Here is a 57,671-nt window from a genome sequence, read left to right as displayed (position 1 = left end):
TTATTAATGTTTCAAAAATTATTATACTTTTGCGCAACAATCTTAAAACAAAAAAAATTATGAAAAAGTTTATTTTACCTAGCGTTTTTGCTTTTGGTTCACTATTTAGTTGTAATAATGATGATAATTCATCTATTGACAATGCTAGTATAGTAGGAACATGGAGTTTTGTAAAATATCAAACTCAGTTTTCAAAAGATAATCATATGGAAGATGAGAAATTAGATACATGTGAAGAAAAAAATACTTTGACATTTACAAAAGACAATAAATATTCTGTTATAACCTATTACGCTGACAATAGTGGTAAATGTATTCTTGAAGATAATATTGATGCAACCTATAAAGCCACAAATAAAAATCTTGTTATTGATTGGGGAAATAATGATATTTATGAAGCTGAAATTATCAAATTAACTAAAAACGAATTGATTATAAAATCTGATTATGGTGAAGATTTGGATGGGGATGGAAAAAATGAGATTGAAATTCTTGTATTAAAAAGATAATGGAAAAGGTTTAACTTAAAATAAGTTAAACCTTTTTTATTTTTTAAAAATTTAATAGATTATTATATGTATACTACAATCTTAAATAACGACTCTAAGTTTATAATTTAATTAAACGAACTAATTTGAATAATAAATAATCTTGTAAAAAATAGAAACCATCCCAAATTATTGAGATGGTTCTTTTAATAAGAAATATACATTCTGTTAACAGATAGAATGGTTTCAAATTTACAATAAATCTCAATAGAAATAAAAGTTTGAAGAGTATTGAAAATAATTAAGATTGATTAAATTAGACATTTTATATTAACTATTTATAATATTGAACGACGCTTAGTCCTTTTTTTTCTTTTGAACTGATTGCTCTTCTACATTTTCATTTTCTAGAACATTATTGGTAAATAGTAAGTTAATCAGTTCAGTTGATACTTCTAGGTTGTTTACTATTTTCTCAAAATCAACAGTGTTATTTCTATAGATGTCTTTTGTTATATCGAAAATAGTTTGTCTGTCTGAATCGTTTAATTTATTTTCAATTTGATTGAATAAATGGATTGTTCTTTTTTGCTCCACATTGCCGTTTTTCATAATGAGTTTGTAGTGCAGTGAATCTTCTAATGAACGATTAAATTCAAACATATTATCAAAAATTAGTTCACCTGATTCTTTAAAAGCTACTCGATTAAACTGTCCCAATTTAGCAGAATGGCTTTGATTTCTACCTCGTGAGGTATTCATTGGACTAAGTTTGATTTTATTTGTACGATCCTTTCGACTGACAATAATCTGAATATGCATTTGTTCTCCAGATTTAGTTTCTCCTATTTTAGCTAATCCTTGTTTTACTTCTTCATCCGTATGGTGGTAATAGCGATGTTGTTCTAATTTTCCATACCACAGTAAATCTTTCGCATTTTCAATTCCATTGCGTTTGAAATTTTGAGCGTAAGCATCCATTATATGACTGACATATTCTTTTAACTTTTCTTCTGCACCTTTATTTCCAAAACACTCCTTTAAATGCATAATTTCTTGCTCGCTTGGGCTAATATTAATTAGAAAAAACTTGGCATCATTACGACTTAATTTAGAAATATTATGGTCAATATTTACACGAACTTCTTGAGGTGAAATTGTTTTATTTTGATGATTAAACCAATATTCAAGGTCTTTCTTTTGTTCTGATCGTTGATTTTCTTTTTCTAAATATTTAACCAATTGACCGCAACTTCCTTTATTATTACCCGTTTCAGAATCTGTAATATGAATAAACATCATTATAGGTTTTTAAGAGATTGTTTAATGCGATTGACAAGTTCTTCTTTTTTTAATCCTGAAGTTGTCCAACCCATTTCTTCACGCTTGTAGATATAATCATCCAATAATTGAGCAAATTGCTTCTTCAAAACTTCTTTTTCTTTCTGTTTGGATAGTAAATATTTTAATGCATTTGTGATCTGTAGATTTTGTTTCGTAAGTATTGAAGTTTGCTTATTTTCTTCTATTAAATAATGTTCCATTTTTTCTAACAAGTCTTTTTGACTATTTGAAGCATTTTTTAGAATAGCAGTATCAGAAAACAAAGGCAATAAGAAATCTTTTTCTTGTTGTCGAATGAAGGCTATAATGCGACTGATTCCTGAAGAAAGTTCTTTCTTCAAGATTTCATCTCCCGCATCTGAAGGATCTTTTTTACATCGATAAAAATAATCCACCATCTGACAAAACAATTCTTTTTTGCTTCGTCTTAAATTTTCAGCCAGCTTCTCTAATTTTTCATCTGTTTCTTTTGGATAACGAATGCTGTTGGTATTATTCTGCTTCATCTTCTTTATTTTCTAAATCCAATTCATCTTTTCTTTATGTATACCTGGTGGTATACCATTTTTGTGATTATAAAGAGCTTATATGATCAAAAGTATACCTCTGGTATACGAAAATCCTCTGTAACGCAGTAAAGAGGCAAGCGAGTAGGGCTCTGCCCAACTCCCGCTTGCTTTTTCCAAAACATTTATATGTTTCCAAATAATTGTATAAATGAATACATTTTACTTTGACCATTCGCTCCAAAATAATCGTTCTAAAAAGTTTATTATCTTATAAAAAAATAAGTTTTTGGATACTGTATTAAGTTTTACAAAGTAAGGTATCTATGAGGAATTGATTATAAGACAAATTATGTCACTAAATTCCAAATGCTACCATTTAGAAATGAAGATTGCAAATCTGTTAGAAAATCAGAATATATAGTATAAAAGAAATATAACACTACTGAATTATGTTTATAGATAGTTAAATACGCTTTTAGAGTAGCAAGTGGATATATGTTTACTTAAATATGTAAGTAGATATTTACATCAATACGTAATTACAATTGTACGCTTTTATGTAAAAGCATTTTACTATATGTATATACAAGAAATTGAAAATAACTAAATCTTTATTTAGATTTAGTTTTCAAAAGAAAAAGGAGAAAAAGAAAGCAGTAAATCGGAAAGGACAGTGCAGAGACAAAAGGAAACGGATTAAGTCCCAAAGGGTGAAACAGAAAAAATAACTTTATTTTTGTTTTTCTGTTTCATTATGCCGTAAGCTTTTGGCTGGCTATAGCGTGGGAGTCCTTTCAAACTTAGCTGCCTTTTTATTTCTTTTGATTGAAAATCTATCCTTTTTAATCAAATCACTTATGAAAGTGAATAATCAAAAATATTTAATAAAGTTGGCTGTCACAGCCATTGAAAGGATGACAGATGTTATGCTTTCACCTATCCGATAAAAACTCTTTAATAAGCCGAGAAAATAGTGGATGAAAATTAAAGTGTTTTGAGGATTGAATCTCTATTAATTTTTTTATTTTAAGTTGAATATAGATAGATGAAAAATGTTTTCCCACAAATTCACTTTGTTGTAAACGAACTCCAATTCCGAAATACGAATTTCAGACAAATATACGTTCTCATTATCTTGCTTTTAACATCAAAGAGTATCTGCTATTAATTATTGATGAAAGTAAGTGAACCCACGCGTTGTATATGTAATTTACATTTAGTGAGTGTTTATTACCAACCTCACCTTATGGGTGTACAATCACCCTCAAAATTATAGTGTTTTAAAATTTGATTTTCTATTATTTACCCAATCAAGGTTAAACATAGACAAACAAAATTTTTATATTGTTCAAAATTCATTTATTTAAATTCATTTCCAAAACTGACTTAAGAGTTGTATCCGAGTTTTTTTTATCTTCAAATTGTTTTTTGTATAAAAACATTTGAAATACATACTTTCTAATCCATTGCCATTTCTTGCCATTATTTGTTGATGAAAGAACGATAAGTGAGCTGTTGTATATGTTGATTACATTTAGTGAGTGTTCGTAATCAACCTCACCTTACGGGTGTACAATCGCCCTCAAAAATTATAATTTATGCTATAATAAGCTCAATTCCTGCTTTGTCAGCTTTGTATTTTATTTTGGTTATCAATTCATAATAACTCAAATTCCTTAGTACAAATTCTTCTTCTTTAGCTAGTTCTATTTTTTCTTCTTGATCCAATAAAATAAGTGTTCCTGCTTTATTATTGATGCAAAAATCAATTAGCTTTCGACTGTAAACATGTAATCGATTATGTACGTAATTACGTTCTAATTCACTCATTTTTTCGAGAGCTTTTAATTTTCTTGTTCTTCCTTTGCCCGATTTCGCATAAGCTACTCCTGCTTGGGTTCGTTTACGGGACGCTTGTATCGCTAATCTTCTATACAAAAACTCTTCTTTGGTTCCGATGGAAAGTCTAGATTTACCTACTTTTACAACCAATGGATATTCTAATGATAAGGAAGCTTCTGCAATAGTTTCTGGTTGTAATTGATGGTTTTCTTTTTCAATTTCTACAACAGCTAACCAAAATATTTTCCCTTTTTCTATTTTTATTTGCGAAGTACAAAGTTTAACTTCACCATTTACTACTTGTTCCAATAGTTTTTTGTTACCTGTAAAATCTCTTCCTAAATAGGTTTTGAATGGAAGTTGAAACAATCGAAAACAAAAACTTTTTTTCTCGGGATGATAAGATAGTTTACTAATACCTTCCAATCCAAAAGGAAATGCCATATCTCGTTTAAAGTTTTTTAACGAAGCTTCTCCTCTCCAATATTCTTGGTAATCTTTGTTAAAAGTACTCTGTAGTCTACTATTTAAACACGATAATATATTCATCGGAATTTCCCCTTTAAAACGATCTGATATCACCCGATAAGTGGTATTTATTCGCGAACGTTGTAAGATTCCTGCTTCATCTTTCTTTTCATCAACCAACTTGTGTACAATACCTTCTGAGAGATACAAAAACTCTTTCACCATCGCTTGTATATACAAATGTGAAACGATCAAATTGGCGGCTCTATAACACCTGTTTCTCCATTTATAAAGTGTTTCTAAAACCTCTTGACGTTCTTCTTGGGTAGGTAAATCAACAATTAACTGTATTTTTCGAGTGAGTATTAAAGTAGATTTTTCCATCATCAATAGTTTAGGGATTGAGCTTTATTTTGTTGGGTAAATTTATAAGCGACTATAAATTCGTTGTGCACTTCTTTTTGAGACAATTGTAATGTTGAAGCTATTGTTGAAAAAGATTGTTTATGCTCGCATCGAAGTTGTAAAATCAACGATTGTGTTTTGGTCATCTTTTCTAGCTTCTCTTCTGTAGAGACTGTTTTGGTTTTAATAATTAACTTATCTTGATGACTTAAAATCTTCTTAAGATCCGCTATAGCACTTTTAATTTCGTTACTTGTTTCGGTTATTCCTCTTCCCATTGCATGAGCAATGGCTTTGTACTGAAATCCATGTTTTAAACAGAGTTCAATTAGATGCTTTCTTTCAGTACTTAATAAGGGTAATACTTTTATAATTTCATCAAAATAGTGCTGTTGTGTTTCTTGTTCGTTCAGGTTTTCTATTACATCAGCGGGATCATATCCAGCCAAATAACTTTGATAATTTTCATAATTCTCCAACGAATTCACAGTTCTAAAAAACTTATTCTTCGGTTTAGCATAATGCGAATAGCAACTGTATTTCATTACAAGCCTCAAAAAGAAAAAGATATGATCGGGAGATTCAATCTTCTCTCGATATTCCCAAAGTTTCAGAAACACGTCTTGTAACAAACATTCCACAACAAATTCATCCATAATTAATTGTTTTCCAAACCAAAAGATGCGTTTATTATATCTGACATAAATACGTTCGAAAGCAGTAGAATTGCCTTTTTTTAATAATTCAAATTCTTTTTCTAGCATAATAAGGGTGGTTTTATTTATGTTTTATGTGATACGTATTACGTTCTACGTTTTAACATCGTTTTTAAAATTCAACATTAGTTTTAAAAGCCTCTCCTTTTCCAGTACATCGCGCCAACTTTGTTTTTGGGAAAGGGGTTTTATTTTTTTACGGTTTACGATCTACGCTTAACGTTTTACGCATTTTTATTCTTATTAATAATCAAATTTATTTTTAATAACATTTGAGATTAAGAGGAGGAGTCACGATGTGACTCAGGTATTCCTTTTCTTTAATAATGTCACTTTTTACTTGACTAAAAAGTAACCAAAAAGTCAAGGCCGTAAACCTCTCTACTAAAAATGTTCTCATTTCACTAAAGATTTTACAAACCCTACGGGCTAAAATCTTTTTAACGTGAGAGTTTTAATGCCGGTTTATTCATCCTTTTTCAATATTCAAATTCGTTGTCATTCTGAACTTATCTCAAAACCTCATCCTTAATCTGAATACATACTACTTTTTACATTTTACTTAATACTTTGTACATCATAAATACTACATTTTACAACTCTAAACTCTCAATTCTCATATCTAACATCTAATCTGTACTTTTTACATCATAAATCCCACGTCGTAAATCAAAAATCCTATCCCTTCCGATACACGAACACCGAACAAACCATACGGAACGCATATACAATGGATACAGAATGGATACAGCGCGGATACACAACCGATACAGAAAAGTGGCATTTTGGATATACACCGATACAGGAATTTAACACTTTTTAACATATTATTTCTCTAATATTTTTTCATTTCAAGAAATCTAATTTGTTCATAATTGAATCCTCTCTATACTAAAATCTCACGTCTCACATCTAAATAATAGGTAGCAGAACCCCAATAAATTTGGAAAATGGCAATAAAGGGTTTACTTTTAATGTGCGAAAAAAAGAGTATAACAATTACTGTCAAAGTCTCATTACCGAGGCTCTGATAGAGAGCGTGTAAAGAAAGGATAGCCCTTTGCTTTACGATCCGTGTTTTAAAAATGCTATAAATACGGAGTATTGTTCTTTAAAAGAATTAGTAACACCAACAGACTTTGTCTGGTGGTTTTTTACGGATGAATGGAAATTGTTTCGTTCTCATTTTGTGTTGGGTTTTATGGAACGATGTTTCTCGTGTATGAAGAAATACTTGCAAAAAAAGCAAGGCGGCTTCACACTTTAGTACCGTGGGCGACCAAACCCAGCTTATAAACTCGAAAGTTTAAAAGTTATCTCCTAAAGCATATGTGAAAACCGCCCATGCCGTATGCGAAAGTACAAAACTTTTGAGACATGGAGCGATTTCACGATACTCTCGAAGATAAAATTGGTCGTTACGGTTCGAGATTACATCGTTTAATAATGACTATTAAAAGTCTAATTATCAATTCGCTTATACAAATATAATAATATTTTTTAATGTGGCAATAAAACCACAATTATTTTTTTACAATGAAGGAAAATTATACAACTTATTATAAGATAATCGGCGAAAAAATAAAGAAAAAGAGAAAAGAGAAGGGACTTACTCAAAAACAAGTGGCTGAAAAAATTCCAAAATTTGATAGATCAAAAATCAGTGATATAGAAAATGGTAAGGAAGATTTTTTATTTTCTACTTTATTAAAAATTTGTAACGCTTTAGATATTAGTCTTAAAGAATTAATAGATTAGTACTTCTTAAAAAAGTAATAGAAAAAGTAAAAAGGTATTTTCTATTTATATATTATACAATAATGGTTATAAATTAGATTAATTTATATATTTGTTATTTAGCGATATAAAGATATAGGTGTTTTTTTACGAAATAAATGCTAGATCAGTTTCGTGAAAAAACAATGTTATAAGCTATATTAAATCAACATAACTGCAAATGAAGAATGAAATATTCTACGATATTATTGACAATGAAATCAATAAATTAAAACCAACTTTTAAGAAAAATGAGCATCTTCAAAAACAAGATGAAAATGGTCAAAAATCATTTTTATTTCTTATTTGGTTTCTGAAAAGATATTTACCAAACTGTGAGATATCAGAACTAGAAAAATTCATAACTGAAGGAAATGATGATTCTTCATGCGATTTAATTTTTTCAAATACAGATCAAGAAGGGAAAGAGATTTATTATGTAGTTCAAGCAAAATGGTTTTCTAAGAAAAATATAAATAAATCAAATGAGCTAAGCAAAGAAATAAAGTCTTGTCTAACTGATTTTCGAATAATTTTATCAGGAAAAAAAGAATCAGAAGTAAATAAAAATTTTAATATTCAATATGAAAAATTTTTAAAACACAAAAGAAAAAATGGAAAAGTAAAATTTCTATTTCTAGCTTTATGCAATGGAGATGTAAATCTAAAAGAGCATATAGACGATTTTATTTCGAACTTGATATCTTTTGATTTACTTGACTTCAATTCCTTGAAACAACAATATATTGAGCTTGAATTTAAAGGTATAAAAACTCATAATCCAATTGAAACTCCTTATATCCCTAAGTCAGAATTCGAATTAAAGTTTGAAAAAAATCAAGTTATATACGTAGATAAACCATTTAAATCGAATATATTCATCATAAAACCTTCTCAAATATATTTGATGTTCGATAAATTCGGACAATCTTTATTTTATAAAAATATTAGGAACCCATTAACATCATCTCATTTTAATGAAGAAATAAAGAATACTGTAAAAAATAATCCTATAAATTTTTGGTACTTCAATAATGGAATAACAGCAATAACAGACAGAATTGATGATTTTCATTCTGATTCAGATATTGTAACTATTAATGGTATTCAGGTTATAAATGGTGCACAAACAGTTTACAGCATTTATGATTCCTATAAGTATGCTGATGATGAAACAAGAAAAAAAATGGATCATAATGCTTTAATAACCTTTAGGGTATTAGAATCTGGTGGTGATGATTTTGATTTAAAAGTTACAAGATACACAAACTCTCAAAATCCTATTAGTGAAAGAGATTTTCATGCAAATGATGAGATTCAACTAAATATTCAAAAAGAGTTTCTAAAAAACACAAATGTTTGGTACGAAACTAGACGTGGAGAATTTAGAAAAAAGATTAAAGGGGTTTCAGTAATAACTAATGAAACTTTTGGACAATTATATTTAGCTTACTTCATTAATGACCCATTTAATGCAAAGCAAAATAGAAAATTAATTTTCGTCTCAAATAAAATTAAAAATAATGGTTTGTATGAAATAATATTTAATAATGAAACTAAATATGACAACATGTATGTTGCATATTTACTACATCTATTAATAGATAGAAAAAGAAAAGCAATAAAATCTATTATAGATAAAATAGACACGAATAATCTGAAAAATAACGAACAAGACTATTTAAAATATGATTTCATACAATATGCAAACTTTGAAATATTAGCATTGTTTAAGATTCTATTATTACATACAAATGAGAATGCAAACTCAATTAACGGAAAATTAATCACATATTTTGAGAATAATACTTTAGATAAGGTAGAAAAACAATATCAATACATATCAGATTTCATTCTTTCTGATCTTGAAAAAAGAAAAAAAGATGATTCAAAAATAGTTAACTCTGTTCTATTTAAAAGTAAGGAGTATTATAAATCATTAAAAAAGGATTTCGAACATAGTTTGATTACAAATAAAAATAATACATCTAAATTAAAACATAATACAGCGTATAACATGGGTAACTGATGCGCAACTCCATTTTTAGGTACAAAAACACAGAATAGTATAAATAAAAACCTCTTTAGATGATATTTTAAGGAGGTTTTTTGTTTTACTCAACAAGGTGTACTTCTTATTTTGTAGTCAATATTTTTTAGTAACAAAATAACTAGATTTTTCGAGGTTTGTTCGAGTGTCCTTCGACAATGGTTCGAGAAAAAAGGTGTTTTCTCGAACAACGGTCGAAGGATTGTCGAAGAAGATACATCAAAAAATACATTTTAGTTGACCTATTATTTTTTGCGTTCAACTATAATATAATAATCTATTTATAAATAGTAGCAGGATACTCCCAACATCAAGGCAAGATGAAGGCAACATAGTGGCAGTAGAATGTATTAAAAACGAAGTAAGCAAGGATACGTATCAACGTTGTTTTTTTGTTTAAAATGACAAAATTATAACTCTTAGAGGGGCAATAGAGCAATATAGCGCTAATCAACAAATTGCTTTTAAAATCTTAGAAAAGAATCTGAATCAATTAACGGATATGAAATTTGTTTATTCTAAAGCAATACTTTACAGAAAAGAGAATTTGTAAACATGGTGTTCGACAGCAATTTATACTATGAAAATGGTATTTATCGAACACCTACGATGATCGATTTATTTTCGATTAACCATTTGAAAATAAAGGAGAAAAACTTATTAATATACACAAAAAAAAGAGATTCTAAATGATAGAATCCCTTTCAGCGGAGAGTGAGGGATTCGAACCCCCGGAGGTGTGACCCTCAACAGTTTTCAAGACTGCCGCATTCGACCACTCTGCCAACTCTCCAATAACGCAGTCTACTGCGGTATTGCGAGTGCAAATATAGAACGCTTTTTCGTTTTTCCAAACTCTGAAAACAAATATTTTTAAAATATTTTTTAACAAAATGATTCTCAATAGAATATTTTTTTTTTAATTTTTTGAAGCAGTCATTTATATCTTTGCAACTATAAAATTTAGGAATGATTAGAAAAATAAGAGAGAAAGACTTCTCAAGATTGAAAGAGATTTGGGAGAGTGCAGTTATACATACACATGATTTCTTAGCGAAAGAAGATTTCGAATATTACAAAGAAAATTTACCTAACTATTTTCCATGTGTTACATTATTTGGTTTCGAAATCGATAATCAAATTGTAGGATTTGTTGGTGTAGCAGAACAAAATCTTGAAATGTTATTTATTCATAATGATTTTCGTAGAAAAGGAATAGGAAAAGCTTTGTTAGAATATTCTATTCAAGAATTAGACGTAAGATCAGTTGATGTAAACGAACAAAATAAACAAGCCGCAGATTTTTATTTAAGTCAAGGTTTTAACGTTGAATCGCGCTCAGAAAAGGATGGAGAAGGCAAAGATTACCCTATTTTACATTTAAGTTTATAATTTTAGATTAGAAGCTTAAATTTGCAATTCATTTTGTTTTAGCCATGAGTATATCTACAGAATTATCATCTGTTCAAAAAAATCGTATTCGTTTAGCTGTTTCACTATTCTTTTTTTCGCAAGGTTTAGCATTTTCTTCTTGGGCAAGTAGAATTCCAACAATCAAATCGGATTTAGGAATTTCCGAAGGACAATTGGGAACTTTGTTGTTGTTAATGCCAATTGGTCAATTGTGTACAATGGCACTTTCAGGAAAATTAGTTGCAAAATTTGGTAGTAAACATGTCTTACGAATTGTTGTATTAATTTATCCTTTGATACTTTGTTGTATTGGTTTAGCTCAAAACTTTTATCAATTAGGTGCTGTATTGTTTTTCTTTGGAGTAATAGGAAACATGTGCAATATTTCGGTGAATACGCAAGGAGTTGAAGTCGAAAAAATATATGGAAAATCGATTATGTCATCTTTTCATGGTGCGTGGAGTATAGCTGGTTTTACTGGTGCTTTGATAGGTTTATTGATGATGAATTTACATATTAATACATTTTATCATTTTGTAATAATTTATGCACTAATTATTTTGAGTTGGTTCATTAATAAAAAATATTTAGTCGATTCTACACCAGCTCCAGTAAAAGAAAAGAAATCGATATTTTCTAAACCAGATACTGTTTTGGTTAAACTAGGAATTATAGGTTTTCTAAGCATGGCAACAGAAGGTGCAATGTTCGATTGGAGTGGTGTTTATTTCCAAGATATTGTAAAAGCTCCACAGAATTTAGTTGTCGTTGGTTATGCTTCGTTTATGGTGATGATGGCAACAGGACGTTTCGTTGGTGATTATTTTATCAGCAAATACGGAAAACAACATGTAATACAAATTAGTGGAATTTTGATGTTTTCTGGTTTGATGCTTTCGGTATTTTTTCCTCAATTTATTGTGTGTACAATTGCATTTATGATGGTTGGATTGGGCGTTGCGTGTAATGTTCCGACAGTTTATAGTGTAGCAGGAAAAAACAAAAATGTAAATCCAGGTGTTGCATTAGCAATGGTTTCGAGCATATCTTTTTTAGGATTTTTGATGGGCCCACCATTAATTGGATATATTGCTGAAGCTTTTGATTTGAGATATTCTTATGCGTTATTTGCTTGCTTTGGGTTGATTATGGTTTTTATGGTTGGTAGAATGAAAATCTTTAAAAACATTAATAACTAATTTATAGCTTTTCAAAAAAAAGTAATGATTAACTTGTAAGAAGTATACATAATTATAAATTTGCCTTTTTAATTATTATGAAACAAATATGTTTCGAATTTTAGTAAACAATAAGTTTTTTAACGTAATCCTTTCAATATCGTACACATTAGCTATTATAGCATTATTGGTAATGTTTGGATTTGGATTTCCTGTTGAGTACAAACTTTATATAAACATTTTTTTTATCATTCTACTATCTGTCGGAATTTTAAGAACAATACTTAAATATCTTTATTTTAAAGAAAAAATTATTCCGCGAGTCATCATTTTTGATATAGTAAGTATACTATTTATTCTTTATTGCATTAAAATCCAAATAACCGATTATAGTTGGTTTTTTGTCAGCAAATATTTGCAATTTGCTATTGTTTTAAAATTAGTAAGAGAAATTGCTACACCTAACCTTAATTTCAAACGTTCTGTAATTACTCCTCCCCAATTATTTATTTTCAGTTTTTTTATTTTAGTTTTTGGAGGAGCTTGTTTACTGATGTTGCCAAAAGCAACATATCATCCGATTTCTTTTCTAGACGCACTATTTACAGCGACGAGCGCAGTTTGTGTAACAGGATTAACTTCTGTTGATACTTATATAACTTATACGCCTGTTGGTCATTTTATTTTAATGTTATTAATACAAGCAGGAGGTTTAGGTATTTTGACATTTGCTGGATATATTGCTTATTTTTTCAAAGGAAATAGTTCTTATGAGAATCAAATAGCATTAGGAAGTATTGCAAACAACGATTCTTTGAGTGAAGTTTTTTCTTTTGTAAAAAGGATTATCTATTTAACTTTTGGTATCGAATTAGTAGGAGCTGTATTAATTTATATTTCAATTGCACCTTATAATATTAGTATTGTTGACAAATTATTTTTTAGTATTTTTCATTCAGTTTCGGCTTTTTGTAATGCAGGTTTTTCTACATTGCCAAATGGATTAATGAACAAAGGTTTTGTTCACAATTATGGATTTCAATCTGTTCTAATCACATTGATATTCTTAGGAGGAATCGGTTTTCCTATCTTGATTAATATTCTACGTTATACAGATTATTTAATCAGAAAATTAATTTCAAAAATCCTCCATAATAAAAATAATCGTAAGAATTGGGTTTTTACATTAAGTTCTAAAGTTAATTTAATCACCTCATTAACAATACTAATTATCTCTACAATCATATTATTCTTCGAAGAATATTATTCTACATTAGGACAACATCAAGGTTTCGGAAAGTTTATTTCAGCTTTATTTATCGCCATAACGCCTCGTACAGCAGGTTTTAATAATATAGATTTTTCTCACTTACAATTCTCTTCCATACTTTTGGTTATTTTGTTAATGTGGATTGGCGCTTCACCAGCATCAACAGGAGGAGGAATTAAAACGAGTACTTTTGCAATTGCAATTCTTAATTTTATTAATATTGCACGCGGAAAAAATAAAATCGAAATTTACAAAAGAGAATTAAGCCCTATCAATGTACAAAAAGCTTTTGCTACAATGACCTTATCTTTTTTAGTCATTGGAATAGGAATATTTTTAATAACAAAATTTGATAATCATTTACATCTTATTGATGTTGCATTCGAAGCTTTTTCAGCTTATTCTACTGTTGGTTTATCATTAAATTTAACACCTACATTATCAGATCCAAGTAAAATTGTTGTCATTACAATGATGTTTATTGGTCGTGTTTCAATGATTACAATTTTGATGGCTTTTTTTAAGAAAACTGTTTCATCTAATTATCGTTATCCATCAGATGATATTTTAATTTAAAAGAAAATTATGAAAATAATAATTATAGGTTTAGGAAATTTCGGTGCAGCGCTTGGTAAGAAAATGGTAAAGCTTGGTCACGAAATTATCGGTGTTGACAATAATATTCAACGCGTTGAAGCTTTGAAAGATAAGTTATCCTATACCATTTGTTTAGATGCAACAGATGAGTTATCAATTAATAAATTACCACTAAATAATACAGATATTGTAATTGTAAGTATTGGAGAAAATGAAGGTGCCAATATTATGGCTACTGCTATTTTTAAAAATAAAAATGTAAAACGTTTGATTAGTCGTTCTATCAATTCTTTACACGAAAATGTTTTGCAAGCAATTGGAGTTACAGAAATTATTCGACCCGAAGCTGAATCTGCAGAACGTTGGACAAAAAAACTAAATGTAAAAGGAGTTGTAGATTCTTTTGAATTAAACAAAGAGTTTAGTATTATAGAGGTTGTAACACCAAATGAATTGGTTGGAAAAACATTTGATGAAATCCAATTCAAAAAGCAACATAATATTTTGGTAATGACAATCATTAAAAACAAAGAAGAAGCTAGTTTTTTAGGTCAATATAAAATTGTTCCAGAAGTACAAGGTTTTCCTACATCAAATACAGTAATTACAAAAGATGATGTATTGGTAATCTATGGAGCAAATCAAGAAATTTATAAATTCTTAAAGAAATTTAATATTCAATAATCTTATTCTTAAATTCTAATACATGTGGTTTATGGAATTTTAAGTAAAAAACAATTCCCATAAAATAACAGACAACATCCATTATATCTGCTGTATAATTCGAAGAAAATTTTGGCATAATAAATTCTAATAAAATACTCAAAACAAAAGCAGTAATTACCAAATAACTTGTTGGATAAACATAAACTTGATTATTGTATTTTAATCTTGAAATAATACAACTTCCTAAATGTGTCATTGCAGGAACTGCAAAAAAATCGGTTAAATAATGGTTTAGATACTCAATTTCTATGGAATAAACTCGCGTTAGTTTAATGAAAATCCAACTCAAAATATAGAAACAAAAATAAGTATCAAACAATTTCATTTTACACTACAACAAGAATAATCAAAATACAAAAAGCTCCAAGAATCATTAAAAACAAGAAGAAAGTATCATCTACTAACTTTTGCATAGTACTTCGTTTGTCTTTATTCTCCTTCATAATCTGATATTATTGAGCTAAACAATAAAAGTAACTAACAAATTTATTATTCTTTCTCCTCCTTAATTGCTTTATGAACTGCTAAAGTTGCAAATGGTATAAATGCATACATCACATAAAAAATAAGGTCCTCGTCGTCCCACTTATATATCTTTCTAACTTTAAAAAGTAACACCAAATAAGCTGTGAACCAAAAACCATGAAAACATCCTGCAAAAGGCATTTGTAAGACATAATCAAATTGATATTTCATTGGCATTGCCACTAAGAATAAAAGCACACAACTTACTGTTTCCCATACACAAGCTGTACTGAACCATTTTTTTAACTTCTCGTCAGATACATTTAACATACTGCAAATTTAATTTTTTATTAATTGTCAACTTATGACAATCATTAGTTTAATGTTTTATTTTAACATAAAAAAAATAAGATTATTAATATTCATGATAATTATATATATAAATTATCAATATTATTTATTATTTTTGCAACTAATCTAAATTCATATATTTGATGCATGTAAATAACTTTATTTCAAAAAAATTCAATTTAGCATTACCTTATTGGACTATTATTTGTCCAATTCTTGCAATAATTTCATTAGTACTTTCTGATAGCTTTAAAGAACATATTTGGTTTTCAAGTGTTTTAGGAGTTATATTAATATTTGCAGTTCTAGCAGCTGTACATCATGCAGAAGTTGTAGCGCATAAAGTTGGTGAACCTTTTGGAACTATTATTTTAGCCTTAGCCATAACTGTTATTGAAGTTTCGCTTATTGTTTCATTAATGATGTCAGAACCATCAGGAATTCCATCTGTATTAGCTAGAGATACCGTTTTTGCAGCAGTTATGATTATTCTAACAGGAATAATAGGTATTTGTTTACTAGCTGGAGGTGTACGTTATCGGGAACAAAACTTTATTAAACAAGGTGTTTCTACTGCCCTTATCACGTTAGTAGCTATCTCTATTCTTACTTTGATTTTACCTAATTTATTAACATCTGAAAAGGGAGGAGAATTTTCATCTAGTCAATTAATTTTTGTAGCAATTATCTCATTGATCTTATATGGTGGATTTATTTCCGTTCAAACTATTCGTCACAGAGATTATTTTCTTCCTCCTAATAGCTCTGATAATGTTGCTTCTGAATTGCACGTAGAAAAACCAAACTTACTAACTACTATTTCGAGTTTAATTTTATTAATTATAGCTTTAGTAGCTGTTGTTCTATTATCTAAAAAACTATCTCCAACAATAGAGTCTATTGTAATGGATTTAGGTGCTCCAAAATCGTTTGTAGGAATTGTAATTGCAACTGTAATTTTATTACCAGAAGGATTAGCAGCCTATAAAGCTGCTAAAAAAGATCGTTTACAAACAAGTCTTAATTTAGCTTTAGGATCAGCTTTAGCATCAATTGGATTAACAATTCCTGCTGTTGCTATTGTTTGTTATTTTACAGGATTAGAAGTTACTTTAGGAATCGATGCTAAATCATCTGTATTATTAGTTTTATCATTATTTACAGTTTATTTATCACTAAGTTCAGGACGTACAAACATCCAACAAGGAATCGTTCTACTAACACTTTTTGCTACATATTTATTTACGACGATTGTTCCATAATATATACAAAAACAAAAAAGCGACCTAAAAATAGGTCGCTTTTTTGTTCATTTAGAAATTTATTTTTTTGGTAACGAAACCATATTCGCATCAATTTTTTGATCTTTTTCTAAGAATATCTTGCCTCTCAAAATACTTTGAATTGTATTAATTAATTCTTTTTCAAAAGAATCTCTTAATTGAGATTGGTGAAAAATTAATGAAACTTCACGAGTTGGAACAGGAGATTCAAAATTCTTTACAAATCGTAAATATTCTTCTGGTAAATCATCAGCGACTAAAGCAGGAAGTAATGTCATTCCATAACCGTCATTCGCTAATTTAATCAAAGCTTCGAAACTACCTGAATCTAATTTTATCGGACGATTCTTCATATTCGATGTATCACATAAAGCTAAAACGTTATTTCTAAAACAATGTCCTTCTTGCAAAATTAATAAATCGGAAGTATCTAAATCATCTTCGTTTATTCTTTCTTTATCTGCTAAACGATGACCAGTTGGTACATAACCTACCAATGGTTCATAATATAACGGTCTTTCAATTATCTGATCCTCAAACAAAGGTGAAACAACAATTCCAAAATCTAAGGAACCATCTTTTATCCCTTTTACAATTTTATCTGTTTGTAATTCTTTAATAATCAAATTTGATTTTGGATTATTTTTTTGGAAAGTCTTATAAAACAAAGGAACCAAAGAAGGTAAAACAGTTGGAATAACACCTATTACGAAATCACCTTCTAATAAACCTTTTTCTTCGTTTACAAGATGTTTCATTCGGTTAGCTTCCATTAAAATAGTTTTCGCTTGAGCAACTATTTTCTCTCCAATTTGTGTAATTTTGATTGGATGTGATGATCTATCGAAAATATCAATATTCAATTCTTTTTCCAATTTCTGAATTTGCATACTCAAAGTTGGTTGAGTTACAAACGATTTATCAGCAGCAATTGTAAAGTTCTTATGCTCAGCAACAGCCAGCACATATTGTAATTGTACTAATGTCATATATTAAAAATTGATATCTATAAATTTTTGTGATAAAGATATGGATTATTATATTATCAATCTATATCATAAATCATAATTTAATCCATAAAAAAAGCTCGAATAAATTCGAGCTCATCATTAAATATAAATTTAATTATTTGTTTAATTGTTTCTGAATTTCAGCTGTCCAATCTTGTAATTTTTTTGCGTCTTCTGGCTTCAATGTTTGTGTAAAACCTTGTAATTCTTTTTGGAAATCTACTGATTGTTTTGTCAATTCAGCTAATTTATTTGCGTCACCAGCAGTCGCAGCTAATTTCATATCAGCAGCCCATTTGTTATATTTTCCAACAAATTCAGTAATTTTTGGATCAGAAAAAGTTGGTAAATCTTTTGCTACATCAGCAACTTGATCCATCGTTTCTTTTCCTGCCTCAACTTGTTCTTCTACTGTATTTGCTACATTTTCTTGAGTGCTTTCTACTTTTGCATCTACTTTTTCTTTTTCAGATTTACAAGAAGATAAAGAAACTACACCTAATACTGCAGCAGCTAAAAATAATTTTTTCATTTTAAATTAGAGTTTTATAGTTAATATTTTTGATTGTACAATTTAAACAATTCTAACGATTTATTTTTGTTAAAATTTTAATTTTCTTTCGAAAACTGGACTTCATATAAATTGGCATAATAACCTTTTTGAGCCAACAATTCGTTATGTGTACCTTGTTCAACAATCATTCCATTATCCATCACAATAATTTTATCTGCGTTTTGAATCGTAGCCAAACGATGCGCTATAATAATAGATGTTCGACCTTGTGTTAATTTATCCGTTGCTTTCTGAATTAATTCTTCCGACTCTGTATCAATAGAAGAAGTTGCTTCATCTAAAACCAAAATTTCTGGATTGTAAATATACGCTCGCAAGAATGAAATCAACTGTCGCTGACCTACAGAAAGTGTTGCACCACGCTCGCTTACTTCGCTATAATAACCTTTTGGTAATGACATGATAAAATTATCAATTCCAATAATTTTTGCTGCATTTTGAACTTCTTTCAACGAAATATTCTTATTTCCTAAAACAATATTGTCGTAAATCGTTGTATTAAATAAGAAAACATCTTGTAAAACAACCGCTACGTGCTGACGAAGATTTTTCAAATCCATGTCATAAATATTGACATCATCTATTTTTATCGTACCAGAATCAATATCATAAAAACGACTCAATAAATTAATAATTGTGGATTTCCCTGCTCCTGTCGCACCTACAATTGCTATTTTTTCGCCTGGTTTTGTCGAAAAAGAAATTCCTTTCAATACCAAATTATTCGGAACATAAGAAAACTTCACATTTTCAAAATCGATTTTACCTTTTACATGATCTAATTTTATTGTTCCATTATCTGGCAACGTTTGATCATCATCGATAATTTTGAACACTCGATCTGCCCCTACCAAACCACGCTGAATGGTATTGAAACGCTCAGCAATTGCTCGCATTGGCGCAGTTAACAACGTTACATATTGTGTAAAAGCAATCAAATCTCCAACAGAAACATCTCCATAAACAGCTGTTCTAAGACCTCCAAACCAAATCAAACTTCCCGTTGCTAAAGCCGAAATAATATCGACAACAGGAAACATTAATGAAAAATAGAAAACTGTTTTTAAATAATTTTTCTTTAAATCATTATTAATTGAAACGAATTTATTGTATTCTGCTTGCTGACGATTAAAAACCTGAATAATATTCATTCCTGTTAATCGTTCTTGAACAAACGTATTCAACTTCGCTACAATTGTACGTTCTTCTTGGTAAACATTTTTCAATGCTTTTTGGAATAATCGTGTAATAATCATCATCAATGGAAGAATAATAATCACCACAGTTGCCAAAACCCAGTTCATCCAATACATCACAAAAACGATGAAAACTATTTTCAATACATCGCCCAACATCACTAAAATTCCATCATTGAAAACCTCAGCAATTGTTTCAATATCAGAAACTGAACGTGTCACTAAAACTCCATTTGGTGTTTTATCAAAGTAACCAAGTTTAAATTTGATCAAATGATTATACAAACGAACACGTAATAAACGGATAACTCGCTGTGCAACAACATTCGCTAAATAAACCATAAAGAAGGACAAAATTCCTTCGAAAACTAATACCAAAGCTAGTTTTACAATTTGCATTTGAAGTCCAGGCAAATCTTTTGTCTGAATATAATCATCAATAATATTTCCCGTTAAATACGGACGATAAACAGAAAAACACGCACTAAAAACCGCCACAAAAACTACTGACCAAAACATCACTTTGCTTTGCGCCCCAATTTGTAAAACACGTTTTAATCCATTAAAATCAAACGATGTATTTTCGTTATTTGAACTCATTTTTAAATAATTCTTTTGGATACTGAACATCTACTAAATACAATCCTTGCGCTGGCGCAGAAGCCCCAGCCGAAGAACGTTGTTTTTGTTCAATAATTTCTTCAAAATCGTGGATAGAAATTCTTTCTAATCCAACTTCTACTAATGTTCCAACAATTGCACGCACCATATTTCGTAAAAAGCGATCAGCTGTTATTTGAAAAACCAATTGCCCGTATTCATTTTTTCGCCAAAAAGCCTCTCTCACATCGCAAATATTTGTTTTCACATCGGTATGTAATTTAGCAAAACTTCCGAAATCTCCTTGCTTAATTAACAATTTTGCTGCTTCATTCATTTTTTCCACATCCAACTCTCTATTAAATATCCAAGCGCTATCAAAAGCAAAAGGATCTTTGAAAGGTGAAATAAAATAATTATACGAACGAGAAGTTGCATCAAAACGAGCATGTGCTTCATCATCCATCAAAAATAAACGATAAGTGGCTATATCTTTTGGTAAAAAAGAATTTAATTTTTTGATTAAATCAACCGACAATTCATCATCATAATCAAAATGAATAAACATCTTTTTTGCATGAACACCAGAATCTGTACGCCCTGCACCGACAATCGAAATTTCTTTTCTTAATATTTTAGACAATCTATCTTCAATAACTTCTTGAACTGAAATTTGATTGGGTTGAATTTGATAACCAAAATAATTTTTTCCGTTGTATGCTAATTCTAAAAAATATCGCAATTGTTGTAAATTTGAGCAACAAAAATACAACCTTTTGAAGAAAATTCTTTTACTTTCGGACACGCATTCTTATATCGACGATAGAATTTTGGAATATGCGCAACAAGCAGACGAGATTTGGCACGCTGGAGATATTGGCGATATTTCTGTGACCGATAAATTGGCTGAAATAAAACCATTGCGTGCTGTTTATGGAAATATTGATGATAATAAAGCTCGCGCAGAATTTCCGCTCAACAATAGATTTACGTTAGAAGGTGTTAATGTTTGGATTACGCATATTGGTGGTTATCCAGGAAAATATAATCCTGCAATTCGAAAAGAAATCACAGAAAATCCTCCGAAATTATTTATTTGTGGACATTCACACATTCTAAAAGTAATGCCAGATAAACAATTGGGTTTAATTCACATGAACCCCGGTGCAGTTGGTAAACATGGATTTCAAAAGGTTCGTACGATGTTACGTTTTGAATTAAACGAAGGAAAAATTGAAAACTTAGAAGTAATTGAATTTAAGAAATGAACAAACAAATCATTATAAACGGTTCTCATAATAAAAATGGAAACACAACTAAATTAATTCAGGAAATTTATCCTGAAATAACAACTTTAAAACTGATTGATTATACTATTGAAATTTATAATTATGATGAAACTTATTCTGACAAAGATCAATTCTTAGAAATCATCAACCAGATTTTAGAATTTGATGAAATAATTTTCGCAACTCCAGTTTATTGGTATTCAATGAGCAGTTTGATGAAAATATTTTTTGATCGACTAACTGATTTAATTGGTTCTCAAGAAACTATTGGACGAAAATTAATGGGTAAAAAAGTACGTGTTATGACAACTTCTATTGGAAATCATTTGGATGATAAATTCTTTTTACCTTTCGAAGAGACAATGAGTTATATGCACTTAGAATTTCTTGGCGGAAAACATTATTTAAAACAAAAATAATACTTACTTTACTTTGCTAACTTAAACTCTTTCAGGATAGAAATAAATTTCGGATTAATGATATACTCTCTAAACTCGTGCGAATCTTGTCCAGAAAAATCTGTTTCCTCTAAGAATGTATAATTTTTAGAAAGCTCATTAAATAAATCTTTTTTGTAACCAAAATCTGTTGCAATCAAATTTTCAGATAAAAAACCAATCTTCCCTTTACCTAGAACATAATCTGTATTATTGATTGTAATATGCATTCGTTTTAACTGTGGTGAAAAAACTTTCAATTGATTAGCATCTGTTGTAAAGTCTATCTTTCCTATTGCAGGTGCCAACATTATACTATAAATTTTGTTGTTATTTTCTAGCAAAACTTTTGCATTCGTAAAATCGACATGATGTGCATTTTCAGCTCGTTTTATTTCACTTCCTCTCAACGATGGATTAACTAATGAGCTTAGAACTACCGAAGCTCCACGACTATGCGAAATCAAATATACTTCTTTATTATGGATTACATTTAATATTCTACGAAGTCCAAAAACTCCTGCCATCTGACTATTTGTCGTTGCACTTACCCAAACTTTTGCAGCTCCAAAAAGACTTTCGTTCACTAATCCATCCCAATAAAAGTTAATCACTTCATCTTTTGATGAGTTAATATTCATATAAGTTTTGGCCTTATTATAATTTTTTAAACTAAATAAATAATCATTATCAATCCCATGTACAAAAATGATTATACGTTTTTTATTTTTAACTCTTTTTTCAATATTTTTCAAACGCAAATCTTCATAATTAATCAATTGATCTTGAAAATTATTTTCTGTTGCAATTTTCATTAACGAATAATCTCTTCTACTTGCATTTTTAGGTGGCTTCCCATAAGACTTTAACCAATTATCTGGATAAAAATTTCCATTTTGATCAACAAATGAACTTGTTGTATTTGGTTGAATAAAATTATTAGGATTTTGCGAAGTAGGAACATTATGAATTGCAGCACATGATGTTAATAAACTAATCATCACGATATAAAACAAGTTTTTCATATGATAAAAATTGGTATGCGAAGTAACTACATTTTTCGTTATTTCACAATAGATTTAGTATCTTCAACCAGAAGTTTAACAAGGTTTTAAGTGAAATATACTATCAAACAAATTTTAGAAGAAACAAAACATCGTAGTTGGAATTATCCAACAAAACGATGGAAGTATTACCAAGAATGGAATAAAGCATTATTCTTTCATTACAAAATTGATGTTAGTATTCTAAGAGAATTAGTTCCAAAAAATTTAGAAATAGATGAAATAAATGGTTCTGCTTGGATTTCACTTGTTGCTTTTACAATGGAAAAAATTCGACCTCGTTTCTTACCTCCTTTATCTCCTATTTCCGACTTCGATGAAATTAATTTGAGAACTTATGTAACAAAAGATGGAAAACCAGGTGTTTATTTTTTATCAATTGAAGCAGGAAAATTATTATCTGCAATTATCGCAAAATCATTATCAGGTTTACCTTACGAAAAATCGATTATTAGTAGAACCGAAAATTCTTATCAAGCTAATCATCCACAACGAAATTTCTCTTTTTTAGCAGATTTTCATGTTGGAATGAAAATGAAGCATAAAACTGATTTAGATTTATTTTTAACAGAACGTTATTGTCTTTATTTAAATGAAAATAACTTCTTATTTCGTTATGAAATTCAGCATTTACCTTGGAAAATTAATCAAGTTGAATTAGATTTTTTGAATATTGATTATCAAATAAATAACTTAAAACTTAAATCTAATCCAAATTTAATTCATTATTCAGAAGGTGTTCAGGTTTTAGCTTGGGGAAAAGAAAAACTGTAACAATTTAAAGTTTTTTCTTTAACAGATGTTGAGATCCATTATACCATTCGCGTTGAGATCCATCATCAATATAACCAACTTTTAAATATAAATCGTAAGCAGATTTATTTTTGAAATTAACAGCTAAAACCAATTCATCAATCGTAGGGAAATTATCTCTTACAAAGTTATCAACCAATTTCATTGCTATTTTTCCATAACCTTTTCCTTGATAAATTGGATTAACTGACAATGAACGAACTAATAACGAATTTTCATTCTTTGTCAATTCTAATTTATCATCTCCATAATCTAACACAAAAAAGCCTATTGGTTTATCATTTAATAAAATTGTAATTGGTTTTGCATAATTATCTGTTCTTTCTTTCAGCCGCTCGAAAGTTTCGACAGGCAATGCTGTAAAAGTTTTCTGTTCGTCTGATAAAGTATAATTTAATAAACCTTCATAATGCTTCAGTTCTGTATGCTTTAGTCGAATCTCACCCATAATTATTTATTTCTTAAATAAATGTACAAAAAACGCTCAAGAAAATCTTGAGCGTTTAAGAATATAATCAAATTTATAATTCTAATTATTAATAACACCAGAACCTAAAAGTTCGTCATCAACATACCAAGCACAGAATTGACCTTCTGTAATCGCAGATTGAGGATTCTCAAATTCTACATACATTCCGTTTTCGGCTTTGTGTAAAATTGCTTTTTGCAAAGGTTGACGGTAACGAATACGTGCCGTCACTTCCATTGTTTCGCCCGCTTTTAAAGTTAAATCTTCGCGAACCCAATGTACTTCCTCTTCTTTTATAAATAAGGCTTTCTTCAATAAACCTGGGTGATCAGCACCTTGACCTGTGTAAATAACATTTGTTTCTACATCTGTATCAATAATAAACAAAGGTTCTACTTTTCCTCCAACTCCTAATCCTTTACGTTGACCACGAGTGAAATAATGTGCACCTTGATGGTTACCTACAATTTCTCCGTCTTCTTGTTTGTATGAGAAACCTTTTGCTTCGAAATCTAATGCTTCGTATTTATTTGCAAAAGTTGGAATTTCTCTTTTATACCCTTTCCAATCTTTGGTTATTTCGACAATTACACCTTCTTTTGGTTTTAATTGTTGCTGCAAAAATTCGGGTAAACTAACTTTACCAATAAAACATAAACCTTGCGAATCTTTCTTATTCGCTGTAACTAAGCCTTGCTCTTGCGCAATTCTTCTTACTTCTGGTTTTTCTATATCTCCAATTGGGAATAATGCTTTGCTTAATTGATCTTGCGACAATTGACACAAGAAATAAGATTGATCTTTATTGTTATCATTACCTTTTAACAATTGAAAAATCTCTTTTCCATTTTCATCAATTGTAGAAGTTTTTCGTGCATAATGTCCTGTTGCTACGTAATCTGCACCAAGCTCTAAAGCTGTTTTCAAAAACAAATCGAACTTGATTTCTCGGTTACACAACACATCAGGATTTGGTGTTCTTCCTTGCTCGTATTCATTGAACATATAATCTACAATACGTTCTTTGTACGAATCAGACATATCAATTACCTGAAAAGGAATATCTAATTTTTTAGCTACCAACAAAGCGTCTGCACTATCTTCTATCCATGGGCATTCATCTTCCAACGTTACCGATGCATCGTTCCAATTACGCATAAATAATCCGATCACATCATAACCTTGCTCTTTTAGCAAATAGGCTGTAACACTTGAATCTACTCCTCCAGAAAGTCCTACGACAACTCTTTTCATCTTAAAAAATTTCAGTCTACAAAGTTATAAAATAATATCCGACGAATGATTATCCTACATCAATCTATTTTTTGAATGATTTTGGTTGAAAAAATAAGATAAAAATAAGCGTACAAATTCCAGTTAAAAATGGATAGTATAAGTTAGATAACACATCAACCGAAGAAACCCTTGTTGCACTTGAAATTGTATTTGCAGCAGCAACAGCAGCCAAAACTTGTGCTCCATAAGGTAAGATTCCTTGTACAAAACACGAAACTGTATCCAAAATACTCGCCACACGTCTGCCTTCTAAATCGTGATGATCAGAAATATCTTTTGCAATTTTACCACAAATCAAAATTGTAATCGTGTTATTTGCCAAACAAGCATTCGCCAAAGCTGTAAGTGATGCAATACTCATCTCAGCTTGACGTTTTGTTTTGATATTTTTAGTTAAATGATAAATAATAAAATCTAAACCACCATTTAAGCGAATAATTCCAACGATTCCTCCAATTATTAAACAAATAATACTCAACTCAAACATACCTTTGAAACCTTCATTAATTGAAGAAACTAAATCTAATAATGGAATGCCAGAATAAAACAAGCCAATTCCAAAAAATGATAGAATTCCTACAATCAAAGCCCAAATCACATTAATTCCTGACATTGCAAGTCCAAAAACTAATAAATAAGGTAAGATTAAAATCAAATCAAAATCTAACTGTTTTCCTTGGAAATTGCTTGTGTCAAAATGTTGAGAAAGCGAAAAATATATAATTGTCGAAACAATAGCTGCTGGAACTACTATTCTAAAATTAGTTTGAAATTTAGATTTCATGCTTACTTCTTGCGTACGAGTTGCAGCAATTGTTGTGTCAGAAATAAACGATAAATTGTCCCCAAACATGGCTCCACCAACTACTGCTCCTAATAAAATAGGCATAGAACCTGGAATCATTTTATCCATTTGCACCGCAATTGGTGCTACTGTTACAATTGTACCAACTGAAGTTCCTAAGGCTGTTGAAATAAAACATGATAACAAAAAGAATCCTGCAACAATAAAAGATGCTGGAAGATAATTCAAAAATAAATTAACTGTTGATTCTACTGCTCCAATTGTAGAACCTAAGCTTCCGAAAGCGCCAGCTAGAAGAAAAATTAAAATCATCAACATAATTGTTTCTTCACCTGCATTCTTACAAAAAGCTTCTGCTTTTGTATGAAAAGATACTTTCGGAAACTGAACAAATGCTATTACCAACGCCAACATGAATACAACCAATGCTGGAACTGAGTAAAAGTCATTTAAATAAATAGATGCCGAGAAATAGACAAGTATAAAAATAATCAAGGGTAATAATGCCCAAAAATTTCCTTTTTTTATAATCATTTTACTTAAAATTCAGAAAAATATCCTGCAAATATCTTTCGAAATTTCATAAGATGAAAATTTAATATTTATTGATTTATAAGTTTTTAGAACAGTATAATAAAAAAGGAATATCTTTCATAAGACATTCCTTAATTTAGATTTTTTTTCTATAAATAATATTTTTAACGTGTAATTAATTTATTTGTTTTTGTAATAGCTCGTTCATTTTTTTCTACAATCCACGCTTGTCCTTTTATTTTACGCATAATATTATCATAAGTACGCATCAAAAAAATGTTATAAATCGCTTCTGATAAATTTTTTGGTTTATGTGCTAATGATCGTAAACTCATGGAAAATCCTGGAGTCAGGTATTTCATATAATGCCACCAACCTTCTGGCATGTAAAGCATTTCTCCATGTTTCAAATCAGCAACCATGGGATTAATATTTTTCAAAGCTGGCCATTTTTCAAAATCAGGATTATCAAAATCAATATCTTCTCGACAAATTACTGAATGAGGAATTTTGTACATATATTTTGTATCCTCTGGAGGAACAATAATACATCGTTTTTCTCCTGCGAAATGAAAATGTAAAATGTTAGCTAAATCAATATCATAATGCATAAAAACATTAGATCCTTCTCCTCCAAAAAATAACATTGGCATCGATTTAAAAAGATTTAATCCTAAATCAGGCATCTTATAATCCTTTTGCAACTGAGGAACTTGACTCATTAAATTATATAGAAAAATTCGTAAATCTGTAGGTTTATTTTGAAGTAAATCTACATATTCAGTCATTTTCATCTTTGCAATTGGTTCATTTACTTTCTTTGTATAATCAACCGGATCATTATTATATAAAGGGACAATTTTGTCTCCTGCAACTTGTTTTATATACTCAAAATTCCACTTTTCATACGCAGGCCAATCCTCTGTAATTCGCTCTACTACAACTGGTTTTTGAGGTTTAACGTAATATTTCTGAAAATCTTTTGCAGAAATACTTTCTACTCTTTCAACTTCTGTGAAATTAAAATTCATCTTTTATGTAAAATAAAGTGCAAATTTACTTAACTTTTTTGTTAAATCTGAATTATGCAATTATTAAACCAATCTTTCTTAGATATGATTCAATAATTAATTTTTGATTTGATAATTTATTAAATATACATTAAACTTTACAATAACTAATGATAGAAAACACATCAATTCTTTCATTATCTTTACATTGTAAATCTATAAACCAATAAATTGATTACGAAAAATCTATATTTTTTAATTTTACTTTTCATTCTGAATACGTTTTGTTCAGCACAACAAACTTTTCCGTATTTGGAACTTAAAAACGAGGAAGATTTTGAAAAAATTGAGGCTATTACTCTCGAAAACAATTATAATTTTCATCATTTATTGGGAAATTTGGGTCATAATTTTACTTTTCAAAACAATTCTTCTGAAGAAATTTCAGCTAAATTTATTTATCCTTATCAACCTTCGCAAAATGTGTACGAATTAAAAGCTTTTGTTAATGATAAAGTTTTCGAAATTCAATCCAAATCGATCGTAGATATTCGAAAAGAGTTAAAAAACATTGATGCTTCAACAATTTTTAAAAATCAACAAAACAATCAAGTTTTACAATTAGATTTAGGAGGAATTCCTGCGAATGCAATAATTAAAATTCAACTAAAAATTTCGAAAATTGTTGAAGAAAATAGTTTGAATTACCAAGTTTCATTTCCAGAACTTATCGTGAAACGAACAGAATCTTTTACGCAAATTCATCGTTGGAACAATCAATTGAATGGTTTTCCAAAAAATATAAATTCAACCATTCATCTTTCTGGAAATTTCCCAATTGATAAAATTGTTTCTGATTTAAAGTTTTCAAAGGAAAACGATAAAAATTATGTTTCAGAAACTTCATATAAAAAGATTCCTACTATTCAATATTCTTATACAAAAAATGAGCTACAAACAGGAATTGAAACATTTACCGAAAATGGTTGTGATTATATATTAGGAACAATTGAACCTGCAAATAATTCTTCTAAATACAATGCTCCACGAGAATTTTTGTTCGTTTTGGATGCTTCTGGTTCGATGATGAATCAACCAATTGAAACCACCAAAAAATTGATGCATCAACTTCTTCCAAATCTAAACGGAACAGATAAATTTAATGTGTTGGTTTATTCGACGAAAAATGAATTATTTTTTAATTCTTCTCAATTTCCAACCAAAGAAAACATCAATTTAGCTTTAGAAAAGATTAACTCTTTGAAAGGAAATGGAGAGAAATTATTAGATGAAGCAATAGAACAAATTCAGAAAAATCCTTTTGATAAAAATTATAAACGAGTAATTGCAATTATTTCTGATGGAGCAATGAATTTGAATGAAAATGTTTATAATTCTCTTCGAAATTATGCAAAAGATACACAATTTATAACTTTAGGAATTGGAAAAGAATTGGATTATCAAGCGATGAATTTTATTAGTTTGGCAACAGGAACGCTTCCTATTACAATAAATGAATTAAAAGAATTGCATCAAAAAATTCTTCTATTTCAGCAAGCTGTTTTGAATTCTTCTATTTATCATCTCAAAGTTCAATCGTCACAAATCAACCTTAACGAAACATTTCCGAAGAATTTTAATACGTATTTAGCTCAAAATTCAGTCAATTTTGTTTCGCGTGATTGTAATCGTCGTTATCCAAAAAAGATTGAAATTATTGGCAATCAATCGAACCAAAATTTCACTCAAAATTTTGAGATTAAACAACCAAATCAGAGTGAATTTACAGAAGCTATTAAGTTTTATTGGGCAAAACAAAAGATCGATTATCTCTTAAAAGATGAAGAACGTTGCGGTGAAATGTGCAAAAAAGATGGACGATATCGAAAAGAAATTGAAAAAATTGGAACTGAATTTAACATTTCAACACCTTATAATTTATTGATCCAGAAAGGAAATTTAGAAAACTTCAACAATGATTATGATACAGATAACGATGGAGTAATGGATGTTGAAGATGAGTGTCCTTATACAAAAGGAGATCGTTTTGGAAATGGTTGTCCAGAAAGCAATTTAAATGATAAAAAGATCGGAAATTATGTTCAAGATTATTCCAATTATTTGATGGAAACAGTCGAATTCGATTTTGATAAAGCAGTAATCAGAGCTATTGATTATCCAAAATTGAATGAAGTTGTTGCAATTATGAAACGAAATCCATCACATCATTTTATCATCGAAGGTCATACAGATGCAGTTGGAACAGAATCTTACAATTTCGATTTATCACAACGAAGAGCAAATGCGGTTTTGAATTATTTGGCAGAAAAAGGTCTGAATAAAAATCGATTTTCAATTTCTGCCAAAGGCTTTTCGGATTTGAAACACAAAGAATGTGATCCTGCCACAAATTGTATTGATTGGAAAAATTTTGAGAATAGACGAGTGAGGTTTAGGATTAATTAGGAGTTATAAATGATGAGTTATTAATTATACTTGGATTTCATATTTATATTTAAGAAAAAACCTCGAATAAATTCGAGGTTTTGTATCTTATATAATTATTAGCTTAAGAAATTCTTTCGATCAAAGCCATGTAGAATCCATCATAATTAGTTTGAGATGGATAATGCATTTTATCTGAAACCATTTTATAATTTGGATGATTTTTCAAGAATTTCTCAACTTGTTGCTCATTTTCTTGTGGTAAAATAGAACAAGTTGCATAAACCATCATTCCACCAACTTTAATAATCTTAGAATAATCAGCTAAGATTTTTTCTTGCGTTGCTAAAATTTCGTCAATAAATTCTGGTCTTAATTTCCATTTTGCATCAGGATTACGTTTCAAAACTCCCATTCCAGAACAAGGCGCATCAATCAACAAGCGATCAGCAGAATTCTCCATACGCTTGATTGTTTTTACTTCAATCACCTTTGTTTGTACATTTTGCACATTGTTACGTTTTGCTCGACGTTTCAATTCTTTTAATTTCCAATCGTACAAATCCATTGCAATAATTTGTCCTTTGTTTTCCATCAAAGCGGCTAAATGCAATGTTTTTCCTCCTGCACCAGCACACGCATCTACCACACGCATTCCTGGTTGAACACGTAAATATGGCGCGATCAATTGCGATCCTGCATCTTGAACTTCGAACCAACCATTCTGAAATTCATCTGTACGAAAAATATTTGTTTTCTCTTCAAGCTCTAAAGCATCTTGATATTTCGATAAAACTTTCGTTTTTATTCTACGCTCTTTCAACGCTTTTTGTAAAGTTTTACGATCCGTTTTCAATGAATTTACACGTAAAACTGTTGGCGCTTGCGAGTTCATTGCATGCACTTCATCTAACCAACGATTTCCCAAAGACTTCTCTCCTAACTCGAACATCCAATCTGGATACGATTCTGCAACCGCAACATTTTTAGACGAATTGTGATGTCTTTTCAAGACTTCTTTTGGATAGATTTTTTGAAATTCTTCCCATTTTGGTAACGTTTGTTCTGGATCTAAAGCAAACCAAGTTCCAACAAACTCCCAAATTGTATCAGGAGAAAGCGGACGGCTCATTGCACCTTCAACCAAACGTTTCCAACGAACTAAATCATAAACCGTTTCCGCAATAAAAGCACGATCACGCGCTCCCCATTGCTTGTTCGATTTCAATGTTCGCTCAACTTCTTTATCTGCATATTTTCCTTCGAAGAAAATTTGTTGCAATGTGTCGGTAACTCCGACAAATAAATTTTTATATGGTAAAATCTTCATAACTCGGTGCAAATTTACAAAGACTTAAATGATTAGCGTAATTAATTTATAAGATTATACAACTTCGAAAAGATCTTTTATCTTTTGAGGAACCTCAACCACTTTATTTTGCTGATAATCGAAGGTTACAATTCCTGTTTTTGCTTTTGCAATTAATTTATCTTCTGTAGAAATTTTATAAATAATATCAAAACTAACACGAGAGAAATCTTGCACACCAATCTCAATCAACAATTCATCGCCATAAAAAGCTTGATTTTTATACTCAATCGCAACATCTCCCATAATCACACTTACACCTGCAAAATCTAATTCTGAATAACCATAATGTTGAAAAAACTGAATTCGTGCTTCATGTATAATGGATAATACTTTATCGTTTGCCAAATGATTTCCATAATTGAGATCAGTTATGCGTACTGGTATTATTGTTGAAAATAAAAATTTGTCTGAAAAATCTAATTTTATACGAGCCATTCTGTAGATATATTTGCTCAAAGATAAGAAACTTGTATAAAAAAAACGGGTTTAAGCTCCTCAGCTTAAACCCAATTGATTTTTAAAAAAAACTTACACTAGTAAGCATAAATTTAACATTAAAAAAAATCAATCTTACTCTCTACTACCTGAGGTCAAATTTAGAAATAATTTAATAAACTCCAAAACTTTTTAGAAAATTTTTATTTTTTTTTTTTATTTAAAACAAGACTCTTACTTTTTTACTGAAAACTTCGAACAATTAGTGATTAATTCCTTTTATAAAATACGACCTATATAAATAAATGTTACTCTTTTTTATATTTATTAAAAATAGTAATTTGCAAGTCCAAACATTTAACATGAATTTGATTCAATACATTCACCAACATATAAATTCTATTTCAGAAAAATCAATTAACAATACCATAAATTGTTTAAACGACGATAATACAATACCCTTTATTGCAAGATATAGAAAAGAGTTGACTGGAAATTTAGATGAAGTTCAAATTTCTACTATCAAAAAGCTCCAATCTCAATATGAAGAAATTGTTTCTCGAAAGGAATTTATATTAAAAACCTTAGAAGAACAAAATCTACTAACAAATGAATTACAACAACGTATTCAGAAAAGTTTTGATTCAATTCAATTAGAAGATTTATATCTTCCTTATAAAAAGAAGAAAAAAACACGTGCTGCAATTGCTAAAGAAAAAGGTTTAGAACCTTTGGCTAAAATCATAATGAAACAAAATAACATTCCTGACTTAGAGAGTTTAGCAATAAAATATTTAAATCAAGATGTCACAAGTATCGAAGATGCTTTCGCGGGCGTACAAGATATTATTGCAGAATGGATTAATGAAAATGAGTATGTTCGTCATCGTTTACGAGATATTTATAGAAAATCTGCTTTAATTGAAAGTAAACTTGTAAAATCTAAAATAGAAGATGAAGATTCAACCAAATATTCGAATTATTTTGAATACGAAGAGCCTTTAAAAAAAATTGCTTCACATCGTCTATTGGCTATTTTAAGAGGTGAAAACGAAGGTTTTTTAAAAGTAAATATATCAATTGATAAAAAAGAAGCCTTCAAATTTTTGGAGTATACGTTGATCAAATCTATTCAACCAGAAGTTTCGTGGATTATTGAGGAAGCGATAAAAGATGCTTACAAACGACTTTTAGCTCCTTCAATCTCGAATGAAGTGTTGAAAGAAGTAAAACAAAAAGCAGATGAAACATCGATAAATGTTTTTTCAAAAAACTTAAATCAATTGCTTTTAGCTCCTCCTTTGGGAGAAAAAAGAATTTTGGCAATAGATCCAGGTTACAAATCAGGTTGTAAAGTTGTAGTTTTAGATGAGCAAGGTGATTTGTTACACAACGAAAACATCTATCCGCATGCGCCACAAAATGAAAAAACGCAAGCTATCAAAAAATTAAAATCGCTTGTCAACGCTTATAATGTAGATGCAATTTCGATTGGCAATGGAACAGCTTCTCGCGAAACAGAAAATTTGGTTCAGAACATTGCATTTGATCGTCCGCTAAAAGTTTTTGTTGTGAATGAAGCTGGTGCTTCGGTTTATTCGGCTTCTAAAATTGCACGCGACGAATTTCCAGATAAAGATGTTACTGTTCGCGGTGCTATTTCTATAGGTCGTCGTCTACAAGATCCTTTGGCAGAATTAGTAAAAATCGAACCAAAATCAATTGGAGTTGGTCAGTATCAACATGATGTCGATCAAACATTATTAAAAAATGAGTTGGATGATGTTGTTTCTTTCTGTGTGAACAAAGTTGGTGTAAATCTGAACACGGCAAGTAAACATTTGTTAAATTATGTTGCTGGAATTGGTGAAAAAATGGCTGAAAACATTGTAGAATATCGAAGCGAAAATGGTGCGTTTAATTCGAGAAAAGAGTTATTAAAAGTTCCTCGTTTGGGCGAAAAAGCATTCTTACAAGCTTCTGCTTTTTTACGAATTCCGAATGCTAAAAATCCATTAGATAATTCTGCTGTTCACCCAGAATCGTATGCACTTGTAGAGAAAATGGCCAAAGATTTGAAAGTTGATTTGAAAGATTTAATTCAGAATAAAGAATTGATTAATCAACTTGATTTGCCCAAATATATTACCGAAAAAGTAGGTTTGCCGACTTTGGAAGATATTAAAAAGGAATTGGAAAAACCTGGTTTAGATCCGCGTTCTACAGCCAAAGTTTTTAGTTTTGATCAACGATTAAACAAGTTTGAAGATTTACAATTGGGAATGAAAGTTCCTGGAATTATTAATAATATCACCAATTTTGGCTGTTTTGTAGATATTGGAATTAAAGAAAATGGTTTAATTCATATTTCTAAAATTTCGAATGAATTTATTTCTGATGTGAATTCAAAAGTGCATTTAAGTCAACAAGTTGAAGTAACTGTAATTGGAATTGATACAGAAAAACGTAAAATTCAATTGTCTTTGATTGATTAAGGAAAATAATATGAAGACAATTTCAATTCTATATTTTGTACTATTTAATTTAAGTATTTTTTCTTGTGCACAAGAGAAAAAGATTAACAAAGATTCTCAAAAAATGTTTACAGAATTTACTCAAAAAGATAAGTTTAATAAAGATGAATCTCTGTTTTATCCTGGGTTAGAGGATAAAAATATTCAATCTAATTTGACAAAAGAAATAAATAAACTTGCTAAAACATTCGAATCTATTCAAAGTAGTAAAAATTCCAGTAGCGATTTTTATCTTAAAGCAATTGAAAGTAGTTTAAAAGCGATTGAAAAATATGATTTAGATACAGAAGATCGAACAAGAGTTACAAATTATATCGAAGAATTAATGGATATAGTTGAATTAGAAAGTTCAAACGGACTTCTCAATAATTATGTTTATGGTTTTGATCCAACAAAAAAATAATTTCAAAATTAAAAGGCAATCTTTCGTTAGATTGCCTTTTTTATTTTATTATTTTTTGAGCAGAAATTAATCCTCAAATTTTACTTTATATTGTTTATCAAACTCTTTTTTCTGCGCATCAGTCATTTTACTACGCATATATTTTATTGTAAATCCACCAATCATTTTATCACCTTTATAATACATCCAATCCGATAATTTAGTTGGATCTATCACAATTGTATCATTGTGTTTTATCAATTTTGTGTATTGCGGAACGTTGTCAACAATTCCTTTTAATTGATCGTTATCCGAATATACATCACGAATCCAAATATGCTCTTTTTGTGTCGCATTCGGAATATCATACATTTGTTTTACAATAAAATTAGTTGTTGTAGTATCTTTCATCGACAGCGCCAATTTGAAATCATCAAACGTTTGTTGCGCTTCTTTCCCAATACTATCCAAATCTTTTTGTTCTTGCTTTTGCTTATCCAAACCTTTGTAAGCACTTACTCCATTATCTTCCTTATTACCACAAGAAAATAATAAAGCCGAAAAAGCTATTGCGAATAATGTATATTTCATAATTGTATTTCTTTGATTGTTGTCCTATAAAGTTACATAAATTTATTCAAAATAAGATAAATTCAACTCTTTTGGTGTTGGCTGAATCCATTTTTGATGTCCAAAATAACTCCAAGTTGTGTAAGCTAAATTGTAATTTGGATTTGTAAATTGATAATAATCGCTGCCATTGACAGAAACTTTCGCATCCACAAAAACTTTGACATCATTCACACCATTTTTCGCATAATCATACTTTACATAGCGTGCAAATTGCCACATCATATCCGGACTAACAGCCATTTTTGACATTTGTTTAAAGGTTAAATATTTAGTCAAATCTACTTTTTCACGTTTCAAAAATTTGCCTTTTTTCTGTGGATCTGGTTTCGAAACATAAACTTCAATTTCACCAGATTTGTTACGCAACATCATTCGCCAAGCCATACGATGACCTTCCTCTGTCCAAAAAACATTTCCTGGAATAAAATAATGACGAACAGGTAAATATATTTGCCAAATCACATAGAAAAATATCAAATAGGAGAACATTACACGACGTGTTGTCAATAAATTATCATCATCTGAACGATCCATCATAAATGATTTTTTAGGAAAGACAACTTCCTGTATTTTAGCGGGATCGAAAAAGAAAATCATCATTGCTAATGCAAAAAAAGGAAATATTCCTATTCCAAAAACAGCAGAATTAAAAATATGGAAGAATATAGCACATTTAAAGGCAGTTCCACGTGTTCTATCCATTAACATTGCAGGAATAATCAATAAATCGAAAAAGAATCCGCCCCAAGCAAAAACTTGTGCAAACTCTAAACTACTTACAACTTTTCCTAAACCAACAAGATTATATTTTATCGTCAATAAATCGCCATATTCATGGAATTTCATTTGTAAAAAAACACCGTTAAACCAATCTGGATAAATCTTCGCAAAAGCGGCAAAAGTGTATACTATCAACAACTGAATAATGAATAAAGTTGGTACCCAATTGCGCATCGTTAGGCGTTTTATTTTTGGAAAAATTAAACTATCAATCGAAAAGAAATGATGCGCAGGAATTATTGTCATCATCCACGAAACTAGCATAAACAGATAATAATGGTTGTTGTAGCTTGTCTTTTGCATGAAATATGTCAACGACCATAGAATCGAAAATACGATAATAGAAAATCGGTAAGCAAAACCAAACACGATAAACCAGCCTAAAACTCCCATGAGTACGTACAAATAAATCATATTTTGTCCCAAGAAAACATTGGTCCATTCGAATCCGATGAACGAAAATGTAATGTGCGGTTCAACAAAATTTGTTTGTACCCAACCTGTAAAAATGGCTCCCCAACATTCTGCAACAATTAATAAACCAAAGATTATTCGGAAAATCACAAGTGGAGAATTATCAACTTTTCGGAATAAATATTCACTAAACATGATTGATTGTTAATTTTGGCTAATTTAAAAATAACCTTTAGAGTTTAGCTACTTTTAGCGTATATTTATTGTATGAAAACGAGGAAAATTATTTTGTTTGATGGAATTTGCAATTTATGCAATCAATCTGTTCAGTTTGTAATTGAACATGACGATAAAAATCAATTTCAGTTTGCTTCATTACAATCTGATTTTGGACAAAATTTCTTGAAAGAAAATAATTTAGACGCCACTCAATTTGATTCTGTCGTTTTTATTGAAGATGATAAATTTTATACCAAATCATCTGCTGCACTTAAAATTTCGAAATATTTGGACGGAATAACTTCTTGGTTGACTATTTTTATGATTGTTCCAAAACCTTTGCGTGATGTGGTTTATAGCTTTATTGCGAAGAATCGCTATCGTTGGTTTGGAAAACAAGAAAGTTGTTGGCTTCCCACTCCAGAATTGAAAGCGAAGTTTTTAGATTAAGTTTTAAACTTCTTGATTCAAATAGTTTTTTATTTTTTTGAAAAGCATTAACCAAAAATAAAAAGTCAAAAAAAGATTTATGACTACAATTATCAAGAGAACAAAGTTTCCATTCAATATTGTTGAATCTATTTCTCCCATTTGAATTAAAAAAAGCGAAAAATAAGCAAACAACAAATAAAATGATAATACTCTATATTTCCTTTTTGAAAGAATGCTAATGAATAAAAATAGTATTGTTATCAATCCTAAACTATAAATTGAAACTTCATCTTCACCACCAGAAGATTGTAATTGGGAAGTATAATAAAAATCATTTCCTTGCATATAGCCTAATCCATCTGTGTATTTAATAAATAAAAAACAACAAATGACTTGAGCAAGATATAAAACTTCAAGAAATGAAAAATGGACTTTCAATTTATTAACTCTGTTTAATTTATTTAATCTTCTGCAACTATTTTTTCATTAATTTTTACAATAGCTTCATTGATTCCTTTAAAATACTTTTCCTCACTAAATTTTGGAACAACTACCTCATCAATTAGCTTTTGAGAAAATTCGTCAGAAATTATATTTCGAGCAATCTTATTCGTCGAAATTCTAACTTCTCTTGATTTTAAATTAAACACAATTATCATACTTCCTTTTTGAAACAGATCCGAACTATTATTATTAAGAATTGAAAATGAATAATCTATTATATTTTCATTTGGAAAATAATCATCTGTAGAAATTATAAATAGCTGAAAACGATTGGTCTTTTGAATTTCCTTTAATTGTTTTTCAAGTTTTGCTAAATCTTCTCTATTAAAGACTTTTTCTAAATCAACAACATTTGAAAACGGAACCAAAGAATAATTCTCTATAAAAGGAAATTCAGTACAATTTTTAATCAAACTCTTTTGTAAATTGAACTGAAAAACATTTACATCTGATATTAAAAATTTATCAGCATCAGTTTTAATGTAGTCTATAAAATCAGGGAATTTTATTTTTCCTGATAATGATTGATCTTTTGTAATTGATTTACAAATTCCTTTGCTGATTTGATCATAATCTTGAGCATGAGAAAATGTAATATTTGTGAATAAAAGAACTGATAAAAGTATTTTTCTTATCATTACAATGAATTAAAATCTACTGATTTCTATATTTCTCAATAGCAGCTTTTATTTTTTCGCGACGATTTGATGGCGATGGATGTGTACTCTGAAATTCTGGAACTTGGCTTCCTCCTGAAGCTTCTTCCAAAATATCCATTACACCAATCAATGCTTCAGGATTATATCCTGCCTGAATCATAAATCGAACGCCCAAATCATCAGACTCCAATTCATCATCACGACCATATTTCATATTCACCATATTCGCCACAACTTGCGCATAATAAGCCGAATTTGCATCTCCAGCTGCCACACCTGCCGCTCCTGAAATTCCTTGCGAAAGCTCTTGTTTCGACATTTGTTCTGCACTATGACGCGCAATAACGTGACCAACCTCATGTCCCAAAACTCCAGCCAATTGATCTTCGTTTTGCAAACGTGTCAACAAGGCTTCGGTAATAAAAATTGGTCCACCAGGCAATGCAAAAGCATTTACAGTACGATTATCTGCCAATACATAAAACTGAAATGGATAATTCGTTTTATGCGCATCACTATTATTAACCACTTTCGCGCCTACTCGTTTTACAAGTTCTTGGTATTGCGCATTCCGAGATAGTCCACCAAACTCTTGAGCCATTTGCGGAGCCGAATTAATTCCCATCGCAATCTCATCTTCTTTGGTTAATGAAATATATTGCTTTTCACCTGTAATTTCATTGACTTCCGAAGAAGAAAAATATTTTATAACAGAAAAAATAACAATTGCTGCTGCAATTATTAATTTCATCGACGTCCCGCCCTTTTGCATATCAGTGTAAGGTGTTAATTATTTTTTGTGCCTTTTCTTTAAAATCTCCAAAACATCTTTCAATTCAAAGCCACGTGCATGTAGTGCCATTAGGTAATAAAAGAAAACATCTGCCGATTCTTCTAAAAAGTTTTCGTCGTTATCTTGTTCCGAAGCAATAACCATTTCTACAGCTTCTTCTCCCATTTTTTTAGCGATTTGCGAATTACCTTTTTTATGAACACGTTTCATTTTAGATTTTTTCGCATCCTCTAATTTCGCCTCTTCCATCATTATTTCCAATTTCTTTAAGAATGGAAATTTTTTCTCTTCTTTGACTTCAGAAGTATTTTCATTAAGTTCCATAAAATCGTTTGTTTTCATAGATTTTTTTAAACGTAGAATAAATTTAAGAAATTCTACCGAATTATTTATCTCAATTCTATTGCCAATATTACTATTTTTTGAAAAAAAAGAAAGATTTTATTCACATTTATTTCTAAAAAAATAAAATTCTAATCTATTCATTCAATTAATTTTTAACATTGTTATTCACTTTTATTTTAAGATAAAAAAACGTATTTTTACGCGAAAATAAACATAGCGCAAACACAATGAACACAAACGATTTTTCCATTAGACATATTGGAAACAATGCGCAGCAAGCAGCTGAAATGCTTTCTGTAATTGGGAAAGATTCTATTGATTCTTTAATTGAGGCAACGGTTCCTCAAAACATTCGATTGAAAAATGCTTTGGATTTACCAGAAGCTTTATCAGAATTTGAAGCTATTAATCATTTAGCTGAAATCGCTTCAAAAAATAAAAAAGTAAAAAATTATCTTGGATATGGATATTATGGTACAATTTTACCAGCACCAATTCAACGTAATGTACTAGAAAATGCTGGTTGGTACACAGCTTATACACCATACCAAGCGGAAATTGCGCAAGGACGTTTAGAAGCTTTATTAAATTTCCAAACTGTTATTTCTGATTTAACAGGTTTACCTATCGCCAATGCCTCTTTATTAGACGAAGGTACTGCATGTGGTGAAGCAATGCACATGTTATTTGAATCTCGTTCTCGTGATCAAAAGAAAAACAATGTCAACAAATTTTTTGTAGCAGATAATTTATTCCCTCAATCTGTAGCGGTTTTAGAAACTAAAGCACATGGTTTAGGAATTGAATTAGTTGTTGGAAACTTTGAAACGACTGAATTAACAGAAGAATTCTTCGGAGCGATTGTACAATATATCGGGAAAGGAGGACAAATCAATAATTATAGATCATTTGTAGAAAAATCAAATGCGGTTAACGTAAAAGTTGCTGTTGCAACAGATTTATTAGCTTTAACATTATTAACACCTCCAGGTGAATGGGGAGCTGATATCGCAATTGGTACTTCTCAACGTTTTGGTGTTCCAATGGGATACGGTGGACCACACGCGGCTTTCTTATCTTGTACAGAAGAATACAAACGTGTAATTCCAGGACGTATTATTGGAGTTTCTCAAGATCGTTTAGGAAACTATGCGTTACGTATGGCTTTACAAACACGTGAGCAACATATCAAACGTGAAAAAGCAACTTCTAATATTTGTACTGCTCAAGTATTGTTAGCGGTTATGGCATCTTTCTACGCGGTTTACCACGGAAAAGATGGTTTACAATATATCGCTGATCAAATCCATACTAAAGCAGCTGTTTTACACGGAGGTTTAGAGCATTTAGGATTTAAATTAGTAAATACTAATTTCTTCGATACCATTCAAATTGAAGTTGAGAACTCTGACGAAATTGTGAAGATTTTTGCAGAAGAAGAAATTAATGTAAATGGATTCGAGGACGGAAAAATTTCAATCACAATTGATGAAATGACTTCTGAAGAAGATATTTTCGAAATTTTAAGTGTTTTTGCAACAATTAAAAACACGGAAGATGGTTTCGAATTTGAAGTAGATGATTCTTATTTACCTCAAGATTTAATCAGAACTTCTGATTTCTTAACACACGAAAACTTCAATTTATATCATACAGAAACAGAATTAATGCGTTACATCAAACGTTTAGAGCGTAAAGATTTAGCTCTTAACCAATCGATGATTGCATTAGGTTCTTGTACAATGAAATTGAATGCTGCAACAGAATTATTGCACATGTCTTGGGAAAGAATGGGGAATGTTCACCCTTTCACTCCAAAAGAACAAGTAGAAGGATACCAAACATTAATCCAAAACTTAGAAGATTATTTAGCTGTAATCACAGGTTTTGATGCAACTTCTTTACAACCAAATTCTGGTGCACAAGGTGAATATGCAGGATTGATGGTAATCCGTTCTTACTTTGAAGCAAGAGGAGAAGGACACAGAAATGTTGCTTTAATTCCACAATCTGCTCACGGAACTAACCCTGCTTCTGCTGCAATGGCCGGAATGCAAGTTGTTGTTGTGAAAAACTTAGAGTCTGGTGAAACAGATTTAGTTGACTTGAAAGAAAAATGTGAAAAACACAAAGATAACTTAGCTGCATTGATGATTACTTATCCATCAACTTATGGCGCTTTTGATAGCAATATCGAAGAAGTTACTGAAATGATTCACGCATATGGAGGTCAAGTTTACATGGACGGTGCAAATATGAATGCGCAAGTTGGATTAACTTCTCCAGGAAATATTGGTGCAGACGTTTGTCACTTAAACTTACACAAAACATTCGCTATTCCTCACGGAGGTGGAGGACCTGGTGTAGGACCAATTTGTGTGAAAGCGCATTTAGCTCCTTTCTTAGGATCTTCTCCATTAATCGAAACTGGAGGAAAAGAAGCTACAAATACATTTGCTGCGGCTCCTTATGGTTCTGCATTCATTTTACCTATTTCTTACTCTTACATTTTAATGTTAGGTGCAGAAGGTTTATTGAAAGCTACGCAAGGTGCAATCTTGAATGCTAATTACATGAAAACTCGTTTAGAGAAACATTTTGATATTTTATATACAAATGGAAACAATGTAGTTGCGCATGAATTTATTTTAGATTGTCGTCCATTCAAAAAAGCAGGTATCGAAGTAACTGATATCGCAAAACGTTTGATTGATTACGGATTCCACGCGCCAACAGTATCTTTCCCTGTTGCTGGAACATTGATGGTTGAGCCAACAGAATCTGAAAACAAAGCAGAACTAGATCGTTTTTGTGATGCGTTAATTTCTATTCGTCAGGAAATTGATGAAGTTGCAAACGGAGATTATCCAGTAGACAACAATGTATTACATAACGCGCCTCACCCAATTCATTTGATTACAGCAGACGAGTGGGAATATCCTTACTCTCGTTCTAAAGCTGCATATCCAGCAGAATGGGTTCGCGAACGTAAATTCTTTGCTTCTGTTTCTCGTATTGATGATGCTTACGGAGATCGTAACTTAATCTGTACTTGTGCTCCTATCGAAGCATATATGGACTAATAAAAGTTTTAGAAATAAACTTTTTCAAAATAATAAATCGCTCTGAGAAATCGGAGCGATTTTTTTATTTAAAATAATTTAAACAATAAAAAATACGTTTATTTCTTAAAATTTCCTTAAATTCATTCTAACTAAACTTTTAATATTAAAACATTTATGAAAAATTATGCTGCCGAGTTTTTCGGTACTTTTTGGTTAGTTTTTGGAGGTTGTGGTAGTGCAATCTTTGCGGCTGGTATTCCCGAATTAGGAATTGGTTACGCTGGTGTTGCATTAGCATTTGGTCTTACTGTACTAACAATGGCTTATGCAGTTGGTCATATTTCTGGAGGACATTTCAACCCTGCTGTCTCTTTCGGTTTATTTGCTGGAGGACGATTTGATGGAAAACAATTATTTCCTTACATTATTTCTCAATTATTAGGAGCAATTGCTGCTGCTGGAATTCTATATTTTATTGCTAAAGGAAATGCTGATTTCGTAATTGATAATACTAAAGCTGGTGCATTTGCTTCCAATGGATATGGTGCATTTTCACCGCATGGTTATAGTATGTTATCTGCTCTTTTAATTGAATTTGTCTTAACAGCATTCTTCATAATTGTTATTTTAGGTGCAACAGATAAATTTGCAAACGGAAAATTTGCTGGAATCGCAATTGGATTAGCCTTAACATTAATTCACTTAATTTCTATTCCAATCACTAATACATCTGTAAATCCAGCCCGTTCTACATCACAAGCTATTTTTGTTGGAGGCGAACCGTTAATACAATTATGGCTATTCTGGGTTGCTCCTATTACAGGCGCAATTGTAGGTGGATTAATTTATAAAACACTTCTACAGAAAGAAGAAAACTTAGTATAAGAAATAAAAGTCCAGTTCAAATTGAACTGGACTTTTATTTTAACAAAATCACAATCAATCAGATATTAAAAACTCATATCATAATAGACAAATACCTAATATTATCAACGAATAAACATTGTTAATATCTCTTCTATTTTTTTAACTTATAATTGAAGTTTGCATGACTCATTATAGACTACTATCCTCTTTTAAATTAATTATATAACTGATTATTTCTTACATTTTTTCTAAATTATTTTTTAACAATTGGGAACGTTCCCTTTTTTAAGGGAACGTTCCCAATTGTTATTTATGAAGCAAGATCATATTCAGAAAATTGTATTCGAGTAATTTTATCGAACAAATTTTAATCATTTTCTAAAAAGTCATCCTAACTAGCTTTAACCAACAATGATCACCAATCATTACAAAATAAACCTATTATAATGAAAAAATTATTTTTACTATTTATTAGCTCTATTAGCTTAGCACAGGTAGGAATTAATACAAAAAATCCTGACTCAAGCTCTTCACTAGATATTAAAAGTTCTACAACTGGAATTTTAATTCCTCGTCTCACTTCTAGTGAAATTAAAAATATAGTACAACCTGCAAATGCTTTAATGGTTTATGATCTAACAAAAAAATGTTTAAGCCAAAATATTGGCACAAAAGATTCGCCTGAATGGTTCTGTATGAATGTAAATACAAATAAATCATTCTATATGCCGAGTATTCCGTTTGATACGAGTACTACAAAAACAGCACAACAGAAAGATTTACATAGTTTATATGTAAAACAATTCGCAACTCCTCTAGCAAAAAGCCCAAGCTCTCCTACCTCTGTTCCTTATTATTTAAATAAGCAAGACCTGTTTTATTATATTTTAGATGCGGATACAAACGTATTTAAAAATATAAAAATTGATGATAATGGTATAATGACATATGATGTAACTTCGAATGCAACAGACTATACCTTTATCAATATTCTATTTGTTGTAAAGTAATAGGTGTATGAAAAAAATATACATGTATTCCGTTTTGGCTTTCCTATTTGGAAGTTCTTCTTTATTGTATGCTCAGAATGAAACTGGAACAGGTTTTCCTTATTTCGTAGACTTTACAAAAGGATCACAACCAAAAGAAGCCTATAAACCTGTTGTTCCTGGCGCTGTAAATAATGCTACATTTACCAAAGACGGCTTGAAACTAACCGACGCTATTAAGTCATCATTTGGTGCTATTTTACTTTCTGATCAAATTTTCAAAAATGATGAAGGAATTAAATTCGAGTTTGAATACGTTTCCTATAACGGGACTAAATTTGATGGTTCTAGAGGTGATGGTTTTTCTATCTTTTTAATAGATGGAGATATTCCGAAAGAACAATTAAATATCGGAGCAAATGGAGCTGGACTTGGTTACAGTTATAATGCTGCTACAAACAAAAAGTATACTACCGAAGGCCTAAGAGGTGCTTTTTTAGGAATTGGATTTGATGAATTTGGTAATTTTAAAAAACAATTTTATCAAAGTGAAGAAAATAGAAATGGAATTTCTAATTATCCTAAAATAGAATATAACAGTCATATCACACTGAGAGGTAAACGAGATACACAATATAGAGGATACCCTGTTTTATATACAGTTTCCACAACAGCTTCTAAAAACTCTTCCAATAGAGTTGCTTCTTTAGATGTTAATACAGGTAAATTTAAATATGAAAAGAATGATACTTTTGACAGCTTTTCAGTTGATATAGATGGTAGTAAAATACCCCTAAACGAAGAAGATCCTAACTATAGAAAAGCTTTTGTAACGTTAGAACCATCTCAACTAGGTGGTTATAATATTACTGTAAAAGTAAAAGCAGGAAACACACTACATACTGTAATTGAGAATTATTATTATCCAATTCAATTAACTTATGAAGACAATAGTGTAAAACCTTCCGTTTTTCGAAAATTAGACACTTCTCCACCTAAAAAATTAAGAATTGGTTTTGCAGGTTCTACAGGCGCTGCAACAAATATACATTTACTTAAAAACTTAGGTGTTTCTAAAGCTTATGCTGCAGAAGCTACGGATGATTTATATACTACTTGTAAAAATAAATCCATTACAACAACACCATTAGACAACGATATTGCATATTCTATTCTTCCATATGGTAAAGCAGCAGTAATTGATGGAGAAGTTGTAAAAGGAAATGAATATATCGATTATAAATCGTTTCGATTTTTAACAAAAGAAGGTGAATCCATCCCTAATAATCCAAATTATACGTATACATCGGAAGAAGGAACTTGGGCTTATAATATAAATACAGGAGAATTAAAATTTACACCTGTCTCAAATTTTGAAGGAATAGCTTACTTAAGATATGATATAAAAGGAGGAGGAAGAGATGGAAATGAAGTACCATTTAATCAAGAAGATTATCGTTCATTTCCTGCTTTAATTCAAGTCCAGGTTATAAATGATAAAACGTGTAGCAAATCATTTATTATCTCGAATCAAAATGTAACTTCTAAAATCATTAAATAAAACCTAAAACAAAAAAGTAAATTAAATGAAATTATTAATCTATTCTAGTTTACTTTTTTTGTTTTTATTGTTCAGTTGTAAAAACAAAAAACTTGATGAATTGAATACTAAAATTGATTATCAAGAAAAGATGATTATAAGACAAAAGAACAAAATAGCTCAGCTTACGACAGATTTAAATAATTGCAAGACAAAAAAGTGCAGTCATTAAAATTTCTAAAATCATTTTAAATAAAATAGTTTTTATTGTTGTATGAATAATGAAGGCTAATGTTTTTTAAAGAATTGATCTATCTAAAACTAAAATAAGACTAAAAAGAAAATAACCCAATGTGAACTTTTAAACGTAGAACTATTCGTAATCTTATTTAGATAAAAAAATAAATAAAAGTAGAATTCTGATAATCAATTTTAACACATCACTATTTATTTAGTTATTATTATTTGATTTCTATTCTCTATTTTTATTCTTTCTACTCCAATTAAACCTAACCGAATGAAAAAGAATAAAAAAATTACGATTAAAGATTTATCAAAATACCTCTCGTTATCTACATCTACCGTATCACGAGCATTTTCAGAAAATCAAAACATTAATCCTAATACTAAAAAAAGAATATTAGAAGCTGCTGAAAAGTTTGATTATAAGCCTAATAGATTAGCTTTAAATCTGAAATCAGGCCAAACTAAAAATATTGGAGTAATTGTTCCAGAGATGGTAACACCCTATGCTATATCTGTTATTCGAGGAATAGAAAACATCGTATATCCGAAAGATTATCAAATTATTATAAAAGTTTCTGATGAAGACAAAGATAAAGAAAGAGACAATATTTTATTTCTCGAAAATCTTAAAGTAGACGCCTTGATTGTCTCTACAACTAATGAAGCTGAAAATATTGATTTATACCAAAAACTTATAAGTAATGGTACTCCTATTATTTTTTATGATCGCATTCCTAATATCAAATTAGAAGTACCAAAAGTTATCGTTAAAGATGCTATTTATTCATCATTAATGGTTGAGCATTTGGTAAGTATTGGCAAAAAAAAGATTGTCCACATATTAGGACCAGATACAATTCGAAATGCTAAAGAAAGAGAAATTGGTTATGATAGGATATTAAAAAAACATCAGTTATACGATAAAAAATTAAAAGTAAAGGCAAAACAACTAAGTATATTCGAAGGTAAAAAAGCCATAGAAGAACTTATTGATAAAAATATACAATTTGATGCTATTTTCGCTTTCTCAGATATTTTAGCTATTGGTGCGATGAATTTTTTATTAGAAAAGGGATATAAAATTCCTAAAGATGTTGCTGTAGCCAGTTTTTCGGGTACAATCTTATCTTCTATGCTTCATCCTCAATTAACTACTGTAGAATCTCCTTTAGAAGAAATGGGAGAAAAAGCCGCCTTATTAACCTTAGAAAAAATTGAAAACCCAACAATTGAAAATAAAACAATTGTTTTAGATTCAAATTTAGCCTACAGATCTTCAACTAATCACATTGAAGAATAGTAATTACTTACTACAGAGATAGTATTATATATAATTTACTTTAACGATAATACAAGCTTTTCTCTGAAACTGAAAAATATTATGATTAAATAATTTTACTTTATCAGACGTAAATTTTAAACGTCCTATTGCGTGACTCATTCGATGGGCATCGGTGAGTTAACCGAACCGCATCAATGAGTTGACGGATAGGCATCGGTGAGTCGTCCGAATAGCTTAGAAATAACCTCTCTTGGAAGTCGCATTAATAGAGACATTAAAAAAGAGAGCTAATAGATGATTCTATTCTCCTAACACCTAAATCTATTTTAAAAATTCATCTGTAAAATGTTGTGTCTTTTTCTCTGTAGAAAATTTAATTTGATTATAGTCTGAAGATTTATTCTTTGGAATTGAAAGTGAATTCCATTCAGTATCTTTTAACATCTTTCCTATAAAAACAATTTGTCCTATATGATATGGGTAATGCGCCAATTGACGATTAATAGCCTCTATCACAGTATGACCTTCATTTCTAATATAGATAATTTGTTGCAAATCTTCATCAGTCTTTATTAGTTGTAAGGCGTCAAACAAACAATTCCATCCTTTTTCCCACTTCTCTAAAAGTTGTTGTTTAGTTTTTATTATATCTTCAAACTCATCATCTCTATTTCTCCAATCTTTTTCACCATCTGTTGTTAAAAAATCTGTCCAACGAGATAGCATATTTCCATAAAGATGATTCACTATAATTGCTATACTATTTGAATTTTCATTGTATTGCCAAAACAGATCTTTTTCAGATAATTGCGAAAATGTTTTTTCTCCTAGCTGTTTATAATATTGAAACTGTTTTAGAATACCGCTTATTAAATTACTCTTCATACCTAATTAGAACCTTGTAAATTTTTATGATTATGTTTTCGCTTATAATGCGTTTCTTTAAATTGATTTTTATCTGTTGTAACAATGGAAATATTCCCATCAATTTCCATCATTGCCAATTTCACATCTTTTATATATTCTACACCATGCTCGCGCATTGCCTCATATAACTCTTCGGAGTTGATTCCTAATTTACTCAAGATTGTAAAATCAGCTTTACCATTTCTTATTAAAATTTCAGGTTTTTGTTCGATTAATTTTCCTAAAAAATTATTCTTCAGCATAATTCTTTTTACAATAAAATTTAAAAGAAATAATATAAAAGCAGCAATTAATCCTCCTTGCAAACTCGAATCTGAACCAACCATTGCATTTTGTACAGCGTTACTAATTAATAAAATTAAGATTACATCGGCCGTATTTAATTGGGATAATTGTTGTTTTCCAAAAATCCTTAACGCAATTAGCATGAAAAAATAAACCGAAACACAACGCAAGACAATTTCTAAATAACCTTCCATACATTTATTTTAAAACAACAAAAGATAATAAAAAATCCGTTCTGAAATTGTAACGGATTTAAAATTTATTTTGTTTTTTTTAGAATATAAATTCTAGAAACTCTTAAAATTAAATAGATAATTGCCAAATAAAATTTCTTTTCGTAAAATAATTCAAGACCTTTTATGGGAAAAAATTTTTCTGACAAAAAAGCTAATAATAAAATTACAATAACTGCTACGCTAACTATATTAATTGCTTTATCCATTAGTTGTTATATTTTGGTTGAATATTTTTCTTCATCATTTCATATAAAGAATATCCAATTCCTTGTGTAATTTCTGATAGATTATCGAAATTAATTACTGAAATTTCATCATTCTTTTGATGGTAATGATTTTGATTTTCCATGTTCACTGATGAAAGTGCATGCGATACTACTTTATGATTTACAAAGTTCACATTATCTGATCGAAAAAATAATTGTTGTTGTAAGTAAGGATCATTCTCTACTTTGAATGTTTTGGAAGAGTTTTTATTCATTAAACTCATCAAATCCGAACGATCACTTCCTGTCATATATACTTTTCCTTCACCAAAAGCAGAAACAGTTCCTATCATTTCTAAATTTAGCATTACTTTCATATTTGGTAAATACGTTTGAAAATCTACATTCTCTACCAACATTTTAGAACCAATTAATCCTATTTCTTCAGCATCAAAAGCCATAAACATCATGGTTTGCTTAACTTTTTTATTTTTGAAATAATCAGACAAAGCCATTACAGCTGAAGTTCCACTCGCATTATCATCTGCTCCATTAAAAACTTTATCATCGCCTTTGTCATCTGTTCCAACATGATCAAAATGCGCGCCTACAGCGTAAATATCAGACGATTTACCTTCTTTTATTCCGCAAACATTTTGTCCTGTTTTCCCTTTATATTCGAATTCGATTAAATATGAATCTCCTACACATGGTTTTAGATTATTTTGTTTGAATTTTTCTGCAATCAGTTCAGCAGCCAATCGATTTTCGGGCGTTCCAAATTTTCGACCCTGCATAGCATCAGAAGCTAATTCTTCGACATATTTCTTTTGATTTTCTTTTGAATATTGCGCTTTTGCTTGATTGAAAGCAAGTAATCCAATTGCAAGTAAAGTATATTTTTTCATTTTTATATGTGTGATTAATTTGACGGAAGATACAAAAAATTAACTTTTCTTCTCAAACATCAATTCTTTTACTTTTTCTTTGTCTTCTTTTTCATTTTTTAAGTCGAACATTGTTCCGAAAATACGATCCCAAAAAGTATTTGACACTCCAAAACCTAACTCTTCGTCTTTATAATGATGCAAATGATGATTGCGCCAAAGAGGTTTCATAAACTTGAAAGGTGGTGCAACCGCGTGAATCAAATAATGCATAGACGCATACAATAAATAGCCAATCATAAAACCAGGAAAGAAAGCAAAGGCGTATTTCCCTAAAATTAAATATTGAATCAAGAAAATGATTGATGCTAAAAGAATACTTGGAACTGGAGGCATAAACAAACGTTGTTTATCGCGCGGATAATGATGATGATTTCCGTGAAAAATATAAACAATTCGTTTTAGACTTGGTTGTTCGGCTGTCCAATGAAAAAGATAACGATGTGCAAAATATTCGAACAAAGTCCAAAATAGCATCGCACCAAAAAATAGGCTAACAACTGTTAAGACAGATAAATCGTAGTGAGAAATTCCATAATAAATACAATAAGAAAGCAAAGGAATGTACATTCCCCATATAACTGCAGGATGACCTTTTGTCAACATTTCGAGATATTTGTTTTCAAATATTTGCGCTTGTCCCTTATTATGTATTTTCTCAAATTTCATGGCTATAAAATTTAATTTACTTAAAAATAAGGCTTTAGTACATTCTAAACAAACAATCTCTAAAAATTAATTATAAAAAAACCGAAAATCAAATTTTGATTTTCGGTTTGTATGATGAATAAGATATTCTTATCTTTTTTCAATTTCAACGTAATCACGTAATGGTGCTCCTGTGTATAATTGACGAGGACGACCAATTGGTTGATTCGTTTCGCGCATTTCCATCCATTGTGCAATCCAACCTGGTAGACGTCCAACAGCAAACATAACTGTAAACATTTCAGTTGGGATATCTAACGCTTTGTAGATAATTCCTGAATAGAAATCTACGTTTGGATATAAGTTTCTTGATTTGAAATACTCGTCTTCTAAAGCAGCTTTCTCTAATTTTTTCGCAATATCTAAAATAGGATCATTGATTCCTAATTTCTCTAAAACGTTATCCGCAGCAACTTTAATGATTTTCGCACGAGGATCAAAGTTTTTATAAACACGGTGTCCGAATCCCATTAAACGGAATGGATCGTTTTTATCTTTTGCTTTAGCTAAGTATTTTTCGACATCTCCACCATCATTTTTGATCGCTTCTAACATTTCTAATACTGCTTGGTTAGCACCTCCATGTAATGGTCCCCATAATGCAGAAATACCACCAGAGATAGAAGCAAATAAACCTGCGTGAGAAGAACCTACTAAACGTACACTTGATGTAGAACAGTTTTGCTCGTGATCTGCGTGTAAGATTAATAATTTGTCAATTGCATCAATAATAACTGGATCTAAGTCTAATTCTTGACCTGGTTTTTTGAATAATAATTGGTAAAAGTTTTCTACGTAAGATAATTTATCGTTAGAGTAATTAACTGGTAATCCTTTGATTTTTCTTTGTGTCCAAGATGCTAGTACTGGGAATTTCCCTAATAAAGTAACTGCAGCTCTATACATATCGTCTGGAGAAGTAACATCAACAACTTTTGGGTTGAACGCTGATAAAGCAGCTGTTAAAGAAGTTAAAACTCCCATTGGATGAGCTGAACTAGGAAAAGCATCTAAGATTTTGATTAAATCTTCTGATACATAGTTATACTCATTAATATCTGTGATAAATTTATCTAATTCAGATTGTGTAGGTAATTCTCCTTTAATTAACAAATACATAACTTCTACAAAAGAAGATTTTTCTGCTAATTGTTCAATAGGATATCCACGGTACATCAATTTTCCTTCTTCACCATCTAAAAATGTGATTTTAGACTCACATGCCCCTGTATTTTTATACCCTGGATCCATTGTAATTAATCCAGTAGCACTTCTTAACTTAGAAATGTCAATAGATTTTTCATCCATTGATCCTATTGAAACAGGAAGCTCCAACTCATTTCCATTGTAATTTAATATTACCTTATCTGACATTTTATAGTTTATATTATTTATTGCGTAATTTACACTTTTTTTATTAATTCAAGACTGATAAAAATCAGTTTTAAACATTTTATCGCTTAATTTTAAAAGCCTTAAGACCTGGAAAAATAGCTGTTTCTCCAAGAATTTCTTCTATGCGTAATAATTGATTATATTTTGCCATACGATCTGAACGAGAAGCGGAACCTGTTTTTATTTGCCCTGTATTCAACGCAACAGCTAAATCAGCAATTGTAGCATCTTCTGTTTCTCCAGATCTATGAGACATTACAGCAGTATAACGAGCATTTTGAGCCATTTGTACAGCTTTTATTGTTTCTGTTAATGTTCCAATTTGATTAAATTTAATCAAAATAGAATTTGCTGTTTCACTTTCAATTGCTTGGTCTAATTTATTAACATTTGTTACCAATAAATCGTCTCCTACTAATTGTACACGATTACCTATTTTATCTGTTAAAATTTTCCAACCTTCCCAATCATTTTCATCCATACCATCTTCGATCGAAATAATTGGATATTTTTCCGATAACTCTGCTAAATAAGCAGCTTGTTCTGCAGAAGTACGAATAGCTCCTTTATCTCCTTCAAATTTTGTATAATCATACTTTCCATCATGATAGAATTCTGATGATGCACAATCTAATGCAATCATGATTTCTTCACCAGCTTTGTATCCAGCTGTTTCTATTGCAGAAATTACTGTTTCTAAAGCATCTTCTGTTCCTTCAAAAGTTGGAGCAAATCCTCCTTCGTCACCTACTGCTGTAGATAATCCTCTATCATGTAAAATTTTCTTTAATGCATGAAAAACTTCTGTTCCTTTACGTAAAGCATCTGAAAACGATTCTGCTTGAACTGGCATAATCATAAATTCCTGAAATGCAATTGGTGCATCAGAATGAGAACCACCATTTACAATATTCATCATAGGTACAGGTAAAGTATTTGCATTCACTCCTCCAATGTATCTAAATAATGGTAAACCTAATTCTTCTGCTGCTGCTTTAGCTACTGCTAACGAAACTCCTAAAATTGCATTTGCACCTAATTTCGCTTTGTTTTCAGTACCGTCTAAATCAATCATCACTTGATCAATTAAATTTTGTTCAAAAACAGAAAACCCAATTAATTCTGGAGCAATAACATCATTTACATTTTCAACAGCTTTTAATACTCCTTTTCCTAAGTATAAATCTCCTCCGTCACGTAGCTCTACAGCTTCATATTCTCCTGTAGAAGCTCCTGATGGAACAGCTGCACGTCCTAAAATACCTGATTCTGTAATTACGTCTACTTCTACTGTTGGATTGCCGCGAGAATCTAAAATTTGTCTTGCATGAATATGCGAAATAATGCTCATTGTATTATGTTTTGTTTGATAATAAATTTTGATTTACCAAAAATAATGGATTTGTATAAGCTTTACAACGAAATTATCTTTTTTTAAAAATAAATCGATTCAAAAATAATCTAAAAAATTTATGCACGCATAATAAAGAAATATAATTTATTTTATCAGCTTAAAATTAATTAACCATTTAATTTGTAATTGTAATTACTCCATTAGGATTTGCATAGACCTGATACATGCGCGGAGCACGATTAGCTACTTTTGTAGGTTGTCCTGTTAATAACATCCATTCTGATCCATCTGCATCACAAACAATCTTAATATCATCTTTTACGTACAAAGTTGTTTTTTCTGCAGGACAAATATGTGGAGCATTGCGATCATATGCCCTATATCCTGATGCAGTACGAATAACTAGAATACCTCTTGTTCCTGCCATTGGACCATTTACATATACCCAACCTCCAGGGTTATTAAGATTTGAATATAAAGGTAAAGCCGTATTTATAGATACACTAACAGTTGTAATTGGCACACAACTTACTGTACCATCATCTGAATTACATGATTGAAAAATCAATGTAAAAGCTAGTAATAGAACAGCTTTATTTAGAATCATTTTAATAAACTCTTTCATTTTTAATTTCGTATATATTTTTTACTATCTTTGTAAGTAGAAAATCAAATAGTCCTGCGCATATCAGTGATATGTGTAGGATTATTTCTTTTATAAGACTATTTAAATAATAAAATTAATTAAACATTGTTGTTATGGCAAATATACAATATGTAACGAAAGAAGGATTAGAAAAGTTGCGTGAAGAGCTTCATCAGTTAGAAACTTTTGAGCGTCCAAAAATTTCGCAACAAATTGCTGATGCGCGTGATAAAGGTGATTTATCTGAAAATGCAGAATACGATGCTGCAAAAGAAGCTCAAGGTATGTTAGAAATGCAAATTGCTAAATTAAAAGAAGTTATTGCATATGCTCGTGTAATTGACGAATCTAAATTAGATCATTCTAAAGTATCTATATTATCAAAAGTTAAAATAAAAAACACAGCGAACGGACAAGAATTAGTTTACACTTTAGTACCCGAGTCTGAAGCTGATTTAGCTAAAATGCGTATTTCTGTAAATACTCCTATCGCAAAGGGATTATTAGGAAAATCTTTAGGAGAAATTGCAGAAATTACATTACCTAACGGAATGACTTTAAATTTTGAAATTTTAGAAATATCTTTGGACTAAGATTTCAAAAATTAAAAACATATGGCAAGCATTTTCACTAAAATTATAAACAGAGAAATACCTTCATACAAAATTGCCGAAAGCGAAAAGTACATCGCTATTTTGGACGCTTTTCCTTTGGTAGAAGGTCATGTATTGGTTATCCCGAAAAAAGAAGTCGATAAAATCTTCGATTTAGATAAAGAAACATATTTGGGTCTAATGGACTTTTCTTATGAAATTGCACAAGCTATAGAAAAAGCAATACCTTGTTTACGCATTGGCATAGCTGTTGTTGGTTTAGAGGTACCACATGTACATGTGCATTTGGTTCCTCTAAATACAATGCAAGATATCAATTTCTCAAATCCAAAACTTCAATTATCTGCCGAGAAAATGATCGAAATTGCAGATAATATCAAATCATATTTATAATCGATGAACAAATACATTAAATTAGTAATCGCCGCTGTATTAATCGCTTTAGCAATCTTTTTGTTTACCATTCGCGAATACGGTTGGGGATTTGTTTCGTTATTAGTCGCTGTATTTCCAATTTTATTCTATTTCAGAAACGAAAACATTCTATTAGCTTTCTGGTTTTTACGTAAAGAGGATATGGCAAAAGCGAAAAAATGGTTACAAAAGATCAAGAATCCATCATCAGAGTTAATTCCTAAGCAAATGGGTTATTACCACTACATGATGGGAATTACTGAAGCACAAGACAATGTTGCTGTTTCAGAAAAATACATGAAAGAAGCTTTAAATTACGGTTTATCTTTTGATCATGACAAAGCTATGGCAAACTTATCTTTGGCTGGAGCTGCAATGGCAAAAGGTAAAAAGAAAGAAGCTGAAGGTTATATTAAAGAAGCGAAGAAAAACGATTCGAAAGGAATGTTTACAGATCAAATCAAAATGATGAACGATCAAATGAAACGTTTCAACGTAAGCAATTCGCAATTACAAAACCCACATATGCGTCACAAAGGACGTAAATTTTAAATGGATATATCAAAATTTACCGAAGAATCGTCATCAAACACCAACAAGTGGAAACAGATTGAAGAATTCTTTCAACAAAATTTCACAGATGGTGAAAGACCAGATTTAGATACAATTCTATTTTTAATCGGTGTTCAAGAATTAGGACAAGGAAAAAAACGATTTAAAAAAGATGATAAACTCAATTTATTACATATTGCAGTTTGTCGCGTGTTAGAACCTTTTGGTTTTTATCGTTTCGACGGATTAGATCCAGATGGTTGGCCACATTTTGAGTTGTTGGAAGATTTACCACCGCTTAAAACAAATGAGCAAACTTTGTTAATGAAATACGCCGTTATACAGTATTTTGATGATCAAAAAATAATAAACTTCGAGTCTTAAGATTCGAAGTTTTCTTTTTTATACATATTAACCACCACTTTATCTGCATCCAGCGTAAATTTCTCAGCTCTCAATTCGTCTTTGGATAACCACAACAATTCATTGATATCCGCATCCAATACTGTCAACTCAGCCAATGCTTTATCTGTAATTGTTGCTTTGTAATAAATCAATAAAACCTGTTCTGTCGGATCAAAAGCATTCAACACAAAAAAATCTTGTGTGTAAAAATGTTCATGAACTTCTACTTTCAAATTCAATTCCTCTTTTATCTCTCTCTTTATACAATCTTTCGTCCCTTCACCAAACTCCAATCCACCTCCAGGAAACTTATAAATTAACTTTCCTTGAAAAGGCTCATGAATCACCAATACTTTTCCTTTGTGTTCTAATAACGCATATACACGCACATTAAATGGTTTCATATACTATCTATTTTATATAAAAATAGTATATAAGATAAGATTAATAAAAGTTTTATCTAAAATATTAAAAGAAACATTAACTTACCTCACTAGCAATATAGAATTAATGATCATATCAATAGTCTTCTATATGATTCTATTCAACTTAATCAAACGACTTCTAAAAAGATAAACACTACCCAACACACTCAATTGCTTTCGAGCAGAAATACAAAAAAAACCATTCTTTTACTCCTAAGCGCATCGGACAATCATCGCATGCCCATCCGTGAACTCGCCGGCTATAACCCGTAAGATTTCCTTTTAAACTAGTGAGTTCTGAGAGTTATAAAGGAAGCTTTTTGTTCTGAGAGTATAAGATGTTCAATACTTAATACTTAATACTTAATACTTAATACTTAATACTTAATACTTAATACTTAATACTTAATACTTAATACTTAATACATTGTACAAAAAAGTATAAACACAAAAAAGCCTCAAGTTGTTCACTTGAGGCTTTTAATAAAAACTGGCGACGACCTACTCTCCCGTAAGTAACAGTACCATCGGCGCAGGCAGGCTTAACTTCTCTGTTCGGAATGGGAAGAGGTGAGCCCTGCAGCTATAGTCACCCTAATATTTTTAAATAGGTTTTAGTTCCTAGTATATCTTGACATTATTA

Annotated in this window: 55 protein-coding genes, 1 tRNA gene and 1 rRNA gene; 24 read left to right on the top strand and 33 right to left on the bottom strand. The window is 30.1% G+C overall.

Annotation, left to right across the window (positions count from 1 at the left end; all coding sequences use genetic code 11):
• The first annotated feature begins 59 nt into the window (after nt 1–59).
• The gene (locus E4J94_RS11965) at nt 60–509 is read left to right on the top strand and encodes a lipocalin-like domain-containing protein (protein ID WP_135836038.1); all 450 of its coding nucleotides are present in this window, start codon (nt 60–62) and stop codon (nt 507–509) included.
• Nucleotides 510–845: 336 nt separating this feature from the next.
• Here E4J94_RS11965 and E4J94_RS11960 read toward each other — a convergent pair whose 3' ends face one another.
• The 4 genes from E4J94_RS11960 to E4J94_RS11945 all read right to left on the bottom strand — a co-directional run bounded on the left by E4J94_RS11960 (nt 846) and on the right by E4J94_RS11945 (nt 5,820).
• Nucleotides 846–1,787: a DUF5712 family protein gene (locus tag E4J94_RS11960; RefSeq protein WP_246034320.1), complete on the bottom strand. Its 942-nt coding sequence runs from the start codon at nt 1,785–1,787 to the stop codon at nt 846–848.
• Nucleotides 1,788–1,789: 2 nt separating this feature from the next.
• Nucleotides 1,790–2,338 (bottom strand): BfmA/BtgA family mobilization protein, encoded by a 549-nt coding sequence (locus tag E4J94_RS11955; protein ID WP_135836036.1) that lies wholly within the window; start codon nt 2,336–2,338, stop codon nt 1,790–1,792.
• 1,599 nt (nt 2,339–3,937) lie between these two features.
• Nucleotides 3,938–5,035: a hypothetical protein gene (locus tag E4J94_RS11950; RefSeq protein WP_168801869.1), complete on the bottom strand. Its 1,098-nt coding sequence runs from the start codon at nt 5,033–5,035 to the stop codon at nt 3,938–3,940.
• Between the two features lie 2 nt (nt 5,036–5,037).
• Nucleotides 5,038–5,820 (bottom strand): RNA polymerase sigma factor, encoded by a 783-nt coding sequence (locus tag E4J94_RS11945; RefSeq protein ID WP_135836034.1) that lies wholly within the window; start codon nt 5,818–5,820, stop codon nt 5,038–5,040.
• 1,488 nt (nt 5,821–7,308) lie between these two features.
• On the opposite strand from E4J94_RS11945, the gene E4J94_RS11940 reads away from it, so the two are divergent.
• Entirely contained in the window at nt 7,309–7,530 is a 222-nt protein-coding gene (locus tag E4J94_RS11940) for a helix-turn-helix domain-containing protein (protein ID WP_019977055.1), read from the top strand.
• 199 nt (nt 7,531–7,729) lie between these two features.
• Entirely contained in the window at nt 7,730–9,577 is a 1,848-nt protein-coding gene (locus E4J94_RS11935; protein ID WP_135836033.1) for an AIPR family protein, read from the top strand.
• Between the two features lie 729 nt (nt 9,578–10,306).
• Here the strand turns inward: E4J94_RS11935 and E4J94_RS11930 are convergent.
• Nucleotides 10,307–10,391: transfer RNA gene (locus E4J94_RS11930), tRNA-Ser, on the bottom strand.
• A gap of 176 nt (nt 10,392–10,567) precedes the next feature.
• Here E4J94_RS11930 and E4J94_RS11925 point away from each other — a divergent pair.
• The 4 genes from E4J94_RS11925 (at nt 10,568) to E4J94_RS11910 (ending at nt 14,740) form a co-directional block, all read left to right on the top strand.
• Nucleotides 10,568–10,990, top strand: coding sequence for a GNAT family N-acetyltransferase (locus E4J94_RS11925; protein WP_135836032.1), 423 nt, complete (start codon nt 10,568–10,570; stop codon nt 10,988–10,990).
• Nucleotides 10,991–11,034: 44 nt separating this feature from the next.
• Complete coding sequence (locus E4J94_RS11920; RefSeq protein ID WP_135836031.1) at nt 11,035–12,210, top strand: MFS transporter; 1,176 nt, start codon at nt 11,035–11,037, stop codon at nt 12,208–12,210.
• Between the two features lie 394 nt (nt 12,211–12,604).
• On the top strand, nt 12,605–14,035 hold the full coding sequence (locus E4J94_RS11915) for a TrkH family potassium uptake protein (RefSeq protein WP_246034319.1): 1,431 nt from the start codon (nt 12,605–12,607) through the stop codon (nt 14,033–14,035).
• Nucleotides 14,036–14,044: 9 nt separating this feature from the next.
• Nucleotides 14,045–14,740, top strand: coding sequence for a potassium channel family protein (locus E4J94_RS11910; protein ID WP_135836030.1), 696 nt, complete (start codon nt 14,045–14,047; stop codon nt 14,738–14,740).
• Here E4J94_RS11910 and E4J94_RS11905 read toward each other — a convergent pair.
• Complete coding sequence (locus tag E4J94_RS11905; RefSeq protein ID WP_135836029.1) at nt 14,727–15,107, bottom strand: hypothetical protein; 381 nt, start codon at nt 15,105–15,107, stop codon at nt 14,727–14,729. The genes E4J94_RS11910 and E4J94_RS11905 overlap by 14 nt on opposite strands.
• Before the next feature lie 164 nt (nt 15,108–15,271).
• Entirely contained in the window at nt 15,272–15,577 is a 306-nt protein-coding gene (locus tag E4J94_RS11900; RefSeq protein ID WP_135836028.1) for a DUF3817 domain-containing protein, read from the bottom strand.
• A gap of 164 nt (nt 15,578–15,741) precedes the next feature.
• Here E4J94_RS11900 and E4J94_RS11895 point away from each other — a divergent pair, with 164 nt between their 5' ends.
• On the top strand, nt 15,742–16,860 hold the full coding sequence (locus tag E4J94_RS11895) for a calcium:proton antiporter (RefSeq protein ID WP_135836027.1): 1,119 nt from the start codon (nt 15,742–15,744) through the stop codon (nt 16,858–16,860).
• 59 nt (nt 16,861–16,919) lie between these two features.
• Here the strand turns inward: E4J94_RS11895 and E4J94_RS11890 are convergent, their stop codons facing one another.
• From E4J94_RS11890 to truA, 4 genes are all read right to left on the bottom strand, one after another.
• Nucleotides 16,920–17,870, bottom strand: coding sequence for a LysR substrate-binding domain-containing protein (locus E4J94_RS11890; RefSeq protein WP_135836026.1), 951 nt, complete (start codon nt 17,868–17,870; stop codon nt 16,920–16,922).
• Between the two features lie 136 nt (nt 17,871–18,006).
• Nucleotides 18,007–18,423, bottom strand: coding sequence for a hypothetical protein (locus E4J94_RS11885; RefSeq protein ID WP_135836025.1), 417 nt, complete (start codon nt 18,421–18,423; stop codon nt 18,007–18,009).
• Nucleotides 18,424–18,500: 77 nt separating this feature from the next.
• Entirely contained in the window at nt 18,501–20,261 is a 1,761-nt protein-coding gene (locus E4J94_RS11880; RefSeq protein ID WP_246034318.1) for an ABC transporter ATP-binding protein, read from the bottom strand.
• Nucleotides 20,248–21,003: a tRNA pseudouridine(38-40) synthase TruA gene (gene truA / locus E4J94_RS11875; RefSeq protein WP_135836023.1), complete on the bottom strand. Its 756-nt coding sequence runs from the start codon at nt 21,001–21,003 to the stop codon at nt 20,248–20,250. Before truA ends, E4J94_RS11880 begins: the two co-directional genes overlap by 14 nt.
• A gap of 34 nt (nt 21,004–21,037) precedes the next feature.
• Between truA and E4J94_RS11870 the strand changes: the two genes are divergently transcribed.
• Together E4J94_RS11870 and E4J94_RS11865 are read left to right on the top strand one after the other, a co-directional pair.
• Nucleotides 21,038–21,529, top strand: coding sequence for a metallophosphoesterase family protein (locus E4J94_RS11870; RefSeq protein ID WP_135836022.1), 492 nt, complete (start codon nt 21,038–21,040; stop codon nt 21,527–21,529).
• A complete protein-coding gene (locus E4J94_RS11865) occupies nt 21,526–21,969 on the top strand; it encodes a flavodoxin family protein (RefSeq protein ID WP_135836021.1) in 444 nt (147 codons plus the stop codon). Before E4J94_RS11870 ends, E4J94_RS11865 begins: the two co-directional genes overlap by 4 nt.
• 8 nt (nt 21,970–21,977) lie before the next feature.
• Here E4J94_RS11865 and E4J94_RS11860 read toward each other — a convergent pair whose 3' ends face one another.
• Complete coding sequence (locus E4J94_RS11860; RefSeq protein ID WP_135836020.1) at nt 21,978–23,012, bottom strand: alpha/beta hydrolase; 1,035 nt, start codon at nt 23,010–23,012, stop codon at nt 21,978–21,980.
• Between the two features lie 90 nt (nt 23,013–23,102).
• Here E4J94_RS11860 and E4J94_RS11855 point away from each other — a divergent pair, with 90 nt between their 5' ends.
• Nucleotides 23,103–23,825, top strand: a complete 723-nt coding sequence (locus E4J94_RS11855) for a YqjF family protein (RefSeq protein ID WP_135836019.1) — start codon at nt 23,103–23,105, stop codon at nt 23,823–23,825.
• A gap of 4 nt (nt 23,826–23,829) precedes the next feature.
• On the opposite strand, the gene E4J94_RS11850 is transcribed toward E4J94_RS11855, so the two are convergent.
• The 4 genes from E4J94_RS11850 to E4J94_RS11835 form a co-directional block, all read right to left on the bottom strand.
• Nucleotides 23,830–24,312, bottom strand: coding sequence for a GNAT family N-acetyltransferase (locus E4J94_RS11850; RefSeq protein ID WP_135836018.1), 483 nt, complete (start codon nt 24,310–24,312; stop codon nt 23,830–23,832).
• A gap of 81 nt (nt 24,313–24,393) precedes the next feature.
• A complete protein-coding gene (mnmA, locus tag E4J94_RS11845) occupies nt 24,394–25,587 on the bottom strand; it encodes a tRNA 2-thiouridine(34) synthase MnmA (RefSeq protein ID WP_135836017.1) in 1,194 nt (397 codons plus the stop codon).
• A 64-nt stretch (nt 25,588–25,651) separates the two neighbouring features.
• Complete coding sequence (locus E4J94_RS11840) at nt 25,652–26,968, bottom strand: Na+/H+ antiporter NhaC family protein (protein WP_135836016.1); 1,317 nt, start codon at nt 26,966–26,968, stop codon at nt 25,652–25,654.
• Between the two features lie 164 nt (nt 26,969–27,132).
• Nucleotides 27,133–27,999 carry a cupin-like domain-containing protein gene (locus E4J94_RS11835; RefSeq protein ID WP_135836015.1) on the bottom strand — a complete coding sequence of 289 codons (867 nt, stop codon included), beginning with the start codon at nt 27,997–27,999 and terminating at the stop codon, nt 27,133–27,135.
• Between the two features lie 291 nt (nt 28,000–28,290).
• Here E4J94_RS11835 and E4J94_RS11830 point away from each other — a divergent pair, with 291 nt between their 5' ends.
• Nucleotides 28,291–30,444 (top strand): OmpA family protein, encoded by a 2,154-nt coding sequence (locus E4J94_RS11830; RefSeq protein ID WP_168801868.1) that lies wholly within the window; start codon nt 28,291–28,293, stop codon nt 30,442–30,444.
• A 103-nt stretch (nt 30,445–30,547) separates the two neighbouring features.
• Here E4J94_RS11830 and E4J94_RS11825 read toward each other — a convergent pair whose 3' ends face one another.
• Together E4J94_RS11825 and E4J94_RS11820 are read right to left on the bottom strand one after the other, a co-directional pair.
• The gene (locus E4J94_RS11825) at nt 30,548–31,753 is read right to left on the bottom strand and encodes an RsmB/NOP family class I SAM-dependent RNA methyltransferase (RefSeq protein ID WP_135836013.1); all 1,206 of its coding nucleotides are present in this window, start codon (nt 31,751–31,753) and stop codon (nt 30,548–30,550) included.
• A gap of 54 nt (nt 31,754–31,807) precedes the next feature.
• On the bottom strand, nt 31,808–32,230 hold the full coding sequence (locus E4J94_RS11820) for an acyl-CoA thioesterase (protein WP_135836012.1): 423 nt from the start codon (nt 32,228–32,230) through the stop codon (nt 31,808–31,810).
• A gap of 362 nt (nt 32,231–32,592) precedes the next feature.
• On the opposite strand from E4J94_RS11820, the gene E4J94_RS11815 reads away from it, so the two are divergent.
• Nucleotides 32,593–34,725, top strand: coding sequence for a Tex family protein (locus tag E4J94_RS11815; protein WP_135836011.1), 2,133 nt, complete (start codon nt 32,593–32,595; stop codon nt 34,723–34,725).
• Nucleotides 34,726–34,735: 10 nt separating this feature from the next.
• Nucleotides 34,736–35,167: a DUF4844 domain-containing protein gene (locus tag E4J94_RS11810; protein ID WP_135836010.1), complete on the top strand. Its 432-nt coding sequence runs from the start codon at nt 34,736–34,738 to the stop codon at nt 35,165–35,167.
• Between the two features lie 66 nt (nt 35,168–35,233).
• Here the strand turns inward: E4J94_RS11810 and E4J94_RS11805 are convergent, their stop codons facing one another.
• Together E4J94_RS11805 and E4J94_RS11800 are read right to left on the bottom strand one after the other, a co-directional pair.
• On the bottom strand, nt 35,234–35,737 hold the full coding sequence (locus E4J94_RS11805) for a DUF2314 domain-containing protein (RefSeq protein ID WP_135836009.1): 504 nt from the start codon (nt 35,735–35,737) through the stop codon (nt 35,234–35,236).
• A gap of 42 nt (nt 35,738–35,779) precedes the next feature.
• Nucleotides 35,780–37,168 carry an HTTM domain-containing protein gene (locus E4J94_RS11800; protein WP_135836008.1) on the bottom strand — a complete coding sequence of 463 codons (1,389 nt, stop codon included), beginning with the start codon at nt 37,166–37,168 and terminating at the stop codon, nt 35,780–35,782.
• 72 nt (nt 37,169–37,240) lie between these two features.
• On the opposite strand from E4J94_RS11800, the gene E4J94_RS11795 reads away from it, so the two are divergent.
• On the top strand, nt 37,241–37,642 hold the full coding sequence (locus tag E4J94_RS11795; RefSeq protein ID WP_135836007.1) for a thiol-disulfide oxidoreductase DCC family protein: 402 nt from the start codon (nt 37,241–37,243) through the stop codon (nt 37,640–37,642).
• Nucleotides 37,643–38,085: 443 nt separating this feature from the next.
• Here the strand turns inward: E4J94_RS11795 and E4J94_RS11790 are convergent, their stop codons facing one another.
• From E4J94_RS11790 to hisE, 3 genes are read right to left on the bottom strand one after another with little or no spacing between them, the layout of a single operon-like run.
• A complete protein-coding gene (locus E4J94_RS11790) occupies nt 38,086–38,766 on the bottom strand; it encodes a TPM domain-containing protein (RefSeq protein WP_135836006.1) in 681 nt (226 codons plus the stop codon).
• Nucleotides 38,767–38,782: 16 nt separating this feature from the next.
• A complete protein-coding gene (locus E4J94_RS11785; protein WP_135836005.1) occupies nt 38,783–39,559 on the bottom strand; it encodes a M48 family metalloprotease in 777 nt (258 codons plus the stop codon).
• Nucleotides 39,560–39,577: 18 nt separating this feature from the next.
• Nucleotides 39,578–39,922, bottom strand: coding sequence for a phosphoribosyl-ATP diphosphatase (gene hisE / locus E4J94_RS11780; protein ID WP_135836004.1), 345 nt, complete (start codon nt 39,920–39,922; stop codon nt 39,578–39,580).
• 230 nt (nt 39,923–40,152) lie between these two features.
• On the opposite strand from hisE, the gene gcvP reads away from it, so the two are divergent.
• The 5 genes from gcvP (at nt 40,153) to E4J94_RS11755 (ending at nt 47,932) form a co-directional block, all read left to right on the top strand.
• Nucleotides 40,153–43,008, top strand: coding sequence for an aminomethyl-transferring glycine dehydrogenase (gene gcvP / locus E4J94_RS11775; protein ID WP_135836003.1), 2,856 nt, complete (start codon nt 40,153–40,155; stop codon nt 43,006–43,008).
• Between the two features lie 156 nt (nt 43,009–43,164).
• Nucleotides 43,165–43,875: an aquaporin Z gene (gene aqpZ / locus E4J94_RS11770; RefSeq protein ID WP_135836002.1), complete on the top strand. Its 711-nt coding sequence runs from the start codon at nt 43,165–43,167 to the stop codon at nt 43,873–43,875.
• Nucleotides 43,876–44,303: 428 nt separating this feature from the next.
• Complete coding sequence (locus E4J94_RS11765) at nt 44,304–44,867, top strand: hypothetical protein (RefSeq protein WP_135836001.1); 564 nt, start codon at nt 44,304–44,306, stop codon at nt 44,865–44,867.
• 7 nt (nt 44,868–44,874) lie between these two features.
• Nucleotides 44,875–46,407, top strand: a complete 1,533-nt coding sequence (locus tag E4J94_RS11760) for an L-type lectin family protein (RefSeq protein WP_246034317.1) — start codon at nt 44,875–44,877, stop codon at nt 46,405–46,407.
• 496 nt (nt 46,408–46,903) lie between these two features.
• Entirely contained in the window at nt 46,904–47,932 is a 1,029-nt protein-coding gene (locus E4J94_RS11755; protein WP_135836000.1) for a LacI family DNA-binding transcriptional regulator, read from the top strand.
• 303 nt (nt 47,933–48,235) lie between these two features.
• Here the strand turns inward: E4J94_RS11755 and E4J94_RS11750 are convergent, their stop codons facing one another.
• The 8 genes from E4J94_RS11750 to E4J94_RS11715 form a co-directional block, all read right to left on the bottom strand.
• The gene (locus E4J94_RS11750; protein ID WP_135835999.1) at nt 48,236–48,799 is read right to left on the bottom strand and encodes a DUF1572 family protein; all 564 of its coding nucleotides are present in this window, start codon (nt 48,797–48,799) and stop codon (nt 48,236–48,238) included.
• 2 nt (nt 48,800–48,801) lie between these two features.
• A complete protein-coding gene (locus E4J94_RS11745) occupies nt 48,802–49,320 on the bottom strand; it encodes a DUF421 domain-containing protein (RefSeq protein WP_135835998.1) in 519 nt (172 codons plus the stop codon).
• A gap of 65 nt (nt 49,321–49,385) precedes the next feature.
• Nucleotides 49,386–49,568 carry a hypothetical protein gene (locus E4J94_RS11740; RefSeq protein ID WP_135835997.1) on the bottom strand — a complete coding sequence of 61 codons (183 nt, stop codon included), beginning with the start codon at nt 49,566–49,568 and terminating at the stop codon, nt 49,386–49,388.
• On the bottom strand, nt 49,568–50,476 hold the full coding sequence (locus E4J94_RS11735; RefSeq protein ID WP_135835996.1) for a M28 family metallopeptidase: 909 nt from the start codon (nt 50,474–50,476) through the stop codon (nt 49,568–49,570). Before E4J94_RS11735 ends, E4J94_RS11740 begins: the two co-directional genes overlap by 1 nt.
• Before the next feature lie 39 nt (nt 50,477–50,515).
• Complete coding sequence (locus tag E4J94_RS11730) at nt 50,516–51,184, bottom strand: sterol desaturase family protein (protein ID WP_135835995.1); 669 nt, start codon at nt 51,182–51,184, stop codon at nt 50,516–50,518.
• A gap of 129 nt (nt 51,185–51,313) precedes the next feature.
• Nucleotides 51,314–52,597 carry a citrate synthase gene (locus tag E4J94_RS11725; protein ID WP_135835994.1) on the bottom strand — a complete coding sequence of 428 codons (1,284 nt, stop codon included), beginning with the start codon at nt 52,595–52,597 and terminating at the stop codon, nt 51,314–51,316.
• 79 nt (nt 52,598–52,676) lie between these two features.
• Nucleotides 52,677–53,969, bottom strand: a complete 1,293-nt coding sequence (gene eno, locus E4J94_RS11720; RefSeq protein WP_135835993.1) for a phosphopyruvate hydratase — start codon at nt 53,967–53,969, stop codon at nt 52,677–52,679.
• Nucleotides 53,970–54,147: 178 nt separating this feature from the next.
• Nucleotides 54,148–54,597: a hypothetical protein gene (locus E4J94_RS11715; protein ID WP_168801867.1), complete on the bottom strand. Its 450-nt coding sequence runs from the start codon at nt 54,595–54,597 to the stop codon at nt 54,148–54,150.
• A gap of 134 nt (nt 54,598–54,731) precedes the next feature.
• Here E4J94_RS11715 and greA point away from each other — a divergent pair, with 134 nt between their 5' ends.
• Genes greA through E4J94_RS11695 form a run of 4 tightly spaced genes read left to right on the top strand, consistent with a single transcriptional unit; the run spans nt 54,732 to nt 56,582 of the window.
• A complete protein-coding gene (gene greA, locus E4J94_RS11710) occupies nt 54,732–55,211 on the top strand; it encodes a transcription elongation factor GreA (protein WP_135835992.1) in 480 nt (159 codons plus the stop codon).
• Between the two features lie 21 nt (nt 55,212–55,232).
• Entirely contained in the window at nt 55,233–55,625 is a 393-nt protein-coding gene (locus E4J94_RS11705) for an HIT family protein (protein ID WP_135835991.1), read from the top strand.
• A 3-nt stretch (nt 55,626–55,628) separates the two neighbouring features.
• Entirely contained in the window at nt 55,629–56,198 is a 570-nt protein-coding gene (locus tag E4J94_RS11700) for a tetratricopeptide repeat protein (protein ID WP_135835990.1), read from the top strand.
• On the top strand, nt 56,199–56,582 hold the full coding sequence (locus tag E4J94_RS11695; protein WP_135835989.1) for a hypothetical protein: 384 nt from the start codon (nt 56,199–56,201) through the stop codon (nt 56,580–56,582).
• Here E4J94_RS11695 and E4J94_RS11690 read toward each other — a convergent pair.
• Nucleotides 56,579–57,007, bottom strand: a complete 429-nt coding sequence (locus E4J94_RS11690) for an NUDIX hydrolase (protein WP_135835988.1) — start codon at nt 57,005–57,007, stop codon at nt 56,579–56,581. The genes E4J94_RS11695 and E4J94_RS11690 overlap by 4 nt on opposite strands.
• A 509-nt stretch (nt 57,008–57,516) precedes the next feature.
• Nucleotides 57,517–57,625, bottom strand: a 5S ribosomal RNA gene (rrf, locus tag E4J94_RS11685).
• Between the last annotated feature and the right edge of the window lie 46 nt (nt 57,626–57,671).

This window comes from Empedobacter tilapiae (assembly GCF_004785645.1).
GTDB classification, from domain to species: domain Bacteria; phylum Bacteroidota; class Bacteroidia; order Flavobacteriales; family Weeksellaceae; genus Empedobacter; species Empedobacter tilapiae.
Note: the sequence above shows the minus strand (reverse complement) of the source record. Positions and strands in the feature narration are given on the sequence as shown.

Bases quoted from the DNA above. Each gene is read 5' to 3' on its own strand.
- E4J94_RS11965 (WP_135836038.1), top strand. From the start codon at position 60: ATGAAAAAGTTTATTTTACCTAGCGTTTTTGCTTTTGGTTCACTATTT.
- E4J94_RS11960 (WP_246034320.1), bottom strand. From the start codon at position 1,787: ATGTTTATTCATATTACAGATTCTGAAACGGGTAATAATAAAGGAAGT.
- E4J94_RS11955 (WP_135836036.1), bottom strand. From the start codon at position 2,338: ATGAAGCAGAATAATACCAACAGCATTCGTTATCCAAAAGAAACAGAT.
- E4J94_RS11950 (WP_168801869.1), bottom strand. From the start codon at position 5,035: ATGGAAAAATCTACTTTAATACTCACTCGAAAAATACAGTTAATTGTT.
- E4J94_RS11945 (WP_135836034.1), bottom strand. From the start codon at position 5,820: ATGCTAGAAAAAGAATTTGAATTATTAAAAAAAGGCAATTCTACTGCT.
- E4J94_RS11940 (WP_019977055.1), top strand. From the start codon at position 7,309: ATGAAGGAAAATTATACAACTTATTATAAGATAATCGGCGAAAAAATA.
- E4J94_RS11935 (WP_135836033.1), top strand. From the start codon at position 7,730: ATGAAGAATGAAATATTCTACGATATTATTGACAATGAAATCAATAAA.
- E4J94_RS11925 (WP_135836032.1), top strand. From the start codon at position 10,568: ATGATTAGAAAAATAAGAGAGAAAGACTTCTCAAGATTGAAAGAGATT.
- E4J94_RS11920 (WP_135836031.1), top strand. From the start codon at position 11,035: ATGAGTATATCTACAGAATTATCATCTGTTCAAAAAAATCGTATTCGT.
- E4J94_RS11910 (WP_135836030.1), top strand. From the start codon at position 14,045: ATGAAAATAATAATTATAGGTTTAGGAAATTTCGGTGCAGCGCTTGGT.
- E4J94_RS11905 (WP_135836029.1), bottom strand. From the start codon at position 15,107: ATGAAATTGTTTGATACTTATTTTTGTTTCTATATTTTGAGTTGGATT.
- E4J94_RS11900 (WP_135836028.1), bottom strand. From the start codon at position 15,577: ATGTTAAATGTATCTGACGAGAAGTTAAAAAAATGGTTCAGTACAGCT.
- E4J94_RS11895 (WP_135836027.1), top strand. From the start codon at position 15,742: ATGCATGTAAATAACTTTATTTCAAAAAAATTCAATTTAGCATTACCT.
- E4J94_RS11890 (WP_135836026.1), bottom strand. From the start codon at position 17,870: ATGACATTAGTACAATTACAATATGTGCTGGCTGTTGCTGAGCATAAG.
- E4J94_RS11885 (WP_135836025.1), bottom strand. From the start codon at position 18,423: ATGAAAAAATTATTTTTAGCTGCTGCAGTATTAGGTGTAGTTTCTTTA.
- E4J94_RS11880 (WP_246034318.1), bottom strand. From the start codon at position 20,261: ATGAGTTCAAATAACGAAAATACATCGTTTGATTTTAATGGATTAAAA.
- E4J94_RS11865 (WP_135836021.1), top strand. From the start codon at position 21,526: ATGAACAAACAAATCATTATAAACGGTTCTCATAATAAAAATGGAAAC.
- E4J94_RS11860 (WP_135836020.1), bottom strand. From the start codon at position 23,012: ATGAAAAACTTGTTTTATATCGTGATGATTAGTTTATTAACATCATGT.
- E4J94_RS11850 (WP_135836018.1), bottom strand. From the start codon at position 24,312: ATGGGTGAGATTCGACTAAAGCATACAGAACTGAAGCATTATGAAGGT.
- mnmA (WP_135836017.1), bottom strand. From the start codon at position 25,587: ATGAAAAGAGTTGTCGTAGGACTTTCTGGAGGAGTAGATTCAAGTGTT.
- E4J94_RS11840 (WP_135836016.1), bottom strand. From the start codon at position 26,968: ATGATTATAAAAAAAGGAAATTTTTGGGCATTATTACCCTTGATTATT.
- E4J94_RS11835 (WP_135836015.1), bottom strand. From the start codon at position 27,999: ATGAATTTTAATTTCACAGAAGTTGAAAGAGTAGAAAGTATTTCTGCA.
- E4J94_RS11825 (WP_135836013.1), bottom strand. From the start codon at position 31,753: ATGAAGATTTTACCATATAAAAATTTATTTGTCGGAGTTACCGACACA.
- E4J94_RS11820 (WP_135836012.1), bottom strand. From the start codon at position 32,230: ATGGCTCGTATAAAATTAGATTTTTCAGACAAATTTTTATTTTCAACA.
- E4J94_RS11815 (WP_135836011.1), top strand. From the start codon at position 32,593: ATGAATTTGATTCAATACATTCACCAACATATAAATTCTATTTCAGAA.
- E4J94_RS11810 (WP_135836010.1), top strand. From the start codon at position 34,736: ATGAAGACAATTTCAATTCTATATTTTGTACTATTTAATTTAAGTATT.
- E4J94_RS11805 (WP_135836009.1), bottom strand. From the start codon at position 35,737: ATGAAATATACATTATTCGCAATAGCTTTTTCGGCTTTATTATTTTCT.
- E4J94_RS11800 (WP_135836008.1), bottom strand. From the start codon at position 37,168: ATGTTTAGTGAATATTTATTCCGAAAAGTTGATAATTCTCCACTTGTG.
- E4J94_RS11795 (WP_135836007.1), top strand. From the start codon at position 37,241: ATGAAAACGAGGAAAATTATTTTGTTTGATGGAATTTGCAATTTATGC.
- E4J94_RS11790 (WP_135836006.1), bottom strand. From the start codon at position 38,766: ATGATAAGAAAAATACTTTTATCAGTTCTTTTATTCACAAATATTACA.
- E4J94_RS11785 (WP_135836005.1), bottom strand. From the start codon at position 39,559: ATGCAAAAGGGCGGGACGTCGATGAAATTAATAATTGCAGCAGCAATT.
- hisE (WP_135836004.1), bottom strand. From the start codon at position 39,922: ATGAAAACAAACGATTTTATGGAACTTAATGAAAATACTTCTGAAGTC.
- gcvP (WP_135836003.1), top strand. From the start codon at position 40,153: ATGAACACAAACGATTTTTCCATTAGACATATTGGAAACAATGCGCAG.
- aqpZ (WP_135836002.1), top strand. From the start codon at position 43,165: ATGAAAAATTATGCTGCCGAGTTTTTCGGTACTTTTTGGTTAGTTTTT.
- E4J94_RS11765 (WP_135836001.1), top strand. From the start codon at position 44,304: ATGAAAAAATTATTTTTACTATTTATTAGCTCTATTAGCTTAGCACAG.
- E4J94_RS11760 (WP_246034317.1), top strand. From the start codon at position 44,875: ATGAAAAAAATATACATGTATTCCGTTTTGGCTTTCCTATTTGGAAGT.
- E4J94_RS11755 (WP_135836000.1), top strand. From the start codon at position 46,904: ATGAAAAAGAATAAAAAAATTACGATTAAAGATTTATCAAAATACCTC.
- E4J94_RS11750 (WP_135835999.1), bottom strand. From the start codon at position 48,799: ATGAAGAGTAATTTAATAAGCGGTATTCTAAAACAGTTTCAATATTAT.
- E4J94_RS11745 (WP_135835998.1), bottom strand. From the start codon at position 49,320: ATGGAAGGTTATTTAGAAATTGTCTTGCGTTGTGTTTCGGTTTATTTT.
- E4J94_RS11740 (WP_135835997.1), bottom strand. From the start codon at position 49,568: ATGGATAAAGCAATTAATATAGTTAGCGTAGCAGTTATTGTAATTTTA.
- E4J94_RS11735 (WP_135835996.1), bottom strand. From the start codon at position 50,476: ATGAAAAAATATACTTTACTTGCAATTGGATTACTTGCTTTCAATCAA.
- E4J94_RS11730 (WP_135835995.1), bottom strand. From the start codon at position 51,184: ATGAAATTTGAGAAAATACATAATAAGGGACAAGCGCAAATATTTGAA.
- E4J94_RS11725 (WP_135835994.1), bottom strand. From the start codon at position 52,597: ATGTCAGATAAGGTAATATTAAATTACAATGGAAATGAGTTGGAGCTT.
- eno (WP_135835993.1), bottom strand. From the start codon at position 53,969: ATGAGCATTATTTCGCATATTCATGCAAGACAAATTTTAGATTCTCGC.
- E4J94_RS11715 (WP_168801867.1), bottom strand. From the start codon at position 54,597: ATGAAAGAGTTTATTAAAATGATTCTAAATAAAGCTGTTCTATTACTA.
- greA (WP_135835992.1), top strand. From the start codon at position 54,732: ATGGCAAATATACAATATGTAACGAAAGAAGGATTAGAAAAGTTGCGT.
- E4J94_RS11705 (WP_135835991.1), top strand. From the start codon at position 55,233: ATGGCAAGCATTTTCACTAAAATTATAAACAGAGAAATACCTTCATAC.
- E4J94_RS11700 (WP_135835990.1), top strand. From the start codon at position 55,629: ATGAACAAATACATTAAATTAGTAATCGCCGCTGTATTAATCGCTTTA.
- E4J94_RS11695 (WP_135835989.1), top strand. From the start codon at position 56,199: ATGGATATATCAAAATTTACCGAAGAATCGTCATCAAACACCAACAAG.
- E4J94_RS11690 (WP_135835988.1), bottom strand. From the start codon at position 57,007: ATGAAACCATTTAATGTGCGTGTATATGCGTTATTAGAACACAAAGGA.